The following is a 57,671-nucleotide window of genomic DNA, read 5'->3' as shown; positions in this document are numbered from 1 at the left end:
GCCCCAGTAGCGATTTCGCGAGATGGACCAGTCACGGGCGTTGGAGAGCCACTTGCCGAACTGGCCGTCCTTGACATGTTCGGGGTACCAGGTGATCTGCTGGTTCAGCTCGACCATCCGGTCCCGGAACTGCGTCACCTTGACGAACCAGGACGACACCGCCCGGTAGATCAGCGGATTACGGCAGCGCCAGCAGTGCGGGTAGGAGTGCTCGTAGGTCTCGTGCCGCAGCAGCACCGGCGCGTTGACTGCCGCGGGACCGGTGCCGTTCTTGAGGTCCTTGATGATCTGCGGGTTCGCCTCGAACACCTGCAGCCCCGAGTAATCGGGCACCGTGACGTCGAACCGACCCTTGGAATCGACCGGGGTGACCGCCACGATATCGGCGGTGTCGGCGGTCGCCTTGTCATCCTCGCCATAGGCCGGGGCCATGTGCACCAGACCGGTGCCGTCCTCGGTGCTCACGAAATCGGCGCCGAGCACCTGGAAGGAGTTCCGCGCGGCGTCGGACTCGACGAAATATGCGAACGGGGGCAGGTAGCGCGTGCCCAGCAGCTGCTCTCCGAGGTAGGTCGCGACGACGACCGGTTCCTCACCCAGTTCGCGGGAGTAGGCACCGAGGCGGGCTTCGGCGAGGACGAATCGGTGCCCGTCGGGACCCTCGACCACCACGTAGGAGACACCCGGGTTGACCGCCACGGCCTGATTCGACGGCAGCGTCCACGGCGTGGTGGTCCAGATCAACAGGTAGGCGCCGGCCAGGCCAGATTCGGCATCGTCGGCGATCCGGAATCCGACGGTCAGCGCGGGGTCCTGACGACTCTGGTAGACGTCGTCGTCCATCCGCAGCTCGTGGTTGGACAACGGGGTTTCGTCGTTCCAGCAATACGGCAGCACGCGGTTGCCCTGATAGGCAAGACCCTTGTCCCACAACTGTTTGAATGCCCAGATGGTGGACTCCATGAAGTCCAGATCCATCGTCTTGTAGTCGTTGTCGAAATCGACCCAGCGGGCCTGACGGGTGACGTAGGCACGCCATTCGCCGGCATACTTCATCACTGAGGCGCGGCAGGCATCGTTGAACTTCTCGATGCCGAGCTCTTCGATCTGGTTCTTGTCGGTGATCCCGAGCTGGCGCTGCACCTCCAGCTCGGCGGGCAGGCCATGGGTATCCCAGCCGAACCGCCGCTCCACCTTGTATCCGCGCATGGTGCGGTAGCGCGGGACGATGTCCTTGACGTAGCCGGTGAGCAGGTGGCCGTAATGCGGAAGACCGTTGGCGAACGGCGGACCGTCGTAGAACACATACTCCGGCGCACCATCCCGGCGCGCGATACTGGCCCGGAAGGTGTCGTCGGCGCCCCAGAAGTCGAGAACCTCGGCTTCCAGCGTCGGAAAGTTCGGGGTTCCGGCGGCCGGCTTGGGGTAAGCGGTCACTGCGTCTCCTGTGTGCCCAGCGATTCAGGCACGGGGACGAACATCGCGCCGGTGCGCGAGCCCGCGGTACCACCCCGCTTGCGGACCACGCGGATCCGCCGCTCAACTACGGGCGATGACGGGCCCGACCGTCCGGTTCTACTGGGGCGGGACCGTCGAGGATCCGACCCGTTCTTCCGGAGACTCCCCGGTGATGGCCGGATCTGCGTCGTTGACCAAGGAGTCTAACGCTCAGGCGGCGTCGATCTCCTCCGGGATCGCTTCCGAGGTGATCTCGATGAGCGCCTGCGGGAACTGCTCGGCCAGCTCTTCGATGGTGTACGCCTCGAAGCGCCGCGCGTCGTACCAGAAGTCGACGTGCACCAGTCCGTTGCAGCGGTAGGCGCGCAGTTCCAGCGCGTGCCCGGCCAACGGCTCGTCGGCCGAGACGGGTCCGGCACATCGGAAGGACAGGTCGGACAGCGGCTGCTCGTGGTGCCGGCCGGTCGAGCCGACCAGCGCCGAACAGACATGCGCGATCATCTCGGTGGCATCCAGCTCCGCGGGCATCACGCAGTCCAGCGCGATGATGTGCGCGTCGACGTCCACGGCCAGGACACCGCGCCCGATGGTGCGCGCCACCGCCCGACCGAGGGCGGCAATCAGGATCTTGCCGTTCAGGATGCCGAGGTGGGCCGCCGCGCCGTCGAGTTCGGCGCTCAGCACCGGCGGCAGTTCCAGACCGACATGATGAAGATCCGATTCGGCGGGCAGACCATCGGCCTCGTAGTCGGTCAGCGTCAGCGTCGCCGCGATATCGCGCGCCTGCCCGACGACCAGTTCGAAACCGGCGGTAGAGGTATCGGGCGTGGACGGCAGTGATGTGGAGAACTCTGATGCGGACGGCGCGGCGAGAACATCAGCGGCGAGAACCTGGGCAAGAACCCGGTCCTGAAACAGCGGAGCAACCATGTGACAGACACTACAGCCGTATTCCCAAAAATGGGACATCACTCCCGAAAGTCTGACACCCCTGTCAATTAGTGGCCAGATGTCCGCCGAACGGTTGCTGGCCCTCAGCAATGGGAAAGGGTTATTGTCGACGGGTGCCCCGTACAGATGAGAACGGCCGCCAACTGAAAGCCCTGCTTGATTACCTGCTGGACGGGGATGTCGAAGCCAAGGACATCTATGACGCATTGGACATCTCCAGCAGCACCTACTACCGCCGAATCAAAGAGGCCAGCTACCCCGACGCCGAGGAACTGCGGCGCATCGCCGACCGTTTCGCGCTGAGTTATCCCGACCTGCAGATCCGATTCGGCCTGATGAGCAGGCAAGAGGTGTGGAACTACATCGAGTCCACACCATTCACCGTCACCGCGGTCGCCGAATCGGTCCGCGAGCAGACCATCACCCAGCAACACGCACGCCCGAAAAAGATCTCCGAATTACGCCCACGTAGCGACGCGCCGCCCCTCTAACGGTTAGAATTTGCTGGCAGTTGTCCGTTATCACGCACGCGATACCGGTTTCTACCGCCGCTTTCTACATCCACAAAGGCGCACCACGATGGAAATCACCGCACTGATCGCGATCACGCTGATGTGTATCGCGTGGAGCCTGTGGATCCGCCGCGTCACCTGGTCGTGCCGCTGGGAGGTGGCCGCCACCCTCAACATCGCACTACAGGGCGGTGCCATCCTGCTGATGTCGCCGTGGGCGTCGGAGACCATCGGCAGGGTGCTGCACTCGTGGACCGGGATGTGGAATCTGGAGGATTTCATCGGCCACGACATGTACATCGTCGCCGCGTCGGCCATCGTCTACAACGCGCTGGGCCGTTTGCAGGACGACCACTCCATGCAGCGCGCCTTCAAGCAATACGTCGAGTACCCCGCCACCCTGTGCATCCCGTTGCTGCTGGCCACGTTCGCCATGAGCAGTGCTCATGACGTCTATGCCCGTGATTTCTTCGCCTCCCCCACCGACGGGTGGCTGGCCGCGTACTGGACCATGCTCTGCGGACTGCTGATCTACCTGTTGGTCTACGGTGCGCGCGCACTGCTGGTGCTGCGTAAGGATCCGCGGTCGCGCCGGGTCGCCAACATCTACCTGGCCGCCTGCGCCAGCGGCATCATCGCGTGCCTGATCCGCATCGCCACCGCGATCTGGCCGGCGGCGCTGGACCTCGAGCGCGGCGTACTGGTGTGGATCTTCGCCTGCGGCTGCGGCGCCGGGTTCGCGATCTCCTCGGCTCATTCGTGGCGCATCAAGACGAAATGGTTCAGCAAGGCCAACCACTGAGGCCTGGGGTCACATCGGTAGGGCCCACATCGGTACGGCTCACATCGGAACCGGAGCACCGAACCCAGGGATGATGCCGATCGGCACCAACGCCAGTGCCAGGGCAAGCACAGTCAATACCTTGACCGACCGCGACGTCGCGGCCTGATCGATCTCGGCTCGGCGACTCGCGAACAGCAGGTACACGATGGCGAGATCGTAGGCGATGATGACCCACCAGCGAATCCAGTCCACACCGGTCAGGAACACCGGCAGGATCAGTATCAGCCCGACGGCGATCGCGAGGCGCTGCCCCGACAGGGCGTCGCGGAACCGCGCCACCGAAACGCCCGAGACCTCGGCTATCAGACCCATCGACACGGCCAGCACTACGACGCCGTAGATGGTCGATCCCACCAACGCCACCACGCCGATACTGGCGACGAAGCTCAGCGCGTCACCGAAGCTCTGATCGAACAGCGGCAGGATGGCCCGGCACATCCAGTCGTGATAGTCGACCTCGTAGCGGAACCCGCGCAGCAACTGACCCGGAGTCGGGTTTCCGGCCAGCGGATGGTTCATCGCGCCGTGCGGCACCACCTCGCACAGCGCCGCCGATTTCCCGCGGGCACCGAGCAACGACACCGCCAGCGCCGTCACGATGCCAGGCCCCAGGGCCAGCGCCGCACACAGCCGCAGCGCACCGCTGCCGAGGGATGCGGCCAGCACCACCAGCGCGACGATCGCGCCGAGCCCGAACAGGAACACGGTCGCCTCGTGGATCAGCGTCAACACCACCGTGACCGCCCCGTACACCGCCGAGATGACGATCACCGCGCGACGGGTGGTGACCACCGCCAGGGCAACCGCGAACAGGGCCAGCGCCGCGGCACCGAGCAGATCGGTACGCGCCGAGAACACCCCGAAAGCAAAACCGAAGGGCAGCACGGGAATCAGGAGCGCCAGCAACGACCTGCGATCCGATCGGCCACTGCGCACCGCGACGAACCACGCGACCGCGGCAAGACCGACGGTGAACAGCACCGTCGGAATCCAGCGCAGCACCGCCAGCGCGCCGAAGTACCGCTCGTCGGGGAAGAGATTGACGATCTCGCCGGCCAGACCGCGCCGGATGAAGCCCTGTGAGTAGTCGACCGAGAAGTAGGAGTACCAGTAGCCGTCCGGGACGAACCTCGCCGCGACCAACATCAGCACGATGGCCCATGCGAGCTGGAGGGCACCGAATGTCACGTAGTAGCGGCGGCTGGGGCCCGTGCTGACCGCGCTGCTCGTCATCTGGCCCCTTCTGAAATTGTGGCGGCCCGTGCCGCCTGACGCGGCGAGTATATAGTCTGTCGGCGTGCCGGCCGGATGCCATGGTGCGCCGCTCCACGACGGTGACCGATGAAGATCGCGATCACCATCCACGGGACCCGCGGCGACGTCGAACCGTGTGCGGCCGTGGCGCTTGAGCTCCAGCGCCGGGGCCACGAGGTGCCGATGGCGGTGCCACCGAATCTGGTCGACTTCGTCGAGTCGGTCGGGCTGTCCGCCGTCGGCTATGGGCCCGATTCCCAGAAGCAACTCGAGGGCGACGTCTTCGAGCGCCCCGATGCGCTCACCGCTGCCGGACCGGCGGACTGGATGCGGCTGGGCAACCCGCTCAACGTCCTGCGCAGAGCCAGGGCGGCGGCCACCCGCGGCTGGGACGAGATGAGCGAGACGCTGCTGGCGATGGCCACCGACGCGGATCTGCTCGTCACCGGCACCGCCTACCAGGAGATCGCAGGCAATATCGCCGAGGCGCGCGGTCTGCCGCTGGCCGAGGTGCACTACTTCCCGGTGCGCGCCAACAGCCAGCTGGTGCGGGTACCGAAGGCCGTGGTCGCCGCCGGATACTCGGCCGGAGCCTGGATGCACTGGCAGCTGCTGCGACCCGCCGAGGCCCGACAGCGTGCGGTGCTGGGCCTGCCGCAGGCGACCAGCTCACCGGTGACCCGCATCGTCTCCGGAGGGGCGCTGGAGATCCAGGCCTACGATCCGGTGTTCTTTCCCGGCCTTGCGGCCGAATGGGGTGAGCGCCGTCCCCTCATCGGCTCCCTGACCCTGCAGAAGTCCACCGGGGTGGACCACGAGGTGATGTCGTGGATTACGGGCGGCAGCCCGCCGGTCTATTTCGGGTTCGGCAGTATGCCGCTGGACTCCCCCGCCGACGCGGTGCGGATGATCAGCGATGTGTGCGGAGAACTCGGCGAGCGCGCGTTGATCTGCGCGGGCTTCTCGGCGTTCGACGAGACGGCGTCGACCGATGCGGTCAAGGTTGTGCCCGCGGTCAACCATTCCGTGGTGTTCCCGGCCTGCCGCGCCGTCGTCCACCACGGGGGTGCCGGGACGACGGCGGCCGGCCTGCGCGCCGGGATACCCACCCTGGTGTTGTGGGTGGCTGCCGAACAACCGTTGTGGGGCAAACAGGTCGAGCGTCTCGGCGTCGGCGCCTACCGACGCTTCTCGGCCTCCACCCGGGATTCCCTGCTCGCCGACCTGCGCACCGTGCTGGCGCCGGGGGTCGCCGAGCGCGCGCGTTTGCTCGCCGGACGGATGCGTCCGGCTTCGGAGAGCGTGGGCACGGCCGCGGACCTGCTCGAGCAGGAGGCGCGCGCCGGAAGCTGACGCAAGTTGCCCACGATGAACCCAAACGGTACCGTTTGCGCTCGTGTGGACGACCGTCGTGTTGCTCGGCCTCACCGTCAGCATCGAACCCACACGCCTCGGGTTGATCGCACTGCTGCTGACCAGACGCCATCCCATTCGGCACCTGATCGTCTTCCAGTGCACGGGGCTGACCATCAGCCTCAGCGTCGGACTCACCGTCCTGTTCGTCTTTCACCGCAGTTTCTTGGGCGACAGCAATATTCACCCGGCCCCGCTGCAGATCGCCTTCGGCGCGGTGCTGATACTGCTCGGCGCCTTGCTGGCCTCGAAGATCCCGCTGGACCGGTTCCGACCCAAGGACAAGATCCCCGCCGGTGGCGGCGACGCGACCGACGGGACAGGCACCCGCGGTACCGGCACCGATGGTGCCGACCACGAGGAGCACGTCGCAGACCTGGTCGCCGAAACCACACCGCCGCGGCGACGCACGCGGTTCTTCGCCCGGATCCGTCAGTTCCTCAAGAGTGAGTCACCGGTGTTCGCCGCCTCCATCGGTGCCGCGACGGCGATGCCGAGCATCGACTATTTCGCGCTGCTCGCCATCATCATCGCGTCCCAAACCCCGCCGCTGGAACAGGGATTGGCGCTGCTGACCTTCCTTCTGCTGGCCGGCTGGGCCGCGACGGTGCCGATGCTGAGCTTCATCGTGGCGCCCGAGAAGACCCGGACCTGGGTGCAGCAGATGAACGCCTGGGTCCGCAGCCGAACCCGCAAGCAGGCGGGCATTTTCGTCGCCGTCGTCGGTGTCATCCTGATCGGGCTCGGCATCACCGGCCTGTGACCGCCCAACCGGCTACAGCTCGGTGAGCCCGGCGAGTCCGAAGTCGGCGTAGGCCGCCGAGACAAGTTCGCGCAGCGCAGCTTTCGAGTTGGGTCCGCGAACCGACCACGCCGTCACCGAGACGCCGAACCGTCCCCTGGCGCGAATCCCGCCCAACACGAGCTGTCCGCCGATCCGGTTGAGCTCCCTGCTGGTGACGTTGGGCTCGACACCACGCATCAACACGTAGTCCGCGGCGGTGCCGTCGGGCCGGCTGAAGGCATCCTCGGGCTCACCGAGATTCGAGCAACCGATCGGATCGTTGACCGCGAGCACCATGCCCTCCAGCCGGCGCAGGACGATCTTGGGGGTGAACGGGGTGAGTGGCAGTGGCCCGGTCAGTTTGACCGAGGTCTGCTCCGACTCGGCCAGTGCCTGCCGCATGGCGGCACGGACCCCGCCGAGGTCGCCGAGCACCTGGTCCGGGTCGGCCGTCATCGACACCGACACCAGCGCATTGGCTCTGGTGTCACCGGTGGTGCGCTCGCTCACCGGCCAGGACAGGTTCGCCCGGCCATCCGGGTTCAACCGGCCCAGCCGGGCGCCGATGCGGGTGGCGAGTCCGGCGAACAGCGAATTGCTGCTGCCGCCAAGCCGTTTCGCGCAAGCATCCCACTGATCGATATCGACGAAGGTGATCACCGACGGCGGGACCATCGGCACGTCGTCACCGGACGGCACGTCCCCGGCCGCCTTGATCGACGTCGTCAGATCCGCGCGCTCTGCCCTGGCGACCCGGGCCGAGGCCACCACCGCGGCGGCCATCTCCGGTATCGCGGCCAACGTCTGCCGGGCATCCTGCGCCAATGCCCTTCGGCGCGGCCGGGATCCGGGCGGTGGGTAACCCAGATCGTGCCGCACCCCGTTGACGGCATCGGTGACGGCGGCGATGAACCCGAGCCCGTCGACGAGGGAATGCGAGGCGGTCAGACTGACCGCGCCACCACCATCGGACAACGGCTGGACCGCCAACCGCCACCCTGGGCCGCGTTCGGGATCGATGGGCACGGCCAGCCGGCTGTTGGCCCAGTCCCCCACCTGACTACGGGATATCTCCTGCACCGATAGGTCCAGCGTCGGGGCGCTGGTATCGGACACCCAACGGTGTCTGCCGAACGGCAGGACCGATCGTTCGATGCGCCTGCCCAGCAGACCGTGGCCCAGTTCGCGGCGCAACCGCCGCAGACCGTCGATGTCGACCGGCCGGTCGTACACCCAGACCGTCTGGACGATCGGGCCGCGGCCGAGGGCACGCAGCCCCAGGAACGAGGCCTGGTCGATATAGGCCAGGGTGTTGTCACCCATCGGTCACACCGTTTGCAGGTTTTCGTCGAGGCGCGCGAACTCGCCGTCACGGTACTTCTGCACACAGGATTGGCGGCGGATCTTGCCGCTGGTGGTGATCGGGATGGCCCCGCGCGGCACCAGCACCAGATCGGCCGCGGCGATACCGTGCGTCTGCGATACCGCCGATGCCACGGCGCGCTTGATGTTGAGGAGGTTCTCCTCCACCTCGGCCTCGGAGTCACCGCGCTTCTTGACCTCGATGATCGCGACGAGCTCTTCGCTGCGGTCCCCGTCGACCGCGATCGCCGCCACCCGGCCGCCGGTGATCTCCTGGATGGTGGCCTCGATATCGTCGGGATAGTGGTTGCTGCCCCGCACGATCAGCAGGTCCTTGATCCGGCCGATGATGAAAAGCTCTCCATCGGAGAGGAAACCGAGGTCACCGGTCCGCAACCAGGGTCCCTCAGGAGTGCCCTCGGACGGGTTGGTGATCGTCCCGCCGAAGGTGTGCGCGGTCTGTTCGGGCTTCTCCCAGTAGCCGAGGCAGTTGTTCTCACCGTAGGACCAGATCTCGCCGATACCGCCGGCAGGCACCTCGACCAGCGTCTCCGCATCGACGATGCGGACCACCGGATCCTCCGGGCGGCCGTAGCCGACGAGCTTCGTCCCGCTGCCATCGGTGGTGCGCTCGGCAACCCCGGCGGAGAGCTTCTCCGGGTCGAAGGCCACCACGCTCGGCGGGCCTGGCACCCCGGTGCCGACGAACAACGTCGCCTCGGCCAGACCGTACGAGGGCCGGATGACGCCCTCGTCGAAGTTGAATTTGGCGAACCGCTGCGAGAACCGCTTCAGGGTGGCCTCGTGCACGCGCTCGGCGCCGCTGTAGACGGCGATCACATCACCGAGGTCGATACCCTCGAGATCCTCATCGGTGGTCCGCCCGGCCGCCAGCTCGAACGCGAAGTTCGGTCCGCCGGTGACGACGCGCGGGTAACTGCCCATCAGCTGGATCCAGCGCGCCGGCCGGGCCAGGAATGACAGCGGCGTGGTGAAGACGGTGCTCCACCCACCCAGGACAGGGGCGACGATGCCGAGCAGCAGTCCCATGTCGTGATAGAAGGGCAACCACGAGACCACGTGGGCGCCCGGGGGCGGCACCTTGCCGAAGTGCGGGAAGAACGCACACATCATCTGCTCGAAGTTCGAGGTGAGGTTGCGATTGGTGACCATCACCCCGGCCGGGGTACGCGTCGAGCCGGATGTGTACTGCAGGTACGCGGTCTCGGGCTTCTGCTCGCGGCTGGACAGCGATTTGCGCCGGGCCTCCAGATCCAGGGTGTCGACCTCGATGACGGTCGCTGCGGCGGCCCCGTCATCGGTTTTGGCGTACTCCGCGACGGCTCCGGCCACCGACGAGGTGGTCAGGATGATCGTGGGCGCGGAGTCCTTGATCACGGCGGACACCCGCTCGTCGTGCTGGCCGACCATCGGCACCGACAGCGGCACCGCGATGATGCCCGCCTCCAACGAGGCCAGGAAACCGATCACGTATTCCAGGCTCTGCGGCGCCAGGATGACGGCGCGATCACCGAGCTGTCCGATCTGGCGCATCTCGGAGGCCAGGTTGCGGACCCTGCGGTACAGCTGAGACCACGTCAGGGTGGTGGCCACGCCATCCCACTCATGGTCGTAATCCATGAAGGTGTACGCGATGTCCTCAGGCTGCAGGCTCGCACGTTCGCGTAGCACGCCGATGAGGTTGGTGTCGGACACGGTGATGCCTTTCTCGGCAATTCTCTTTCGAGAACCAGCTCAATCGGTAAGCAGTATTAAACGAACACGCCGGTGAGGTCGAATTCAGCGAGCGCCTCGGTCGTGAGCGTGCGCAACCGGGACTTCGAGTTCTCCGCCCCGGCCTCATAGGCGACGATGCCGATGATGACCTTGCCATTGAGTCGACCGGACACGACGACCAGCTGACCGTCGCCGTTTTCCAGCTCGCCGCGCGGGGTGGCCTGGTCGATACCGAAGAACGACGTGTACTCGGCCTCGGTGCCGTCGACGCTCGCCAGCATCGAGGGCAGATCGCCCATGTTGGAACACACCACCGGCTTGTCGTCGGAGGCGATCATGATGTCGGCGACCTTCTTGACCAGACGCTTGGGAACCAGCGGCGTCAGCGGCATCAGCTCGAGGATCTCGTCGGGCTGGTCCTTGGCGGACTTCAGGGCGTTGCGCAGCGTGGCGCGCGTGACGCTGAGGTCCTTGGTCAGATCCGTCGGATCGATCTTGGCGTTGACCAACGACATCGCGTTGGCCCGGACGTCGGTCTGGGCGGTGCGGTCGCTGATGGCGATCAGCAGCGAGATGTTGCCGTCCGGGTTTCGCCTGCCCATCCGCTCGCCGAGTTTGGCGCAGATCGCGGCCAGCATCGAATAGCCATTGCCGCCGAGGGACTCGGCCTTGGCGTCCCACTCCGCCAGATCGACGTAGGCCGTGATGGCGGGCACGATGACGCGCTCGTGCGGATCGGCGATCGCCCGGCGAGCGGGGGCGACCTTGGGCCCTGCCTCTTGCGCGCCGGCACGCAGCACCTTGACCGCCTTGCGCGCGGCGCGCGCGATCGTCGGGAGTTCGCGGACGGTCTCGCGCAGGTCCTCGACGATCGCGCGGCCGGTCCGCCGAGACAGTGGCGGCGGATAGCCGATATCGATGTTGGCACCGGCCACCGCCGTACCGACGGCCAGCAGCGCGGCCACCCCGTCGCCGAGGCAGTGCGAGCCCACCACCGAGATGGCGGTCACGCCGTCGGTGAAGGACTGCACGGCCATCTGCCAACCCGGTCCGTCCTCCGGATCGACCGTGACCTGGGCCCACCGGTCGGCCCAGTCGCCGATCTCCGCGCGCGGTAGCGGATCGGTGTTGACGTGCAGCGGTGCGGCCGGTCCAAGGGCCGCAACCCACCGGTATCTGCCGAACGGCAATGGGGATCGCTCGACCCGGCGGCCCGCCATCCCGTAGCCGAAGTTGCGGTGGAAGCGGCGCACCTGATCCATGTTCACCGGGTGCTCGTAGACCCAGACCACCTGGATCATCTGCACCCGGCCGGTCGCCCGGTTGGCGCGCACCATCGCCTCGTCCCACAGCGTCAGCCGATTGCCCACGGCGTCGCCGTTGGTGAACTCCACAGACTGTCCCCTCTTTACTCGATCACACCCGACAGCTCGAAGGCGGCCAGCGTCTTGTCCAATTCGGCCTGTAACCAGGCGGTGGTGTTCTCCGCGCCCGGCGCATATGCGGCGAACGTCAACACCTCGGCACCGTTGATCCGGCCTGCCACCACGGTGAGCAGCCCGCATCGCTGCTCCAAGGCATGCCGGGTGGCCACTCGGTCGATACCGCGCAGGAACACCACATCGGCCGGGGTGCCGTCGATGTTGGGCAGGTCCGGGGGCACGTCACCCATGTTCGAGCACGACACCGGGAGTTCGGTGGAGAAGCCGAAGGCCACGTCGGCCATCGTGCGCACCACCCGTTTCGGGATGAACGGGGTGAGCGGAAGCAGCTTGAGATCGTCGTTGGGTACCTCGCGGGCAGCCCGCAGGCCCTCCCGTAGGGCCGCGCGCGCGTCGGCGAGGTCGACGGTGACCTTGGCCGGGTCGATGGCCAGATTGACCAGGATCACCGCATTGGCCCGGGTGTCGTCGTCGCCGGGCCTGCGGTCACCCTGCGGGATGTTGAGGGTCACCATGCCGTCGGGCCCCACCCGGCCGATCTGTTCGGCGAGCTTGGCGACGAACCCGGCGACCAGCGAATGACCGTTGCCACCGAGTTCACCGGCGCGCCGGTCCCAATCGGCCAGCGGGACGCGGACCGTCGCCGAGGGGGTGAAGACCTGGTGATCGGGGCCGCTCACCGCAGGTTTGGTGGCACCGGAGGCGGTCAGTTCGTCACGCCGACGCAGCGCCTGGCGGGCAGCCTCGACCAGCGTGCGGCCCACCTCGGGAAGTCCGCGGACGGTATCGCGCAGATCGGCGCGCACGGCCCGGCCCCTGGTGCGCGACTTCGGTGGCGGGTAGCCGAAATCGAGGCGTCGACGATGAATGGCGTTCACCATTGCCGCCAGCGCGCCGCCACCATCGCTGACACAGTGCGAGATGACGATGCCGACCGCCGTCGACCCGTCGGTCATGGGCAGCACACCGACATGCCAGGCGGGTCCGTACTCCGGGTCCAGTGGCATGGTCGACCGCTCGTCGATCCAGCGACCGAGCTCGGCGCGCGGACGCGGTGCCGCGAAATCGAGCTCGGACTGCGGGCCCAGCGCCGATACCCAGCGGTGCCGACCGAAAGGCAGCGCGGACCGTTCGATCCGCCTGCCGAGCAGTCCGTACCCGATGTGTTCGTGGAACCCGCGGATGGCGTCGAGGTCGACGGGACGCTCGTAGATCCACACGATCTGCATGACGGCTTCCTGGCCGGTGGCACGCAGGCCGAGGAACATCGCCTGATCGGTGAAGTCGATCCGGTCGTCCCGCTGCGCCGGCCGTGTGGCGGCACGACTCATCGCGTCGACACCTCCGATGCGAACAGGGCGATCAGGCCGTCTTGAGATTCAGGCCCGCGGCGTCGGCACCGATCGGCAGCACCGCGAGATCGCGGCCTTCGACGACGCTGACGTACACGGCCTTCATCGCCTCCAGATAGCGCATCACCGATTCGCGCGCGATCGGATTGGCCGGGAACGCGGCGGTCACCGTGGTCTCGTGCTCGACCCGGTTGACCCACATCCCCACCTGATAGGCGGCGCGCGAATCGCTCCAGATGGTGCCGTTGAGCCGCTGCCACTCGGCGATCACACCGGGCGAGAGCAGGCCGACATCAAGGTAGGACAGCATCGGCACACCACCGTTGGGTGCGCGCAATCCGTGCGATTCCGCACCCAGCTCCAGCACCCGCTCGACCGGCACATGGGCCAGGTCGAGCCCACCGTCGAACGACTCCTGCGCGGCGCGGGCGGTGTTACCGAAGGTCTCGATGTCCACCGGCACCGTGATGGGCACCAGGCCGGTGAACCACCCGGTGGTCATGAACTCCGCGGGTGTGCGCCGGGTCGTGGTCGGGGTGATGACGCGGTAGACGTCGTCACCGGTCAGCGCGGCATGCGCGATCGCACCGCAGGCGAACACCCCGCCGCTGAAGCGGGCGCCTGCCGCAATGCAGATGGCCTCGAACCGGTCACCCTGATCCTTGTCCAACAGTTTCAGGGTGATGACATCGCCGGTGTAGGCGACCGAGGGGTCACCCAACGGCAGCGGGAACGTCGGCAACGAGCCGCCGCTGCTCTGCAGGAAGTCGATCCAGCCCGCCACCTCCGGAGAGTCCGTGGTCAGCGTCGAGACGTACTCGTGCTGTTCGCGGCAGTAGGTGTCGTAGCTACCCGGTTCGGGCAGCTTGAGCGGCGCGGCGCCCTCGACGAGGGCGTTGTACATCATGTGGATCTCCACGAAGGCCAGACCCATGAACATGGCGTCGGTGTGCACATGGTCGACGCTGATGTACACCGTGAAGTGGTCGGCCCGCTGGATCACGCCCACGTGGAAGCAGTCCCATTCCCACGGGCTGGCCGTGGCCAGGATGTGGTCGCGCCACTGCTGGGCGGTCATCTCCCCCTGCTCGGTGGCGACGAACTTGATATCGCGCGGATTGGTGAGCGTATGGCGCACGATCTCACCCGAGGTGCCGTCCTGTCCGGGGAGGTACTCGAACCAGCTGTGGAACGTGTCATGCCTGCGCAGGTACGCGTTGATGACATGGGTCATGGCACGGACGTCACAGCGTCCGGGGATATCCCAGGACGGGATGTTCAGCCTGGCCATATCGGTGCCCGCGGCGGAATGTTTGCGGTAGGCCAGCAGGTGCTGTGCCTGCTGGTAGCTGACCGGGACATCGCTGACCGGAGCGTCCTTGACCTTGGCCAGGGTCGACCGTGAGGGGTGCCAGGAAATCACGGCACCTGGTTCGCCGACCCAGTCATGGATCGGTTTCATCGCTACCACAATCTGTCTCCTGCTTCGACGACGTCGGATCGGGGTTCGAGCGACGTTGCACGACCTTCGATCATGACGGAACCGACATTTCTTCGGGGGCAAGAACGTCACACAGACGGTCGGCGAGCACCCGAATGGTCGAAATATCTGTCGATCCGATACGTATACCTGTCTCCGCCTCGATGCGGGTTCGTACTTCGAGCGTGCCCAGCGAGTCCAACCCGTACTCCGCAAGCGGTCGGTCGGGATCCACCGACCGCCGCAAGATCAGGCTGATCTGCTCGGAGATCATGCGACGCATCCGGGCCGGCCACTCGTCACGCGGCAGTTCGTGCAGCTCCGCGAGGAAGGCGCTGCCGGTGCTGCGCTGACCCGACGACTGGAACGCTTCGGCGAACTTGCTGCTCTGCGCGAACGCCGCCAGCCACGGGGTGCCGACCACGGGTGCATATCCACTGTAAGGCCTGTCGTGGCGAAGTAGCGTCTCGAACGCGTAGGCGCCTTCGTCCGGTTCGATCCCGGCCTCGCCGGAATCGGCCAGCGCGGTACCCGCACCGATCTGCTTCCAAGGCCCCCAAGCGATCGATGTCGCGGGCAGACCCTGACCGCGACGCCAGTGGGTGAACGCATCGAGCCAACTGTTGGCCGCGGCATAGGCGCCCTGGCCGGGCGAACCGACCAACGCGGCCGCCGACGAGAAGACGCAGAACCAGTCCAGGGTCTGCTTGGCGGTTGCACGGTGCAGGTTCAGGGCACCGTAAACCTTTGGTGCCCAATCACGTTCGATGAGTTCGTCGGTGATGTTGGCCAACACCGCGTCCTCGATGACCGCAGCGCCGTGCAGCACGCCGCGTAGCGGCAGGCCCGTGGCACATGCCGCCTCGACCAGCCGGTCGGCGGTCGCCGGGTCGGCGATGTCCCCGCGCTGCACCTCGACCTCGGTCCCGCCGCGGCGGATGCGGTCGATGACTTCGGTGGCCGCCTCCGACGGTGCGGACCGGCCGTTGAGCACGATGCGTCCCGCGCCGGACTCGGCCAACTTCTCGGCGAGGAAAAGTCCGAGACCGGTGAGGCCGCCGGTCACGATGTACGCCGAATCGGAGCGGAACACCCGGAACTCCCCAGGCGGCACCACGGCGTCGATCTGACCCCCGTGCGGAATGTCCAGGACAAGCTTGCCGGTGTGCTCGGCGGCACCCATGACACGGATGGCCGTGGCACCGTCCTGCAGCGGATAGTGGGTGGTTTCCGGCAGCGGCAGCACTCCATCGGCGATCTGCTGGTAGCAGACCTCCAGCAGGCGACGCAGCGTGTCGGAGTCGGTCAGCGACAACAGCGCCAGGTCGACGGCGTAGAAGGACAGGTTGCGACGGAACGGGAACAGTCCCATCCGGGTGTCGCCGTAGATATCACGCTTGCCGATCTCGACGAACCGCCCGCCGAACGACAGCAGTTCCAGCCCGGCCTTCTGGGCGGCCCCGGTCAGCGAGTTGAGCACGATGTCGACCCCGTAGCCGTCCGTGTCCGCGCGGATCTGGTCGGCGAAGGCGGTGCTGCGCGAGTCGTAGACATGCTCGATGCCCATGCCCCGCAGCAGTTCGCGGCGGGCCTCACTGCCCGCGGTGGCGAAGATCTCCGCGCCCGCGGCCCGCGCGATGGCGACGGCCGCCTGGCCGACGCCACCCGTGGCGGAGTGGATCAACACCTTGTCCCCGGCACTGATACGGGCCAGGTCGTGCAGGCTGTACCAGGCCGTCGCGTGTGCACTGGGCACGGCGGCGGCACGGTTGGTGGGCAGTCCCGGCGGCAGTGTGACGGCCAGGTTGGCATCGCAGGTCACGAAGGTGGCCCAGGCGCCGTCGGCGGAGATACCGCCCACGCGGTCACCGACCTTGTGCCCGGTCACCCCCGGCCCGACGGCGGTGACGACACCGGCGAAATCGGCGCCCAGTTTGGGCAGCCGGCCCTCGAAGGACGGGTAACGCCCGAAGGCCACCAGGACATCGGCGAAGTTCAGGTTCGACGCGGTGACCGAGACCTCGATCTGGCCGGGTCCCGGGGCAACCCGTTCGAAGGCCGCCAACTCGAGGGACTGGATATCCCCCGGTGTGCGGATCTGCAGACGCATCCCGTCCCGGGCCGGATTGACGACGGTCGTGCGCCGGTCCTCCGGTCGCAGTGCGCCGGGCACCAGGCGCGCCACGTACCACTCGCTGCCGCGCCAGGCCGTCTCGTCCTCGTCGGAACCGGACAGCAGCTGTGCCGCGATATGGGTGGCGTCGGTGTAGTCGTCGACGTCGATCTGCGCGGTCTTGAGCTGCGGGTACTCGGTACCGATCACGCGGATGAGCCCGCGCAGACCGGCCTCGTCCAGGTTCGCCGAATCCTCACCCGACACCGTCTGGGCGTTGCGGGTCAGCACGTGCAGCCGCGGCGCCTCGCCCGGTGTCTCCGGGAGCTCACGGACGATCTTGACCAGGTGCCGGACGTTGTCGGCGCCTCGGACACCGGACTGCTCGTCGGCCACCCCGTGCCGCGGCGGGGTCACCACCAGAACGTGGCCGAACGACTGCGCCTCGAGCTGCTCCCGCAGGCGGGCGGCATGGGTGTCGTGATCGGAATGCTGCGGCCACACCATGGTGGTGACGTCGACCTCGTGGGCCTTGAGCGCGTCGGCCAGCCTGGTGGCCAGCAGGTCGGCCGCATCGGAGGTGCTGATCAGCAACCACCGACCACCGCCGTGGTAGTCGACCTCGGGCAGTTCCTGCTGACGCCATTCGATGGTGAGCAACCGGTCGTTGAGGGTGCGCTCACGCTGTCCGCTGTCGGAAACCCCGGTACCCAGCCGCAGCCCGCCGACGGCCAGCAGGACGCTGCCCGACTCGTCGAGCAGGTCGAGGTCGACCTCGACGGCATTGACGGTGATGTTAATGATCCTGGCGTGGCAGTAGTGCGCGTTACGGGTGGACCCGAATGCGCGCATCCGGCGCACTCCCAGCGGGAGCATCAGGGTGCCGGTGGTATCGCTGCGCAGCGCGGGGTGTGCGCCGACCGCCTGGAAGCAGGCGTCCAGCAGCGCCGGGTGGACCCCGTAGGCGCCCTGCTGGGACCGGATCGAACCCGGGAGCGCCACCTCGGCGAGCACCGAGTCGGACTGCACGTCGGATCCGTCGTTGACGTAGACGGCGACCAGCCCGGCGAACGCGGGCCCGTACTGGATACCGCGCTGGTTGTACCAGGCACGCATCTCGGCACCGTCGATGCGCACGGTGTGGGCGGCCAGCGCGCCTTCGATGTCGACCGCGGCGGGAGCGCTGTCGGCGGCGGCGCTGCCCAACGTGGCCGAGGCCCGCTTGACCTGCTCGCCCTCGAGGTAGGTCTCGACCGCGAAATCGGCCGATCCCTCGCCGGTCACGGTCGCGGCGGCGGTCACTTCGGTGCTCTCCTGAAGGAGCAGCAGTTGGTCGAAGCTGATATCGCGCACCTCGGACTCGTCGCCGAGGATGTTGCGGGCGGCGGCCAGCGCCATCTCGCAGTAGGCCGCACCGGGCAGTGCCGCCACGTTGTGCACCTGGTGGTCGCCGAGCCACGGCTGGATCTCGGTGCCCACATCGGCCTGCCAGGCATGCCGTTCGGGCTCCTCGGGCAGCCGGACGTGCGCGCCGAGCAGCGGGTGCACGGCTAGCGTGGCGCCACCGGGGGCGAGTTCGAGCGGGTCGCGCACGAGGATCAGCTCGCGATGGGTCCACGTCGGCAATGGGGCGTCGACGAGGTTGCCGGTCGGGTAGAGCACAGAGAAGTCGACCCGCGCACCGGCATTGTGCAGATCGGCGAGCACGGCCCGCACACCGTGCGGCAGCTCCTGCTCGCGCCGCACACTGGCCAGCGCCGCGTGCGCGATGTCCAGGCTGCTGGCGGTCTGGTCGACCGCATGGGTGAGCAGCGGGTGCGGTGACAACTCGGTGAAGACGCGATACCCGTCCTCCAGCGCCGCCTGCACGGCCGCGGCGAACCGGACCGCATGGCGCAGGTTGTCGACCCAGTAGTCGGCGTCGAAATCGGCGATGTCACGCGGGTCGTACAGGGTCGCCGAGTAGTAGTCGACCTCCGGCTCGGACGGGTCGAGGTCCTCCAGCGCGTCGGCGAGATCGTCGAGGATCGGATCGACCTGCGGTGAGTGCGAGGCCACGTCGACGGCGACCTCGCGGGCCATCACATCGCGGCTCTCCCATTCTGCGATCAGCTCGCGCACCGACTCCTTGGCGCCACCGACCACGGTCGAGCGTGGCGAGGCAACCACCGACAGCACGACATCGTTGATACCGCGCGCCGCGAGCTCGGAGAGCACCTGCTGGGCGGGCAGTTCGACCGAGGCCATCGCACCGGACCCGGCGATGGTGGCCATCAGCTTGGAGCGACGGCAGATCACCTTGACACCGTCGGTGAGGGTCAGCACACCGGAGACCACCGATGCGGCGACTTCACCCATCGAATGGCCGATCACCGCCCCGGGAGTCACACCGTAGGACTTCAGGGTGGCGGCCAGGCCCACCTGGACCGCGAACACGGTCGGTTGCACCTTGTCGATACCGGTGACGGTCTGCGCGGATGTCAGTTCCTCGGTCACCGAGAAACCGGATTCCGCAGCAATCAGCGGCTCGAGTTCGGCAATCGCGGCGGCGAAGGCCGGTTCACCGTCGAGCAGTCCGGCACCCATGCGGGCCCACTGCGAGCCCTGGCCGGAGAACACCCACACCGGACCGCGTTCACCGTCGCCGACGGCCCGCTGATACGGCGTCTCGCCGTCGGCGACCTCGCGCAGTGCGGCGATCAGGCCGGCGCGATCATCGGCGAGCACCGTGGTGCGCACCGGCCGGTGCGCACGGCGCCGAGCCAGCGTGTAAGCGAGGTCGTGCAGGTTGAGGCCCTCACCCTGGGCGGTGACCCAGTCGGCAAGGCGGCCGGCGGTGCGACGCAGTTCCTCGGCAGAGGTCGAGGACAGTGCGAAGATGTGGCCGGTCGAGTCGTTGTCGGTGGTGACGGGCGGCACGGCAGGTGCCTCTTCGAGCACGGCGTGGACGTTGGTGCCGGACAGTCCGTATGCCGAGACCGCGGCGCGGCGCGGTTGATCGGTGACCGGCCACGGCGTCACCTCGGCGGGGACGAAGAGATCGGTCTTGATCTTGGCGAGCTCGTCGGGCAGCCGGTTGAAGTTGGCGTTCGGCGGCACCGTCGCGTGCTGCAGCGCCAGCACGCTCTTGATGATCCCGATGGTGCCCGCGGCGGACTGGGCGTGGCCGAAGTTGGTCTTCGACGAGCCCAGCGCGACGGGGCCCGCGGTCCCGTACACCGCGGCCAGGCCGGAGAACTCGATCGGGTCACCGACCGGAGTTCCGGTGCCGTGCGCCTCGATCATGCCGACGGTGGTCGGGTCGATACCGCCGGACTCCAGCGCTGCGCGGTACACCTCTACCTGGGCGTCGCGTGACGGCGTGGCGATGTTGACGGTGTGACCGTCCTGGTTGACCGCGCTGCCCCGCACGACCGCCAGGATGCGGTCGCCGTCGCGTTCGGCATCGGCGAGCCGCTTGAGCAGCACGACGCCGGTGGCCTCGCCGGGGACGAAACCGTCGGCGGCAGCGTCGAAGGCATGGCACTGACCGGTCGGCGACAGCATGCCCTGCGCGGATCCCGAGGACAGCTTGCGGGGCTCCAGGACGAGGTTCACGCCGCCGGCGAGCACCAGGTCACTGTCGCCGTCGTGCAGGCTGCGGCATCCGAGGTGCAGGGCGAGCAGACCCGAGGAGCACGCGGAGTCCACCGAGTAGGCCGGTCCGTGCACGCCGAGGTGGTAGGCGATGCGACCGGAGGCCATGCTGAAGTTGTTGCCCGTGAAGCCGTAGGGACCCTCGATCGAGTGCGCGTCGGCGGCCAGCAGCTGGTAGTCACCGTGGGTGAGACCCATGAACACACCGGTGCGCGATCCCTGCAGGGTGGCGGGGTCGATTCCCGCGTGCTCGATGGCCTCCCACGCGGTCTCCAGCAGCAGGCGATGCTGCGGGTCCACCGCGGTGGCCTCACGGTCGCTGATACCGAAGAAGTCGGCGTCGAAACCGGCGACATCGTCGAGGAAGGCACCCCACTTGGACACCGATCGTCCGGGCACGCCGGGCTCGGGGTCGTAGTATTCGTCGGCATCCCAGCGGTCCGCCGGGATGACCGTGACGTGGTCCTCGCCGCCGAGCAACGCCTGCCACATACGGTCAGGTGAGTCGATTCCGCCAGGCAAGCGGCACGCCATCCCGATGACGGCGACCGTTGTGACAGGTGTATCAACCACGGAGTTCAAACCTCTTCCAAACGGGTAGTACGAGACTGAGTGGACGCGCTGGCTGCTACCGGATCAACCGGGCTGCCGGTCTGACAGGTGCTTCAAACCGTTGCGCACTCTTCCTCACCCTCTCCGGACGTCGCTGCAACTCGTTCCCAAGTCGGAGCGTAGTCGTCCCCGTTGACGACGGCGTTAAAAATCGAGCAAATCCACTGCGAACTCTACAGCGTCAAGAGCGCCGTTGCGCAGGCTACACCAGCTACGTCTTGTGATTCCAGCAACCGCGCATCCTGCCCTCCACCTGCGAATGGACCTCCATATTGACGTCCAAGTAAATGTGATTCGAGTCACTTTGTCAAGCGATGGATTAGCCACAGGATTCGCCAGCAAACATTTTGCACCGCGCAGCCAGTACGTCAGGAGGTCTGTCGAAACCGCGAGGGACCTGCCGACCGAGGAGGAGAACAGCCCGCTCAACATGCACTAGCTGAGTAAACAGGTGCAACAATGACCACACTGGTACGGGCAACGTCGCATGACGAGGGCGCAGCGACGCGCACCCTGAGTAGTTCGCCAGAGACGTTGGCAATCTTTGACCGGGTAACGGAATCCACGGGCTCAGAATGGGGCCGGCCCGGGTCCGCAACGGCGGCAAAATCCCCTTGCAGCGCGCCGTATATCCATTCATCCAGCCAACTGCCGAGGTCACCAGCAATATCGTGTTACCCGCGGTATCGCGTGATGATCGCTGCGGTAAGCAAAACTTCGGGCTACCGAAACCAGGACCGGATGACGCGATCAGACAGCCGCCGCGGTCCGCCCTGCCGATCCCGCACCGAATTGCGGAACAGCGCTGAATCCGCGTTGCCTGGCACGCGCAGCGCCCCGGCGGATGAGCGCCGCCATCGCGACGAACCCGGCCTGATCGGCGACAACCAGCGGAGTCAGCAGCCGGTTGTGCACATAACCGAACGCCAGGCCTGCGGACGGGTCGGCCCAGCCCAGCGAGCCGCCCAGACCGACGTGACCGAAGCCGGGGAGCACACCTGGCAGCGGCAATCCGTGATAGCCGAGGTGAAAGGACATCGGCATACCCAATGAGCCGTCGGGATGCAGGCTGCGCGGACCGGTCAGACCCGCAACCACCGAATCCGACAGGAAGCGGCTGCCGTCGATCTGGCCGCCGTTGGCGATCGCGCCGTACACCCGTGCCAGACCGCGGGCGGTCGACACTCCGTTGGCCGATGCCATCTCGCTGTCCAGCAGCGGGGTGTCCCCCTGCACCACGGACTTCATGCCGGGAAAGTAGAGCGCACCGAGGCCACCCGAGACCGGCAGCGCCGCCAGTCGCGGGGTGAGCAGATTGATGATCGGGTTCTGCAGATGCCGCTGCGGACCGATGATCTGCGCGGGTTGGGTCGGCGCCGAGGCCGGCGGTCGACCCAGATGGATACCGTCGACGTCGAGCGGATGGGCCAGCTCGGTCCGGAAGAGCTCACGCATGCCGAGCCCGGTGACCGAGCGGGCCAAGCCCGAGACCAGCCAGCCATAGGTCAGGGCATGGTAGGCGGGCCGACCGCGCAACAACCCCGGCGGGGCGGCGGCGATGCGCTCCTCCATCCGGACATGGTCGAGCAGGTCCGCCCTGGATACACCGTTGAGCTGTGACAGACCCGCCCGGTGCCGCATGACGTCACGGACGGTGATCGCACCCTTGCCCCTGGCGCCGAATTCCGGCCAGTACTCGGCGACCGGAGCCTCATAATCGATGAGCCCGCGGTCGACCAGTCGGTGGATGACTGTCGAAGCCAGACCCTTGGTTGCGGAGAAGACCATGGCACCGGTGTCGGCCGACCAACGTCGCCTGCCCGCCCGGTCCGCCCAGCCGGTCCAGACGTCGACGACCGGCATCCCGTCCAGGTACACGGTCAGCGCGCCACCGCCGAACCTGCGCGGACCGAACAGTCGGGAGAAGGCCTGCACCGCCAGCGCGAAGCTGGGATCGGCGGCACCGCGCACGCCGCGCGGTAGGACACCGGCGCGGGCGCCTCCGGTCTGCTCGGCGCACGCGTCGTTGCGCTCGCCATCTATTGCGTAGGTCACAGTCGCCCCAATGTACTCCGCCGGCTGGCTAACTATCGAGGGCTGTTACCTAACCGTGAGGACGTCGGGGTTTACCGGAAAGCGGCCCTCGTCCAGCCATACCTTTCCCGCCCCGCTTCAGTCGGCGGCGTCGAGGATGCGCTGTGCCGCCAGCGCCGCGGTCAACTCGCCGTCGCGCACCTGTCGCTCGACATCGGCGCGGATCCGCTTGACCTCAGGGTTGCTCAACACCCGGTCCAGAACCGTGTCGCGGACCATGGACCAGGTCCAGTTCACCTGCTGAGTGCGTCGGCGCGACTCGAACTCCCCCGCCTCGGTCAGCACCCTGCGATGCTCCTCGACGGTCTGCCATAATTGCGGCAGCCCGTCGCCCGTCAACGCACTCATGGTGAGAACCGGTGGCCGCCAGAGGGTTTCGCGTGGATAGATCAGCCGCAAGGCACCGGTCAGCTCGCGTGCGGCGGCACGTGCCTCCACGGCGTGCGGACCGTCGGCCTTGTTGACCACCACGATGTCGGCCAGTTCCAGGACGCCCTTCTTTATCCCCTGCAACTGATCTCCGGTCCGGGCCAGGGTCAGGAACACGAAGGTGTCCACCATGTCCGCCACCGTCACCTCGGACTGGCCCACCCCGACGGTCTCGACGAGGATCACGTCGAAGCCCGCAGCCTCGAGCAGCACGATGGTCTCGCGGGTGGCCCGCGCGACGCCGCCGAGGGTTCCCGATGTCGGGGACGGCCGGATGTAGGCGTCGGGATGGACGGCCAATTTAGCCATCCGGGTCTTGTCCCCGAGGATCGACCCGCCGGTCCGCGTCGAGGAGGGGTCGACGGCCAGCACCGCCACCCGATGCCCGGCCTCGATGAGGTACATGCCCAGCGCCTCGATCGTCGTCGACTTACCGACTCCGGGGACACCGGTGATGCCCACATGGATGGCGCTTCCCGCGTCCGGCATCAGTTCCAGCAGCAGCTCCTGCGCTCGCTGCCGGTGATCGGTGCGCGTCGATTCGACGAGGGTGATCGCCCGGGCCAACGCCGCGCGATCCCCGCTGCGCAGTGCCGACGCCAGCTCGGCGGGCGCAATGTCCGGGCGGCTCATATCAAGCCAGGCTGTACCCGAGTCGTTCGGCCAGCTTGTGCAGCAGGCCGATCGCTGCGTCGGCGATGACGGTTCCGGGCGGGAAGATCGCGGTGGCCCCGGCGGCATACAACTCGTCGAAGTCACCGGGCGGGATGACCCCGCCCACCACGACCATGATGTCGGGGCGACCGACCTCGGCCAGCGCGTCGCGCAGCGCGGGCACCAGTGTCAGGTGGCCGGCAGCCAGCGAGGACACCCCGACGACGTGCACATCGTTGTCGGCGGCCTGGCGCGCGACCTCGTCCGGGGTGGAGAACAGCGAACCGACGTCCACATCGAAGCCGATATCGGCGAATGCCGTCGCGATCACCTTCTGCCCGCGGTCGTGCCCGTCCTGGCCCATCTTGGCCACCAGGATGCGCGGACGCCGTCCGTCGGCCTCGGCGAAACGTTCCACCAGATCCGTCGCGGTACTCACGTTGCCAGCCTTTCCGACCTCATCGCGATACACGCCGGAGATGGTGCGGATCTCGGCGACATGACGGCCGTACACCTTTTCCAGTGCATCGGAGATCTCTCCGACGGTGGCGTGGGCGCGGGCGGCATTGATGGCCAGCGCCATCAGATTGTTGCCGAGACCGTCTTCCCCGGTGGAGACGTTCTCTCCCGCGGCGCGCGTCAACTCGGCCAGCGCGGCGCGGGTGGCATCCTCGTCACGTTCGGCACGCAGGCGTTCCAGCTTGGCCAGCTGCTCGGCGCGCACCCGGCTGTTCTCGACCTTGAGGACCTCGATCTCCTGGTCCTCGGCGACCTGGTACTTGTTCACACCGATCAGCGCCTGCACACCGGAGTCGATGCGGGCCTGGGTACGCGCGGCGGCCTCCTCGATGCGCATCTTGGGGATGCCTGCGTCGATCGCCTGGGCCATGCCGCCGTATTCGGCGACCTCCTTGATATGCGCCCTGGCCCGTTCGGCGAGCTGGTGGGTCAACCACTCGACGTAGTACGAACCGCCCCACGGATCGATCGGCCGGGTGGTGCCCGACTCCTGCTGCAGCAGCAGCTGGGTGTTGCGGGCGATCCGGGCGGAGAAATCGGTCGGCAGCGCCAGCGCCTCGTCCAGAGCGTTGGTGTGCAGCGACTGGGTGTGGCCCTGGGTTGCGGCCATGGCCTCCACACAGGTGCGCGCGACGTTGTTGAACACATCCTGCGCGGTCAGCGACCAGCCCGAGGTCTGCGAATGGGTGCGCAGAGACAGCGATTTCGAGCTCTTCGGGTCGAACTGCGAGACCAGCTCACTCCACAGCAGCCGACCCGCACGCAGCTTGGCCACCTCCATGAAGAAGTTCATCCCGATGCCCCAGAAAAAGGACAGCCGTGGGGCGAACTTGTCGATGTCCAGCCCGGCGTCCAGACCCGCCTTGATGTATTCGACGCCGTCGGCCAGCGTGTAGGCCAGCTCCAGATCGGCCGTCGCGCCGGCTTCCTGGATGTGGTAGCCCGAGATCGAGATGCTGTTGAATTTCGGCATCTTGGCGCTGGTGTAGCCGAAGATGTCGGAGATGATCCGCATCGACGGTTTGGGCGGGTAAATGTAGGTGTTGCGGACCATGAACTCTTTGAGGATGTCGTTCTGGATGGTCCCGGCCAGCTTCTCCGGCGGCACGCCCTGCTCCTCGGCGGCGACCACGTAGAGCGCCAGGATCGGCAGCACCGCGCCGTTCATCGTCATCGAGACCGAGACGCTGCCCAGGTCGATACCGTCGAAGAGCTGGCGCATGTCCAGGATCGAATCGATGGCCACCCCCGCCATACCGACATCGCCGGCCACCCGCGGGTGGTCGGAGTCGTAACCGCGGTGGGTGGCCAGATCGAAGGCGACCGAGAGGCCCTTCTGGCCGGCGGCCAGGTTGCGCCGGTAGAAGGCGTTGGATTCGGCAGCGGTGGAGAATCCGGCGTACTGGCGGATCGTCCACGGCTGGTTGACGTACATCGTCGGATAGGGCCCCCGGATGAACGGAGCGTCGCCGGGGAAGCTGTCGACCGGATAGCCGGCGGCGGCGGCCTCGTCGCGGTCGGCGGCGATGTAGACCGGCTTGACATCGATGCCCTCCGGCGTCGACCACACCAATTGTTCCGGGGTGTAACCGTGTGCCGCGGCGGCCCCCGCGGCCAGCTCGGCGACGCCGTCGGCGGTGGCGGCGGCCGGGGTGGCGTCCCCCTGCAGCGGGATATCGGCGAAGCTACCGATGGCCGAGGTTTCGGTCTTCTCCGTTGCAGTCATGTCACGCTCCCAATCGGGTGAGCAGGGTCGAGAGGGCCTCGACGGCGTTGATCTTGGCGGTCAGGTACTCATCGGGCTTTTCGGTCGCCTCGGCCACGGCTTTCTCCGGCCCGGCCAGGTAGAGGTGCGTGATCCCGGCAGCGCGCGCGGCCGACGCGATCTCGGAGACCTCGGTGCCGTAGCGAGCGTCCGTACCGCAGATGACGGCCACGGTGTGAGTGCCGACAGCGGCGGCGACCCCGGCGGGATCCACGGTGCCCGGGTTGACCGCCTCGATGCCACCCGAGGCCAACAGGTTGGCCGCGAAGGTGGTGCGGATGTTGTGCTCGGCCAGCGGTCCCACCGGCAGCAGTACCGCCTGCGGGCGGCTCCCGTGCTCGGCCAGATAGGCATCGGAACGGTCCCGCAGGGCCTCGAATTCCGCTGCGTAGCGGTAGATCTGGGCGGAATCCTCGGCGCGCGTCCCCACCGGCAGCGGCTTCTCGGCCAGGTTGGGGAACTCGTTCACACCGGTCAGTGAGGTGCGGCGGTGCGCGATGTCCGCAGCGCGCTGCCCGCGCACCGCGGCGATCTGTTCGGCGAGGTGGTCGCGCGCCGCGCTGAACCCGCCGCGGCTCTCCAGTTCCTGGAAATGCGCCCAGGCATGTTCGGCCAGCTGGACGGTCAGGTCCTCGACGAACCACGAGCCCGCACCCGGGTCGAGCACCTTGCCCAGATGCGATTCCTCGAGCAGCAGCAGTTGGGTGTTGCGCGCCATCCGTCGGGTGAAGCTCGTCGCCGTTCCCGGCAGTCCGCCGGGGATCGCGGCGTCGAAGGGTTGGACCAGCACGGTGTCCGCACCGCCGACACCGGCACCGAAGGCCGCCAACGTCGTGCGCAGCATGTTCACCCACGGGTCGCGCTGGCTCATCATCGCCGCCGAAGTCACCGCGTGTACGGTCACCGCGCCGGCGTCGGGAGCGCCGACGACCTCGGCCACCCGTGCCCACAACCGGCGCACCGCGCGCAGCTTGGCGATCGTGGTGAATTGATCGTCATCGGCAGCAAGCCGGAGGCTGATCTGTTCGAGAGCCTGCGACGGACCGAGGCCCGCAGCGACGAGCGCCCGCAGGTACTCGACACCGGCGGCGACCACGGCGGCCAGCTCCCACACGGCGCTGGCACCGAGGTTGTGCAGTGCGGGACCGTCGATCGTGATCGCCCGGACGCCCCGTCTGGCGGCGATTCCGGTCGCCACCGTCACCACATCGGCGAGATCCGGTGCGGCGCGCCCGCTCAGGGCGGCGGTCAGCGGGTCGGCGCCCAGATCGACCGAAAGGCGCGAATTCTGGTCGTCATCGAAGTCGGCCAGCAGCGGGAGCAGGGCGGCGGAGGCATCCGCGTAATCGGCTCCGGCGTCGATGATCACGGGGACCAGGTCCAGGTAGATGCCCTGCACCAACTGGGCGAATTCGGCGGCGGCCACACCGTGGGCGCCCACCCTGAGCACCAGGGCGCTGGCACCTTCGGTCAGTGCCAGCAAGGCGGCGTTGTTGGCATCGGCAGCGGAGGCCTGCCCGGCCGGAAACTCCTCGGCCACCTTCCATCCGCTGAGCACATCACGGTGCGCGTCACCACCGCGGATGAAGGGCCACTCACCCGGCAGCGCCGGTTCGGGATGTCCGTCGAGACTCGTGTAGAGGGGCCGCACCGGGAAGCCGTCGTAGGTGGGCGAGTCGAGTAGCCGCTCGGGCTCCTCGGGTAGGTCGGTCACCTCGCGGCGCAGGCTCTTCGCCAGTACGGCTGCCACCCCGGAGCGCCAGCGCTCGCGGTCCGATTCCATCACGCTCGAGGACATGTGACTCCTGTTTTCGCAGTGTGGGGCGGGTGAACTCCCCATGAGGCTAAATGATCGTTACCACCCCTTCGTGCAGTGGGCAGGCTCGGTCACCCGATCGGACGGCCGTGGTGGCAGACGCCACTGCGCCGCGCCCCGTAGGGTTGGAACACGTGAAACCCGTCGTCAGCACGCTGCGCACGGTCGCAGCCACGCTGGCGGGCACCGCGGCACAGATGCCGCGCCGGCGAGTCCTCGGGATCGCCGCCACCATTGTGATTCTCGTCGCAGTCGCCCTGCTGGTGCCACTGCCGACGGCCATGCAGATGCGCGAATGGGCCACTGCCGCCGGTCCGTGGTTTCCCCTCGCGTTTTTCGCCGCCCATACCGTCATGACGGTGTTCCCTTTTCCCCGAACGGCTTTCACACTGTCGGCCGGGCTGTTGTTCGGGCCGTTGCTCGGGATCGGCCTCGCGGTGGTGGCCAGCACGCTGAGCGCGGTGATCGCCGTCGTACTGGTGCGCGCGGCCGGGTGGCAGTTGAGCCGGCTCGTGAGTCACCCCAGGGTGGACGCGCTCGACGCACGACTGCGGGAACGGGGCTGGGTGACGGTGCTGTCGATGCGGATGATCCCGGCAGTACCGTTCGCGGTGCTCAACTATGCCGCCGGAGCGTCCGCGGTCCGGCTGCTGCCCTATGCGGTGGCCACCCTGGTCGGGGTGATCCCGGGTACCGCGGCCGTGGTCATCCTGGGCGACGCGCTGACCGGCAATGTCAGCCCGCTGCTGTTCCTGGTCTCCGCGTGCACCGCTGCCGTCGGCATCGCAGGCCTTAGCTACGAGATCCGGGCGCACCGACACCACCACGATCGCGATCGCCTGCCGAGCGACAACAGCACCGTCGAGGACGGCGCTCCGCACAACGGCTGACTCAGGCCGCCTTGTCGGAGCGGTCCAGGAACCGCACCACCGCGGGGCTCCCGGTTGCCGCCTTGTGCCGGATACCGCGTGGGATGTGCAGCGCGACCATCGAACCGGAACGCACCACACCGAGCGGACCCGCACCGGCGAAACGCCCGAACCCGGCCACGTGGACGGCCCATCCCGCCTTGGCCTGCCGATAGCCGATACGGATGCCGAGTCCCAGGATCACCAGCAGTCCGCCCACGCCGGGCAGCGCCACCGCCGCGAGCGCGGCCAGTGACAGGGGTAGCAAGACCTCACTCACCGCGCGGTCGAGGAACGAGTCCGGCGCCGAGGAGGTGGCGATACCGCGCAGCCCGACGGGAATCGGGACGGCAGGGGCGGCCGTGCGCAGGGCGACGGTCGTCGGCGACGAGAGCAGCGACGGTTGCGCGGGCATCTCGGTCAGTGGTGTCCCTGCGGGATCTGCGGCCTGCACGGGTGCCAGCATCATGTCGGACAGGTCGGTCGCGGGTGCCATCGGGACCAACCGCGGCGTGGCCGTCACCGGGGCGTCCGGATTCGGGACGACGGGCACGCCCATCAGCGCGCTGATGTCGGCGGGTAGCGCGATGATGGCGCTGACCGAGGTGTTCACCGAGCCCAGCATGGACTCCATCGTGGAGATGACATCGGCGACAGGGTCCTTCGATGTCGGCAGCAGGGCGAGCAACGCCGGCACCGCCGCGACCGTGTCGTGGGTGGAGCCCAGCACGGTGGTCATCGTGTTACCGAAGGTGGCGACCGCGTCGGGCAGGGTGGCGAACGGGAGCGGACGGGCGGGGCGCGTCGGCTTGGGTTGCGGTGTGCCCGACAGCGGCGCGGTACCCGCGACCGGGCTCGGCGCCGGTTCTGGATCCTTCGTGGGCTGGGGCGCCGACGTGAGCGGCGGCACCGACGCGGCGACGGTATCGGTCGCCCCGGCGGTGGCTGTGGGGGCCACGATCCCGATGGCGATCTCGGGAGTGACGTCGGGTGTCGCGTCGGCATCGCCGGGATGCAGGATCAGCTCGTTCTGCTGCTCGATATCGGTGCCGGAGGTACCGGTTCCCGGCTGCGGCCGGGTGTTCGGCGAACCGAGCGTGCCCAGTGTATTGCGGACGTCGCGCAGCGTGTCGCGGATCGAGTCCCGCACCGTGGAACCGAAATCGGTCTGGGTGCGGGTACCGGGCGTCGGCGCGGTTCCGGTGGAACCACCCGAGCCCACCGAGGACGTTCCGCCCGAGCCCCCGCCGGAGGGACCGTCGTCGGCCATCGCGATCGCAGCCGGACCACCGATGAGCAATGCCGCCGACAGCACGCATGCACCCAGTGCGCCGGGCACGCACACTCTCGTCATAGCGCCGCCATTTCGTCCTCTGACCGACCCAGGGCCAAGTCCACCATCAGCAACCCGTCAATATGCCATTAGACCACGCATGCCGCCCTCAAGCAGCAAAAATTGTACGCGGGCGTCAACTGTGGGCTCGGGGTGCGGTCATGGCGCGCGGTGCTGCGCACCCTGCTGCTGTGGCTGCGGGGAATCGACCGCCGCTTCGCCGAGTGCCGGCGACGGCGTCGGCGCGCTCACCGAGGCAGCCCCCAGCGGTGGCACCGGATTTCGCGCTTCGGCCTCGGCCTTGGCAACCGCCTGGGCGATGGCCGGATCGGTCTCGGTGGAGAACCAGTCGGCGATCTCCTCGGCCTCCTCCTCATCTGATTTGGCGGGACTGTCCTCCACCGGCGACGGGGTGTACCGGAACACGCCGTCCTCCCCCGGCGCGCCGAGCAGCTTGGTGAAGCCCTGCAGAGCCGAGCCGAAATCGCTGGGTACCAACCACACCTTGTTGGCTTCGCCCTTGGCCATCTGCGGCAGCGTCTGCAGGTATTGGTAGGCCAACATCTCCGGGGTCGGACGGCCGTTCTTGATCGCGGCGAACGTCTTCTCGATGGCCTTCGCCTGGCCCTGGGCCTGCAGATAGGCGGCGGCCCGTTCGCCCTGGGCACGCAGCATGCGGGATTGCCGGTCGGCCTCGGCCGCCAGGATCGCGGCCTGCTTGGCACCCTCGGCCGCCAGGATCTGCGCCTGCTTCTGGCCTTCGGCGGCCTTGATGGCCGCCTCACGACTGCCCTCGGCGGTGAGGATCATGGCGCGCTTCTCGCGGTCGGCGCGCATCTGCTTCTCCATCGAGTCCTGGATGGAAGGCGGTGGGTCGATGCTGCGCAGTTCGACGCGGGCCACCCGCAGACCCCACCGGCCGGTGGCCTCGTCGAGCACCCCGCGCAGCTGACCGTTGATCGAGTCACGCGAGGTCAGCGTCTGCTCAAGGGTCATGCCGCCGACGACGTTGCGCAGCGTCGTGGTGGTGAGCTGCTCGACGCCGACGATGTAGTTGCTGATCTGGTAGACCGCCGCCTGCGGGTTGGTGACCTGGAAGTAGACGACGGTGTCGATATTGACCGTCAGGTTGTCCTCGGTGATCACCGGTTGCGGCGGAAAGGACACCACCCGCTCACGGAGGTCCACCCGGGCCCTGATCTTGTCGACGAACGGCAGCAGGAGCGTGAGCTGACCCGACACCGTCTTGCTGTAGCGGCCCAGGCGTTCGATGACCGCCGCCTCTGCCTGCGGGATCAGCGCCACCGATTTCGCGACGATGATCACCGCGAAGATCACCAGCACCGCCAGCAGTACCAATCCGGCAATCGCACCGTCCATCAGATCCCCCTCCGGGTTCGGCTTTCTGGTCCAGACGACTGTGGCGTCCTGGACCGGGTGTTGCAGGTCAGACGATCTTGGCGACCACCGCGGTGGCGCCGTCGATGTGCACGACGGTCACCTGGTCCCCACTTTCGAACACATCGTTGTCGTTGAGTGGACGCGCCGTCCACACCTCACCGTCCAGCTTGACCTGGCCGGCATCGCGCGACACCGCAGCCAGCACCAGCGCGGCGCGACCCTCCAGAGCCTTGGCCGGATCGGGCAAGCCGACTCCGGAGAGCATCCGGCGTTTCAGCGCGGGGCGCACCACTGCCAACAGCAGCACCGAGACGACGAGGAACACCGCACCGTCGGCCCAGATCGGCCAGTCGAAGACGAAGCTCGAGCCGGCCGCGGCCAGCGCACCGCCGCTGAGCATGAGCAGGAACATGTCACCGGTGAGGGCTTCTGCTCCTGCCAGTCCCAGGGCCGCGACCAGCCAGATCCATGCGGGCATGTTCCCAGCCTAGCGAATCCGGCCGTTCCGGCAGGCGACAACTACACTGCGGAAACTATGTGGTGCCCGAGTGCTTCGCTGACGGTATGGGTCAACGCCTGGCTTGCGGGCGTTGCCGCCCCCGACGATGTGCTCGATGCGTTATCGCAATGGGCGCCAAAGCATTCCGTGACCGCCTACGATTCGGTAGCGGCCGGCAATACGGGGCTCCCCTGGCCGGATCTCAACCATTCCGGCACGATGTCGCTGCTGCAGACGATGCGCACGGCGGCCGGTCCGGCGACCGGGAGCCCGGCGGTGGCGTTGATACTTCCGGTACCGGGCGATGTGCGCGGCCTCCCGCCGGACACCCAGTTCCAGCGCGACGCGGTCACGATGGGCGAGGCCATCATCGTCGGCACCCAGCCCGGCCGATCGGTCGGGCTGGTGCCCGAGTACGCCTACGAGGACATCGATGATCCCGACTACGAACCCGATCCGGTGTCGCTGGCGTGGACGGTCTACTCCGTACCCGCACCCGTGGTGCTCGAACATCACGATCTCGGCGAGGCCGAGTACACACTTCGGTCCGCGGTGCGCTCGGCGGCCGACGCACTGAGCGCGTTGAGCGCGGGCATCGGCGTCGCCGATATCGACGATCCGCGGGGCATGGTCGAGCAGCTGCTTGAGGCGACCCGCTTGCACCGGTTGCCCGACCACACCCCCGAGCGGGCGCTGCGGGTGCTGGAGAACGCGGCGCATATCGATGCCATCATCACGGCCAGTTCGGGCCTGATCCCGATCGGGCTGCAGACCAGTTCGGAGGTCCAGATCGCCTCGGACACATTACGACCGCTGGCCACGGTGGTGCGCACGGCCAGGTTGGCCGCGATCAGCGCGATCCTCTACTCGGCCTGGCGGCGCTGATCGCCGACCCGGCTATCCCAGTCCGAAGACCTGCTCGGCGTTGCGGTGCGCGATCGCGTGCCGGTCATCGTCGCCGATGGCGAGCCCTTCGAGGAAGCCCCGGGTCTTCTCCAGCGGTAGGTAGGGGTAGTCGGCCGACCAGATGACCCGGTCGAGGCCGACGGTTCGGGCAATGAACTCCACATGGGCGTCGTAGAACATGCCACTGGGTGTGACCCAGACATGGCGGCGGTAGGTGTCGCCGATCGTAGCCGAGAGTCCGGTGACGGTAGGTGGCATCACATCGTCGAGCCGCTGCAGGAAATTGGGGACCATCTCACCCCAGTGCCCGCTGACGACCTGCAGGTTCGGGTATTTCTCGAAGGCGCCCGAAAGAATAAGCCGCACAACGTGAACGCCGGCCTCGTGATGCCAACCCCACCCACCGAGCGAGAGTTGCGCCGTGACCGCAGGCGCGAACCCGGCGTAGTAGGACCGCTGGACCTCGGGCATCGGATCGTAGGGATGGACGTAGAGCGGAACACCCAGCGCGTCGAGTTTCGCCAGGATGGGCGCGTACCGCGCCTCGTCGAGAAAGCCCGGGCCGGGCCTGCCGACGATGAGGACCCCGTTGAGGCCGAGTTCTCGCACGGCGCGATCCAGTTCGTCGACGGCGGCGCCCGGCACCTGCCATGGCAGTAGGGCCAGGCCGCCGAATCTGCCCGGGTGGGACGACACCGCCTCGGCGAGGCGGTCATTGGCCGCCGCCGCCAGCGCGACAGCGCCGACCTCGGGAACCAGCTGGACCGGAGAGCTGTAGGACAGGATCTGCATGTCGATACCGTGGGCATCCATCTCCGCGATGCGACCGGTGGCGAAATCGGCGAGACGCCGGTCCGTCGGTGACGCTTCGCCGGATTCCTGGGCAGCCATATAGGGCGCCTCGCGCTGCAGCGCGGGCTGTGCCTGCGCCACGATGTCGCCGTCCATGATGTGTTCTTCGACGCAGATCAGTTTCATCTCGGTCATCCTCCCTTTCGCCCGCCAGTGTATCAGCATGCTGATACTGAACAGCTCACTTATAATGAACATGTGGCGGACTACACACAACGGCTCGTATGGCTGATCAGGCGCGCTGAATTGGCTACGCAGCAGGCCAGGGAGCGCGTACTGCAACGGCATGGCATCACCGGAGCACAGCACGCGGCCCTGACCGTCATCGACCTGCGCGACGGGATCACCTCAGCCGAGTTGGCCCGGCAATGCTTTGTGACCGCGCAGACGATGAACGGCACGGTCAGCCGACTGGCGGCGGCCGGACTCATCGAGCGCACCGCCCATCACATGCATCGAAAACTGATCGAGCTGCACCTGACCACGGCCGGCCGGGAGACATTCCTGCGCGCAGACGCCGCCATGGCCGCATTCGACGACGAACTAGCCGCAGCTCTGCCCGCCGCGACACTGCCCGCCGTGAAGTCGGCGCTTGTCGAGCTTGCCGAGCGGGCCGACACGATGTCGGCGACGCCGGACTGACCGCCGGCCGGGTACCGCTCAGCGCGTGGCCGGATCCGAGCCGGGGCGCCCCGGCTGATCAGGAGCCGGGACACACGCCGGGGTGCAGAAGGATCCGTTGAGGCTGTTTCCGTAACCGGGAACCGGTTGGGGTCCGACGACCCTGGCCGGTGCCTGCTCGGTCTGCAGCTCGTCGATGAGGCCGACGACCAGTTCGGCGAAGCGGCGCTGAGCGTTCGGGGTGGTGGCCCGGGCCAGCGCCACCCCCGCCGCCTCGGCCTGCTCGGCAAGTTCGCTGTCCAGATCCCAGATGACCTCGATGTGGTCGGCGACGAAACCGATCGGGCAGACGATCACCGCATCGACCCCGCGCTCGACGAGCACCTCCAGGTGGTCACCGACGTCGGGTTCCAGCCACGGCACCTGTGGCGGGCCCGACCGGGACTGCCAGACCAGATCGAAATCCTCATAACCGGCCGCGGCCGCGACCAGCCGCGAGGCGTACCCCACCTGCCGCTCATAGAGGTCCTGGCCGCACCGGTTGGCGGCCCGCAACGGGATGGAGTGCGCGGTGAACACCAGCCGCGCCCCCGCGCGCCGCTCGGCGGGCAGGCTCTCGGCGGCGTCGGCGATGGCGTCGGCGAACATCGCGACGAACAGCGGATGATCGAAGTACTGGCGCAGTTTGACCAGTTCGGGCGCCGGACCGTTCCCGTCATCGGGGACCGCGGACCGCGCCCTGGCGATGTCCTCCTGGTACTGCGCGCATCCCGAGTAGCCACCCCATGCCGATGTCGAGAACACCGCGGCACGGCGAACACCGTTGTCGCGCATCGCCGTAACAGCGTCTTCGACGAACGGCTCCCAGTTGCGGTTGCCGAAGTACACCGGCAGGTCGCGTCCCTGATCGGCGAGCACGTCCTCGATCTGCTCGATGAGCGCTCGGTTGATGCCGTTGATCGGCGAGACCCCACCGAAGTGGTGGTAATGCTCGGCGACCGCCGCCAACCGCTCCGGCGGGATTCCCCGACCGCGGGTGACGTTCTCCAGGAACGGCATCACCTGGTCGTGCCCCTCCGGCCCACCGAAGGACAGCAGCAGCAGCGCGTCAAAGTGCATGGGGTTGCACGCCTTCCTACAGCAGCTGGGTGCTGGCGCCGCCGTCGGCGTAGATGATGGTCCCGGTGGTGGCCGGCAGCCAGTCCGAGAGCAGGGCGCAGACGGTCTTGGCCACCGGGGTCGGGTCCTTCATGTTCCAGCCGACGGGAGCGCGCTGGTCCCAGCCCTCTTCCAGCAGTCGCATCTGGTCACCGGCCTCGGCACCGAGCGCACCGCCGACGATGGCGCTCATCGCGAGCGTGCGGATCGGGCCTGCGGCAACAAGATTCGAGCGGACACCGAACGGACCCGCCTCCCGGGCGACGAATCGGTTGACCGATTCCAGGGCACTCTTGGCGACCGTCATCCAGTTGTAGGCGGGCATCGCGCGCGTCGGGTCGAAGTCCATACCGACGATGCTGCCGCCGCTGTTCATCACCGGCAGGGTGGCCTTGGCCAGCGAGGCATACGAGTAGGCCGAGATGTGGATGCCCTTGGCGACGTCCTCGTAGGGCGCGTCGAAGAACGGGTTGACGCCCATACCGGTCTGCGGCATGAAACCGATCGAATGCACCACGCCGTCGAGCTTGTTGCCCTCGCCGATCACCTCGGTGATCCGGCCTGCCAGCGAATCGAGATGCTCGGTGTTCTGCACGTCGAGCTCCAGCAGCGGTGCCGGATTGGGCAGCCGGTCGGCGATGCGCTGGATCAGCTTCATCCGGTCGAACCCGGTCAGCACCAGTTCGGCGCCGGCCTCCTGGGCCTGCTTGGCGATGTGGAACGCGATCGAACTGTCGGTGATGATCCCCGTGACGAGGATGCGCTTGCCCTGCAGAAGTCCTGTCATGTCCTGGTTTCCTTTTCTCGTGGCGTGCCGCGGCGGTAGGTCTCTAGTGACCCATTCCCATACCGCCGTCGACGGGGATGACCGCGCCGGCGATGTATCCCGCGTCCTCGGACGCCAGGAAGCTGACCGCGCCCGCGACATCGGCGGCGGTGCCGACGCGCTTGGCGGGGATGAATTCCAATGCCCCGGCCTGGATGCGCTCATCGAGCGCGCGGGTCATCTCGGTGTCGATATAGCCCGGGGCAACGACATTGGCTGTCACGCCCGCCTTGGACAGCTCACGCGAGATCGACCGCGCCATTCCGATCAGGCCGGCCTTGGCGGCCGCGTAGTTGGCCTGGTTGCCGATACCCCACATACCCGATACCGAGCCGATGTAGATGATGCGGCCGAAACGGTTGCGCTGCATGCTGCGCGACGCCCGCTGGGTGACCCGGAATGCGCCGGTCAGGTTGGCGTTGATGACCTCGGTGAAACGCTCCTCGGTCATCCGCATCAGGAACGCGTCCTTGGAGATACCGGCATTGGACACCAGCACCTCGACGGGCCCCTGGTGCTCCTCGACCTCCTTGAAGGCCCGGTCGATCGCGTCGTTGTCGGTCACATCGCAGACCACACCGAACAACCCGTCGGGGGCACCGGATCCGCGGTGGGTGATGGCCACCTTGTGACCGTCGGCGGCCAGCCGCTGGGCGATGGCCAGACCGATACCGCGGTTGCCGCCGGTGACCAGCACCGAGCGGGACACGAATGGGGGACGGCCGACCGGGGTCGCTTCGGTAGCAGCGCTCTCACTCATGTAGGCCAACTTAGTGCCTGACTTGCGCAGTCCCGAAATCGCATCACCATGGCCGATCACGGCCGATCACGGCAGCAGCGGGGCAGGCGCACTCCCCCGGGCCATATCCCGTCGCGGCGGCGCACCGAACATCCGGCGGTATTCCCGGCTGAACTGGGTGGGGCTGTCGTAGCCGACCAGGTGTCCGACACCGGCCACATCGCCGGCATCAGCCGCCAGCATCGCCCGAGCCTGCTGAAGCCTGATCCGCTTCTGGAACTGCAGCGGGCTCATCGACGCGACGGCACGGAAGTGCCGGTGAAACGACGAAGGACTCATCCCGGCCAGTGCCGCGAGGTCGGCGATGCGCAGTGGCTCGGCATAGTTGTCGCGAATCCAGCGGATGGTCCCGTTGATGTGTGCCGCAACCCCGCCGGTGGTGCCGATCCGCGCCACCAGTGCTCCATGCGGCCCGGTGAGCAGTCGCCACAGGATCTCTTTTTCGACGAGCGGGCCGAGCACGGCGGCGTCCTCGGGATGCTCCACCATTCGACTCAGCCGCAGCACCGCGTCGAGCAGCGCGGGTTCGGCAGGTCCGCTGGCCATTGCCGGGCCCGCCGGGCCGCTGACGTCTGCCCGATGTAGCCGACCACGATCGGCGAGCAGCAGTTCGGCGATCGCGGCCGGGCGTAGCACCATACCGACACCGAGCGCCGGAGTGTCGGCATCGGCGCCGACGAAGTGCCCGCTCACGGGAAGGTCGGCGGCCACCACGAGGATGTCGCCGCTGCGGTAATCGATCATCTGGTCACCGAGCAGGATCCGCTTGGCCCCCTGCACCATGACCACGAGCAGCGGCTCGGTCAGTGAGTACTCCGGCTCCGACGTGTCGACACGGGAGAACAGCAGCCCGTCGATCGTCGTCGTCATCGACGCCACCGCGTGCGTGTCCACCAGCCGGCCGAGCTCGGACAGCGAGGCTGCGGTGTTGCTCTCGGATGTCATGCCCTCGGCGGTCATGCTCTCAGCGAATCACGAACAGCACGATTAGACCAATATTGAGCGGATCGGGCAGGAATCAGATCGGATCGGCCTACCGCTGGACCGCGCAGTCACGGTTGCATCAGAAGGGAAATCACCAATCCGATCAAGGAGATCCCGATGTCACTCGACCACTACGTCACCCTCGGCCGTTCCGGCCTGCGTGTCAGCCCATTTGCATTGGGAGCCATGACCTTCGGTGAAGATGCCGGTGGCGCCGGCTGCAGCACGGAGGAAGCCTCGGCCATCATCTCCAGCTATCTCGACCACGGCGGCAACTTCGTCGACACAGCCAACTTCTACACCAACGGACACTCCGAGAAGATCCTCGGTGACTACTTCGCCGCCCACCCGAACCGGCGTGATCGTGTCATCCTGGCCACCAAGTTCTTCACCAACATGTTCCCCGGCGATCCCAATGGTGGGGGCGCGGGCAGGCGCTCGATCATCGCCCAACTCGAGGAGAGTCTGCGCCGGCTGCGCACGGACCACATCGACCTTTACTGGTTGCACAACTGGGACCGGCACACCCCCATCGAGGAGACCATGCGCACCCTCGACGACCTCGTGCGCGCGGGCAAGATCCGGTACCTGGGCTTCTCCAATATCCCGGCCTGGGTGACCGCGCAAGCCCAGACGCGGGCACTGCTGCAGGGCTGGACGCCACTGGTGGCCCTTCAGATCGGCTATTCGCTGCTCAATCGCGGGGTCGAGGCCGAAGTGGCCCCGCTCGCGCTCGACCAGGGCCTGGCGCTGGTGCCGTGGAGCCCGCTGCAGAACGGCTTCCTGTCCGGCAAGTACCGCCGCGGGGCACAGGTTCACGACTCGGCCCGTGCCGCCTTCGTCGGCGGTCCGACCGAGGATGAGTTCGACGTCATCGAGGCCGTCGGCGAGGTCGCCGATGAGCTGGGCACCACCTCGGCCGCCGTCGCGCTGGCCTGGCTGCGCGCCCGGCCCGGGACCGTCGTGCCGATCCTCGGCGCACGCCGGCTCGACCATCTCCAGACCAACCTGGCCGGGCTCGATATCGAACTGACGCAGGAACAGGTGCACCGGTTGGACGCGGTGTCCGATCCCGGACTGCGCCCGGCGGTGGAACCCGAACTGCTGGCCGCGCTGCAGTTCGCCGGCGCAACGGTCGACGGTCACCGCTCGGGTGAGTACCCGCCGCTGGCGGCCGGCACCGTCCGCTACTAGCCGGGTAGCCGGCGGTTGATCAGCAGCGCCGCCAGTGCGGCCAGCGCGAGCACCAGTGCGCCGAGGCGCAGCCAGCCGACACTGGCATCGCCCTTCATGGTCTCGTACCCGATCTGCTCCTGCAGCGAGCTGAACACCGCCTTGAGCTGTTCCAGGCTGGAGGCGGTGAAGGCCTCGCCCCCGGAGAGTTCGGCGATCTTGGCCAACATCTCGTCATCGACCGGAACCGGTTGGCGCTGTTCGTTGATCTCGACATAGCCGTACGGCGTGCCGAAGGACACCGTCGAGATCGGCACACCCTGGTCCTTGGCGGTGCGCGCGGCGGTATAGGCGCCCTTGGGGTTGTCCGGATTCGACGGCACCGTCTCCTTACCGTCGCTCATCAGCACGATGCGCGCGGGCGGGGGCTCGTCACCGCCGCCGATCACCGCACCGACGGTGGCGATCGCCTGCAGCGCGGTGAAGATGCCCTCGCCGGTGGCGGTGCGATCGGCCAACTGAAGCTTGTCGATACCGTTCTTGGTGGCCTCGCGGTTGGTCGTCGGGGAGACCAAGACCGTGGCGGTACCCGCGTAGGCGATGAGACCGAGGTTGATGCCCGGGGTCAGCTGATCGGCGAACTGCTTGGCCGCCTCCTGGGCGGCAACCAGCCTGCTGGGCGCCACATCGGTGGCCCGCATGGACTGCGAGACGTCGATGACGAGCATGACCACGGCGCGGTTGCGCGGGATGCGAACGTCATTGGTCGGACCGGCCATCGCGACGGTCAGCAGGGTCAGCGCGGCGATGAGCAGGATGGCGGGCAGATGCCGCCACCTACTCGGCTGCTTGGGCGCCACCCGCTCCAGCAGTTCCATGTTGGCGAACCGCAGGATCCGCTGTTTACGCGCCCGCTGCACCACGATGTAGAGGACGACAAGGCCCAGCACCGCGAGCAGGAACAAAAAGAACCATTTGTGTTCGAAACCCGACAGGCTCATCGGCCCGAGCAACGGCAATGTCATGTGTGCCTAGTCATTTCAGTATTGATGTGCCTCAACCACGCTACCGCCCACCCGCCATGGCACCCCGGCGCCTGTCCGCGACGAAGCGCACCACATCGGCAATCCAGTCCCCGTCGGTGCGCAACGTGAGCAGCGGCGCATCGCAGCGGCGCAGCGTGCGGGCGACCTCGGCGCGGTGCGCGGCCGAGGCCCTGGCGAAATCGTCGCGCAGCTTCTCATCGATGGTGAATTCGCGGGTGACCCCGGATTCGGTGTCCTGAAGGACGACATCGCCGACATCGGGCAGCTCGACATCACGGGGATCGATGATCTCGATGCCCAGCACCTCATGTCGGCCGGAGATGGCCCGCAACGGCCGCATCCAGTCGATGGGTCCGAGGAAGTCACTGATGATGACGGCCATGCCCCGCCGACGCTCCGGTCGCCGCAACGCGTCGATGGCACCCGCGAGGTCACCGCGCACACCCAGCGGCGCCTGCGGTGTTGTCGCGATGGCGCGCAACAACTCCTGCTCGTGCAATCGGCCCGACAGCGCGGGCACCCGTTTCATCGTCTCGCCATTGGAGATCACCGCGCCGATCCGGTTGCCACCACCGCTGTTGAGAAACGTGATGGCCGCCGCCGCGGCGACCGCCAGATCCCGCTTCTCACAGCCGGTCGTGCCGAAGTCCAGGCTGGACGAAACGTCCACCACCAACCAGGTTTCCAACTCCCGGTCGGCGATCATCTGCCGCACATGTGGCTGGGTGGTGCGTGCGGTGACCGACCAGTCCATCCGGCGGACATCGTCGCCGGGCTGGTACATCCGGGACTCCCCCGGCTCGGAACCCGGACCGGGAATCAGGCCGAGGTGGTCACCGTGCAGCACACCGTCGAGCTTGCGGCGCACCGTGAGCTCTAGTTTGCGCAGCGCCGCACTCAGTGCGGGGGTCGCGGATCTCGCCGCGCTTGAGCGAGGGCAGGTCGACCGCGCGCCTGCCGGTCCCGGTCACCGACCGCCGGCCGCCGCCGCGGCGGGCACCCCGGGAGGCGCCGAGTTACCCTGCTGCGGAATGGCATTGACCTGCGGGAGACCGACGGTCTGCATGATCCGGTTGATCACGGTCTCCGACGAGACCTCGTCGGCCAGCGCGTCATAGGTGAGCACCAGACGGTGCCGCAGCACATCCGGGATCACCTCGACGACGTCCTGAGGGATGACATAGTCACGGCCGCGCACGAGCGCAAGGGCCCGCGATGCCGAGATGATGCCGAGCGAGGCGCGCGGTGAAGCACCATAGGCGATCCAGGACTTCGCGTCGGGCATGCCGAACTTCTCCGGCTCGCGGGTCGCGGTGACGATGCGCACCACGTAGTCGACCAGCGCGTGGTGCACGAAGTTGTTGGCGGCCACCTCCTGCAACCGCAGCAGGTCACCGGTGTTCAGGATCTGCTTGGGCTCAGGCGGTTTCACGCCCATCCGGTAGATGATCTCGCGCTCTTCCTCCGGCGACGGGTAGTCGACGTTGAGTTTGAACAGGAAGCGGTCGCGCTGGGCCTCGGGCAGCTGGTACACGCCCTCCTGCTCGATCGGGTTCTGGGTGGCCATCACCAGGAACGGCGTCGGCAGCGGGAAGGTCTTTCCACCGATGGAGATCTTGCGCTCGGCCATGACCTCGAGCAGCGCGGACTGCACCTTTGCGGGCGCACGGTTGATCTCATCGGCGAGCAGGAAGTTCACCACGACCGGACCGAGTTCGATATCGAACTCCTCCTGGCCCTGGCGGTAGATGCGGGTGCCGACGATATCGGTGGGCACCAGGTCCGGCGTGAACTGGATGCGGGCGAAGGTTCCGCCGACCACCTTGGCGAAGGTCTCCACGGCGAGCGTCTTGGCCACACCCGGAACGCCCTCCAGGAGCACGTGGCCCTTGGCGAGCAACCCGACGAGCATGCGCTCGACCAGTCGGTCCTGACCGACGATGATGCGCTTGACCTCGAAGATCGCGCGCTCGAGGGCGTGCACCTCCTGCTGCAGGCCGGAACCCGCGGGCGGTGCGCTCTGCGTGCCGGGCGGGTAGCCCTGCGTCGGGGCCGGGCCTTGATAGCCTCCGGCGCCCTGCGGCGGCCCACTCGGTGACGTCATCTAGCTTCCTCCCACGGTCGATCTACAACAAAATCGCTGGACTACGGTGGCGACCGCCGAGCTGGCCGGGCGTCCGCCGTCAACTATTCCAGGCAGTCCGGAATCCGTCGACGTCGCCCGCCCGGCGTGCCGCGTGGGTCAGGACTCGATGACGCGCACCAGGTGCGGGGACATCCCGGCAGTGCGCAGCGGGCTGACGGTCACCTTGCCCGCCGAACCGGAGGCCTCCAGCATCTTGCCGCCACCCAGATAGATGGCCACGTGCTGACTGCCGCCCGGGCCCCAGAAGATCAGATCGCCGCGCTTGGCCTGCGACGGGGAGATGGCGCGACCGCCGGAGGTGTACTGGTCGCCGGAATACTTGGGGATCTGGACGCCGACACCGGCGAAGGCGTAGCGGGTGAAACCTGAGCAGTCGTAGCCGATCTTGCCGTCGTCGTAGTCGACACCGGGGCCCGGGCCGGTCAGGGTTCCGCCGCCCCATGAGTACGGGACGCCGATCTGGGAACCGCCACGGCGGATCACATACTCGATGGCCTGCGGGCCGCGCACCCGGGCGCCGGGCAGCAGGCCGCCGGTCGAGGCGGCCGGTGCGGGTGCCAGACCGATGGACTGCAGGAACTTCGATCCGAGGCTCTGGGTGGTCTCCAGCGCGATCTTGCTGACCTGGAAGGAGGCGTTGGCGATGGCCACCGGATCACCGGGGGCTCCCGAACTCGGACGCGCGGGCAAAGTCGGGTCCCACTCCCCCGGGTCGGCGGTGGCGGGTGCCGCGGCACCGATGGCCATCGCAGCGGCCACCGCCAGTGCTGCCAGCACCCGGGTCAATGTACGAAATCGTGTGGAGTTCAAGGAATTCCCTACGTAGTCAGTGCTTCTAGTACTCGATGTAACGGACGGCGTACGGGGTCATCCCGCTGGTGCGCACCGGTGAGATCTTGACGGTCGAGCCGGTGTAGGGGGCTTCGAGCATCTGGTTGTTGCCCAGGTAGATCGCGACGTGCTGACTGCCGCCGGGTCCCCAGAACAACACGTCACCGCGTCGCATCTGCGACGTCGGGATCTTGCGGCCCATGTCGTACTGCGCCCCGGAGTAGTGCGGCAGCTTGATACCGACCCCGGCGAAGGCGTAGAGCACCAGACCCGAGCAGTCGAATCCCACCGTGCCGGCACCACCGTCGATGCCATTGCTCTTGCCCGCGGCGTTGCCGCCACCCCAGGAGTACGGCACGCCGATCTGCGACATCCCCCGCTTGATGACGTACTCCGAGGCCGCCTGGCCGTTCACCCGGGGAATGGCCCCGTTGTTGGTGAAACCGGTCGGGGTGGGCAAGATACCGAGCTTCTGCAGGAAGTTGCGCCCCATGTCGGCGGTCAACTGGGCCGAGGTCTGCATGATGCCCAGGATCGCGTTGATGATGGCGATCGGGTCACCGCTGACGAAGGCGCTGGGGATGGCGGGCAGGGTCAGATCCCATTCGCTTGCCTGCGCCGGAGCCGGTGCGCCGCCGGGCGCGCGATCCCAGTCCGCGCCGGGTGCGGCCGGACCCGGCGCGGCCGGCGCACGACCGGTGGGCGCGGCCGGGGCACGGCCGGTGGGGGCAGCCGGGGCCGACGGCGCCGCCAGCGGCCGGGCGGCGTCCAACTTCGCCTGTGCGGCAGCGCGTTCGGCGGTCAGCCGGTCCAGCTCCTGCTGCTGGGAACCGAACGTCTGCTGAGCCTGGGTGAGGCTGGCGACGGCGGCGTCCTGACTGGATTGTGCGTCGGCCGCGGCCTTGTCGGCATTCTGTTTGGCCAGCCGCGCCGCGGACTCTCGGTTGACCTGCTCGGTCCGCGCCTTCTGCAGATCACCGAGCACCTGCTGTGAGTTGGCGGCCAGCGCCTGCCCCGCGGCAGCGGTCTGCAGGGCGGCGTCGGGGTCGGCGGCGGTCAGATAGGAGGCCGACGGGCCGTTCACGTAGGCGGCCACGGCATAGGTGTCGACGCGGCGCTGCGCGTCGGCGATGGCGGTGTTGGCGTCGTCGACGCCCCGTCGGCTCGCCTCCACCTCGGCGGCCGCCGCGGCGGCGTTGTCGCGCGCGTTCTGCACGTCGAGCAGTGCCTTGTTCACACTCTCCTGCTGAACCTGCACGGCCGCACCGAGATCCTGCAATCTCTGGTTCGCATCGGCGACGGCGGCCACCAGGGCTGCAATGCCCTCGGGTTTGGCCGGATCGGCGATCGCGATCGGCGCGGCGATCGGACCGTCCGGGAGGACACCGGCGCACAACAGGCCGACGGTGACCGGGACTGCGCAAATCCGTCCGTAGAAACGGGACGCGGAGGCGCCTGGGGTGCGTCTCATGGGACTCAGGTCTCCTAGGGCTCAACGCGGACGACACGGCACTGCGGGTGAGTGTCAGCAGTCACATCAACCACAGCTGCAACACCAAACACTGTTTGCACCGTACGTCACATCACGCCCTAAAGAAACTTTAGTCACAAATTACATGAATGTAATTGGAAACGGCGTTATCGAATAGTGATATTCGAATTCGACAAAGGGGTTGCGGCGTTACTCCGCCGACGACGGAGTCGCAGTTTCAGCAACCGATCGCCTGGCACGTATCTGCAGCACACGGGTCAAAACGGCAGCAGCGGCAACGGCGAGCACAAGGACTGCGGTAAACGGCGTCCACGGAAAGTCCGGGGTCTGCAACTCGGTGACGAAATTCTTCGAAGATTGCACGGGATCACCCGTTTTTGCGAGATCCTGACCGGCCTCCAGGGTGACCCTGTCGAATTCCTGGCTGTAGGTGCCCGCATAGAACGGGCTGATGGCCAGGACCGTCGATCCCGGGAAGTCCTGCCCCACCTCGGTCGCTATATCTCGCAACGGGGTGTCGATCGGCGGGTTCTGGTCGATCACCACGATCTTGAGGTCGATCCCGTCGGCCTTGGCCGTCGAGACCACCTCGCGCAGACCCGCGATATCGACCCCGGCCGGGGCGCTGACGCCGCCGTCGCGCACCTGATCCTTGACCAGGTTCATATCGATCCCCGGCGGGATGTAGGCGGGAAGGTAGGGCACAACGTGCGGTCCGGTCACCACCGCACCGTACCGCCGCGCATGCGACGCCCGAACATCCGACTCACCGGGCGCACATCGTGAAAATCTGCCCCGACGGGCTCGCATCGAGCCGACGACTGGACAAGACTGGACCCGACCCTCCCCGCCTTGCAGGACAAGCGTACTGTTAGGGTCAGCATGCCGCCGACACAGCCCGTCGCCGGCAGGATCTAACCGGGAGTTGATGTGAGCAACGACAACACGGCCAATTCATCCTTGAACTCTTTTGGTGCCCGCGACACCCTGACTGTCGGGGACAACAGTTACGAGATCTACCGTCTCGACGCAGTACCCGGAACCGAGAAACTGCCCTACAGCCTCAAGGTGCTCGCGGAAAACCTGCTGCGCACCGAGGACGGCGCCAACATCACCAAAGAACACATCGAGGCCATCGCGAACTGGGATCCCTCGGCCGAGCCGAGCATCGAGATCCAGTTCACCCCCGCCCGCGTGCTGATGCAGGACTTCACCGGCGTGCCCTGCATCGTCGACCTCGCCACCATGCGTGAGGCCGTCGCGACCCTCGGCGGCGACCCGAACAAGGTCAACCCGCTCTCCCCCGCCGAGATGGTCATCGACCACTCCGTCATCCTCGACGTGTTCGGCAATGCCGGCGCCTTCGAGCGCAATGTCGAGCTCGAATACGAGCGCAACGGCGAGCGCTACCAGTTCCTGCGGTGGGGCCAGGGCGCCTTCGACGACTTCAAGGTCGTCCCTCCGGGCACCGGCATCGTGCACCAGGTCAACATCGAGTACTTGGCCCGCGTCGTGATGACCCGCAACGGTGTCGCCTACCCGGACACCTGTGTGGGCACCGACAGCCACACCACCATGGAAAACGGCCTCGGCGTGCTGGGCTGGGGCGTCGGCGGCATCGAGGCCGAGGCAGCCATGCTAGGCCAGCCCGTCTCGATGCTCATCCCGCGTGTCGTCGGGTTCAAGCTGACCGGCGAGATCAAGCCGGGGGTCACCGCGACCGACGTGGTGTTGACCGTCACCGACATGCTGCGCAAGCACGGTGTGGTGGGCAAGTTCGTCGAGTTCTACGGCAAGGGCGTGGCCGAGGTGCCGCTGGCCAACCGCGCCACGCTGGGCAATATGAGCCCCGAGTTCGGTTCCACCGCGGCGATGTTCCCCATCGACGAGGAGACCATCAACTACCTGCGCCTGACCGGGCGTACCGAGGAGCAGCTGGCGCTGGTCGAGGCGTACGCCAAGGAACAGGGCATGTGGCACGACCCGGCCAAGGAGCCGGTGTTCTCCGAGTACATGGAGCTCGACCTGTCGACCGTGGTGCCCTCGATCTCCGGCCCGAAGCGTCCGCAGGACCGCATCGAACTCTCCGATGCCAAGAACGCGTTCCGCAAGGACATCCACAACTACGTGGAGGAAAACCACCCCGCGCCCGAGACCAAGCTCGACGAGGCGATCGAAGAGTCCTTCCCGGCAAGCGATTCGGCGACACTGTCCTTCGCCGACGATGGTGCGGTCATCCCGAACGCGTCCAACGGCGCCGAGGGCCGCCCGTCCAAGCCGGTCACCGTGCGCTCCGAGGAACGCGGTGAGTTCGTGCTCGATCACGGCGCCGTCGTGGTCGCGGGCATCACCTCGTGCACCAACACCTCCAACCCGTCGGTCATGATCGGCGCCGCACTGCTGGCCAAGAAGGCCGTCGAAAAGGGCCTGACCTCCAAGCCGTGGGTCAAGACCAACATGGCGCCCGGCAGCCAGGTGGTCACCGACTACTACAACAAGGCCGGCCTGTGGCCCTACCTGGAGAAGCTGGGCTACTACCTGGGCGGTTACGGCTGCACCACCTGCATCGGTAACACCGGTCCGCTGCCCGACGAGATCTCGGCGGCCATCAACGACAACGACCTGTCGGTGACCGCGGTGCTGTCCGGTAACCGCAACTTCGAGGGCCGCATCTCCCCCGACGTCAAGATGAACTACCTGGCCTCGCCGCCGTTGGTCATCGCCTACGGCATCGCGGGCACCATGGACTTCGACTTCGAGACCGATCCGCTGGGTCAAGATCACGACGGCAACGACGTGTTCCTCAAGGACATTTGGCCGACATCGGCCGAGATCCAGGAGACGATCGCCTCCTCGATCAACCGGGACATGTTCACCGAGTCCTACGCCGACGTGTTCAAGGGTGACGACCGGTGGCGTTCGCTGCCCACCCCCGAGGGCAACACCTTCGAATGGGACGACGCCTCGACCTACGTCCGCAAGGCCCCGTACTTTGACGGCATGCCCGCCGACCCGGAGCCGGTCAGCGATATCTCCGGCGCCAGAGTGCTTGCCCTGCTGGGTGATTCGGTGACCACCGATCACATCAGCCCGGCCGGCGCGATCAAGCCGGGCACCCCGGCCGCGCAGTACCTCGACGCCCATGGCGTCGAGCGCAAGGATTACAACTCGCTGGGGTCGCGCCGCGGCAACCACGAGGTGATGATCCGCGGCACCTTCGCCAACATCCGCCTCAAGAACCAGCTCCTCGATGACGTCTCGGGCGGTTACACCCGCGACTTCACCCAGGATGGCGGTCCGCAGGCGTTCATCTACGACGCCTCGGTCAACTACCAGAAGGCCGGTATCCCGCTGGTCGTGCTGGGCGGCAAGGAGTACGGGTCAGGGTCCTCGCGAGACTGGGCGGCCAAGGGCACCTCGCTGCTCGGCGTGCGCGCCGTCATCACCGAATCCTTCGAACGCATCCACCGGTCCAACCTGATCGGCATGGGCGTCATCCCGCTGCAGTTCCCGGCCGGAGAATCGGCGGCCAGCCTGAAGCTGGACGGCACCGAGACCTTCGACATCGCCGGCATCACCGAGCTGAACGAGGGCAAGACGCCCAAGACCGTGCATGTGACCGCCACCAAGGAGGATGGTTCGAAGGTCGAATTCGACGCGGTGGTGCGTATCGACACCCCCGGTGAAGCCGACTACTACCGCAACGGCGGGATCCTGCAGTACGTGCTGCGCAACATGCTCAAGGCGAACTAGGAGACCGGAAAGACGTAACGGGTACCACCCGTGCCACGGGTAACCGACGACCATCTGGCGGCACGTCGTCGCCAGATCCTCGACGGCGCTCGGCGTTGCTTCGCCGAGTATGGCTATGAGAAGGCGACCGTGCGGCGGCTCGAACACACCATCGGGCTGTCGCGCGGCGCCATCTTCCACCACTTCAAGGACAAGGACACCCTGTTCTTCGAACTGGCCCGCGAGGATGCCGAGCGGATGGCCGATGTGGCAGCCCGCGAAGGCCTCATCCAGGTGATGCGCGATCTGCTTGCCGCACCGGATCAGTTCGACTGGCTGGTGACGCGTCTGGAGATCGCGCGCAAACTGCGCAACGATCCGGCGTTCCATCAGGGCTGGGCCGAGAGATCGGCGGAATTGTCGGCGGCCACCACGGAGCGGCTGCGTAAGCAGAAGCAGGCCGGGCGGCTGCGCGACGATGTCCCCGGTGCCGTGCTGCAGACCTACCTGGACCTCGTGCTCGACGGTCTGGTGGCCAGGCTGGCTTCCGGTGAGGACACCGAGAACCTGAGCGCGGTGCTCGACCTGGTCGAGGATTCGGTTCGTCAGCCGCGCTGAGAGATCAGTGCGGGGTCAGCCGGCCCGGCGACGATGGTTGGGTCCGCCCCGGCTGCGCATCCGGGTACCCGACTCGCGCAGCATGCTGTGCACAGATCCGTAGGACCGGCCGGTCTGCGCCACCAGCGACCTGATGCTGGCTCCGCCCTCATAGGCGCTGCGCAAGTCGGACAGAACCTGCTCACGGGACTTGTCGGATTCAGTCATCGATTTCTCCCCACTCCCGATCCGTGTGCGCGGGTACCCAGACTAGGAACCGGTAAAACGCGTGTGGGGTGAATCGACGAAAAGCCTTGCAGAAAGCCCTATGCCAGTTCGATGAGGTCCCGGTACTCGGTCGACCAGAAGTCCTCGGTGCCATCGGGCAACAACACCACCCGCTGTGGATCCAGCGCTTCGGCCGCACCGGGATCGTGCGTCACCAGCACCACCGCGCCCTGATAGCTGCGCAACGCGTCGAGAACCTGTTCACGAGAAGCGGGATCGAGATTGTTGGTCGGCTCGTCGAGCAGCAGCACGTTGGCGGTGGAGGCCACCAGACCGGCCAGCGCCAACCGCGTCTTCTCTCCACCTGACAGTGTCCCTGCGGGCTGTTCCAGCTGCGGGCCGGTGAACATGAAGGCGCCCAACAGACCTCGTAGCTCCTGCTCCCCGGTGTCGGGTGCGGCGTGCCTGATGTTCTCCCACACCGTCGCGGCATTGTCGAGCGTGTCGTGCTCCTGCGCGAAGTAGCCGATCTTGAGGCCGTGGCCGGGGACAAGCCCGCCGGCATCAGGAGTTTCGGTGCCGGCGAGCAATCTCAGCAACGTCGTCTTACCGGCACCGTTGAGCCCCAACACCACAACACGGGAACCTCGGTCGATGGCGAGATCGACGCCGGTGAACACTTCCAGCGAACCGTATGTCTTGGTCAAACCCTTCACCACCAAGGGTGTTTTGCCACATGGTGCAGGTACCGGAAACTTGATACGCGCCACTTTGTCGGCCACCCGCTCGTCGTCGAGCTCGGCTATCATCCGTTCCGCGCGACGCAGCATGTTCTGTGCGGCAACGGCTTTGGTGGCCTTTGCGCCCATCTTCGCCGCCTGCGCACGCAGTGCGCCCGCCTTCTTCTCGGCATTCGCGCGTTCGCGACGGCGACGCTGCTCGTCGGTGGCCCGCGCGTCGAGATAGCGCTGCCAACCCATGTTGTACACATCGGCCTCACCACGCACGGCGTCGAGGAACCACACCCGGTTGACCACATCGGCGAGCAGCTCGACATCGTGACTGATCACCACGAGACCGCCCGTGTGATTCTGCAGGAAGGTGCGCAGCCAACCGATCGAGTCCGCGTCGAGGTGGTTGGTGGGCTCATCGAGCAGCAATGTCGTGCTGGAGGATCCGGTGCCCGATCCTTGGCCGGCGGCAAACAGAATCCTGGCCAGCTCGACACGGCGGCGCTGACCGCCGGAGAGGGTGCGCAGCGGCTGGGTGAGTACCCGGTCGGGCAGGCCGAGACTGGCGCAGATTCGCCCGGCCTCGCTCTCGGCCGCGTAGCCGCCGAGCGCGGCGAACCGCTCCTCCAATTGGCCGTACCGGCGCACCGCCTTGTCCCTGGCCGCGTCGTCGGCGACCTCGGCCATCAGCACCTGCTGCTTCTCCAGATCCGCCAGCAGGGTGTCCAGGCCACGCGCGGACAGCACCCGATCGCGTGCCAACACGTCGAGGTCGCCCTCGCGCGGGTCCTGCGGCAGGTAGCCGATCTCGCCGGTGCGCTCGATCTTGCCCGCGTAGGGCTCACCCTCGCCGGCGAGGATGCGCATCGTGGTGGTCTTGCCTGCGCCGTTGCGTCCCACCAGGCCGATGCGGTCGCCGGGCTGGATGCGCAGCGCGGAACCCTCGATGGACAGCAGAGTGCGCGCCCCGGCGCGGACCTCCAGGTCCGTTGCGGTGATCACGCTGCTGCTCTCCTCGGGTTGTCGTCATCTGTCGTCGGTGAATACGGCCGACCGCTTATCTTTGCGCGCCGCGACCGCTTCTTCAAAGTTGGCGGTGAGCAGTCGCACATACAGTTGGCCGAGTCCCTCGGCCTGCATATGGCCCTCCAAGCTACCGGCGTCCAGTCCACTCCACAGTGTCCGCTTGGTCAACTCGATTCCCGGCCGGGAGAACGCGGCGATCCGCTGCGCGGTTTCGAAACAGCGTGCCAGCAGCTCGTCGTCGGGCACCACGCTGCACACCAGCCCGATCCGCTCGGCCTCGGCCGCATCGACATCGCGACCGGTGAGCATGATCTCGAAGGCCCGCGACGCCCCGATGGCGCGGGGAAGCAGATAGGACAGTCCGAGCTCGCTGGCCGTCAGCCCGTTGTTGATACCCGCCGCCCGAAAATACGCCCCATCCGCGGCGATTCGGATATCGCAGGCCAACGCCAGGCACAATCCCCCGCCGATGGCCGCACCGTTGACCGCCGCGATCACGGGCTGATGCAACCGGCGCAGGGCCAGTATCACATCGTCGAGGACCTCCATGGATCGCAGCGCGAACGACGGCCTGGTGAGCCCGTCGACATGGGGCACGGAGCCGGCGGATTTATGGTCGGCGCCGGAGGAGAACCCCCGTCCGGCACCGGTCAGCACGACTACCCGAACCGAGTTGTCGTGGTGCAGCTCGCCCAGCACGGCGCGCAGCGGAACCATGACGTCGAAGGCCATCGAGTTCATCCGCTCGGGCCTGTTCAACGTGACCAACGCCACGCCGGGCGCCGGGTGGGAGACCTTTACGAATTCGCTGTGTTCAGTCACGCCGTGCACGTTATCGCGGCACGGCCCCGCCAACGGCTCAGTCGGAGATCGGCAGTCAGTTCTGCTGCGACGCGATCGCCGCGTCGATGTCGAATTCCTTGATCTTGGTGATCAGATCCTCGAGCTGAGCGGGACCGAGAGCGCCGGACTGGCGGAACACCTGGTGGCCCTTCTTGAAGGCCATCAGGGTCGGGATGGCCTGGATCTCGGCTGCCTGCGCCAGCTCGGGCTCGGCCTCGGTATCGACCTTGGCGTGCACGATATCGGGGTGCTTGTCCGCAGAGGCACCGAACGTCGGAGCGAAGGCGCGACACGGACCGCACCAGGTTGCCCAGAAGTCGACGATGACGATCTCGTTGTCATCGATGACCGACTTGAATTCGGCTGCGGTGATGTCCTTTGTACTCACACTTTTCCTAACGTCGAGGAGGCAATCCCAATTCCCAGTATGTCCTGGCCGCCATCAGCTTGCGACCGCGTCGAGCGAGTAGACGCGCACCCAGTCCACCTTCATCTGCTGTTCGGGGAATGCCGCCGTCGGATCGGGGTCACCGGTCCACGGATTGCCCACCGCCACGTTCAGGATCAGATAGTGGGGCCAGGCACCGGAGAACGGGGTCCAGTCACCGCCCATCGCCTCGTACTCGGCCTTGGTCACCTCACCGGTCTGCACACCGTCGACGTGCCAGACGATGCGGTCTGTGTACCAATCGATGCCGTACTCGTGGAACCCCGCGGACAGATCGGTGCCGATATCGGCGCCCACATCGTGCAGTTTGACGTCGACGGTGTTGTCACCGGCCGCGGGTCCGTGGATGTTGCCCGTCCACTTCGTCCTGCCGTCGGCGGAGCCGAAGCCGGGATACTCCGCGATGTCCACCTCGCCCTGGCGAGGCCAGTCGAACTCGTGGCCGGGTTCCAGACCGACCATCCAGAACGCGGGCAGCAGCCCCTCGGCATACGGCATCTGGATGCGGGCCACGATCCTGCTGTTGGGCATGACGGACTGGTTTCCGTAGGACACCACCCGCGCCGAGGTGTAATCATGCGGGGCGGCCGCATTGTCCGGGGTGGCCTCCCGGCGCACGCTGATCACCAGGTAGCCGTTCTCGTCGACGGTGACATTGGAGAAATCCGGTGTGTAGTACTGGTTCTCGCCGGCCGACTGGCCCCACCGGCCGCTCTGCAGCGACCACGACTCCATCGCCTCGGCCAATGAGGTGAAATTCGTCTCCCACAACAACACCGGATCGGAGGTGCCCTCAGAAGGAGTACCCGGCGCGGGATTGCCCGGCGCGGTGTCGGGGGGCACCACCACCGGAGTGCGGGACGGGCCCAGGAAGAGCGCGCGGACCTGCGCCCACGCGTGGTGGATCATCGCCGTGATCTCGGTGCGGATGTGATCGAGAGCCTGCAGCACCGGTGTCAGGCCCAGTCGCGCCATCACCTCGTGCACCACGCTACCGGGGGCGGCGGGTTCGGCCGCTGCGGTCGAGGCGGCCGCCTTGAGCGAACTGCTCTGCGACACAGCTGGTCCCAAGGTACCCCGATCCTCCTCGGTCGACGGGGGCCGGTTGCTCTGTTCGTCGACGCCGGGACGGCCGGCGGCTTGGCCGTCGCCGCGACCGGTCTGCCCACGACGGATGTCCGACTCCGACCTGCGCCGGTCATAGGGTTTGTCGGGCCACTCCTCGACGATCACCGCACCGGGCTCGGCCACCGTGTCCGTCACCGGAGCCGCTGCCTGCGACTCGGTTTCGACCCCGACCTCGGACCTGGCCTCGACGTCGATATCGGCGACCGCGACGGTCCGTGGCCGACCGAACTCCGCCATCGATTCGTGCTCCTCGTCGCGGGTGGATGCCTCGTGCCGCATCGGGAATCGGGTGGTCTCGTTCAGCCGGGACGGGCTGCGCTGCCCGCGGTTTCCGGCCGGCTCTGTCGAGTCAGCATCCGAGTCCGCCTCACCCGACCCCCTACCGGCCGAGGCGGATTCGGCCTGCGAGGAGTCGCGTCCTGCGTCGGTCCTCGGCGCCGACGTGGATGAGTCACCGGCCGAGCTGACGGCACTGGCACTGCTGGTGGTCGACCCTTCGTCGGCCGTCGCGGCGGCCATCCCCTGCCCCGAGGCGATGGCGGCGGCCAGACCGGCGGTCATCATCCCCGCTCCGAGCCATAGCCGCCGTTCACACCGCTTGCGGGTCTCATCGGGCGTGGGCATATCAGTCGTAGGCATATCAGGCGTGGGCATCGCCGCTGTCCTCCTTCACCGAACGTAAAGGCGGGAGGGCGTGACATCGGCGGGCACCGCGGCGGCGCAACACCATCCGCCGATCGTGCCCAGCACAAAATCAAATCGTCACACAGCAGACCGCTACCAGTGCGCCGAACCAGAAACGACGGTCGCCGCACTGAAACTCGTTTTGCCACCAAATGTTTGAACGTGCCTGCGCCGGCGGACCGTCGCATGCCGAACAATAACCGACACGACCCGGCCATATGGCGAAATGCGGGAGCGACATTTCGGCACCACGGGCCCGAATTGGCCCGTGACACCGAGCGTCTCATCGCCGGCACCGGGTTCAGTTAACGACGACCGAGGACAACCGTCGGGATGGTCGTGCTGTTTCGGCGACAAAACTGGTGCGGTCGTACCGTTCCGACTGTTTGCTGGTCGACTCGCGCCGACCTCGCGTAGATCTGGTCAGACGGTGAAGCCGAGCGCGCGCAGCTGCTCGCGACCGTCGTCGGTGATCTTGTCCGGTCCCCACGGCGGGTTCCACACCCAGTTGATCTTGATCTCGTCGACCAAGCCGGGGCCCACCAACGCGTTACGGGACTGGTCCTCGATGACGTCGGTCAGCGGACACGCCGCCGACGTCAGCGTCATATCGATCAGCGCGACGGTGCCGGCCTCACCGTCCTCGACGTTCAGGCCGTACACCAGGCCGAGGTCGACGACGTTGATCCCCAGTTCGGGATCGACGACGTCGCGCATGGCCTCTTCCAGGTCGGCGAGAAACTCGTCGTTGCCTGCCTTGGGTTCACTCATCGCTTGTCCTCAACGTCCTCATGGCTGGCCTCGGCCAGCGCAGCTTTGAAAGCGGTCCACCCCAGCAACGCGCACTTCACCCGCGCCGGATACTTGGCCACACCGGCGAAGGCGATGCCGTCGCCGATCACATCCTCGTCACCGGAGATGTTCCCGCGTGAGGAGATCATCTCGGTGAAGGCAGCGACCGTCTTGAGGGCATCCCCGACGGTCTGGCCGATCACCTGATCGGTGAGCACGGAGGTGGCGGCCTGGCTGATGGAGCAGCCCTGACCGTCATAGGAGACGTCCACCACCGTGTCCGAATCACCCGAGAGCCGTACCCGCAGGGTCACCTCGTCACCGCATGTCGGGTTGACATGGTGGACCTCGGCGTCGAACGGGTCCCGCAGCCCGCGGTGGTGCGGGTGCTTGTAGTGGTCCAGGATCACTTCCTGGTACATCTGTTCCATTCTCATGGTCTCACCGCCCGAAGAACTCGACCGCGCGCCGGACCCCGGCCACCAGCCGGTCCACCTCGTCGACCGTGTTGTACACCGCGAACGAGGCACGCGCCGTGGCGCTGATCCCGAACCGACGATGCAACGGTGCGGCGCAGTGGTGGCCTACCCGCACGGCCACCCCCTCGTCATCGAGCACCTGACCGACATCGTGGGCATGGATCCCATCGACGACGAAGCTGACCGGAGATCCGCGGTGTTCGGTATCCGTCGGGCCGATGATGCGCACACCCGGCACGTCGGCCAGGCCGGCCAGCGCGGCGGCCACCAGCTCGTTCTCGTGCGCCTGCACCTTCTTCATGCCGATAGCCGTCAGATACCTTGCCGCTGCGGCCAGTCCGACAACCTGCGAGGTCATCGGCGTGCCCGCCTCGAATCGCTGGGGCGCGGCGGCGTAGGTGGCCTTCTCCATGGTGACGGTCTCGATCATCGAACCGCCGGTCAGGAACGGCGGCAGCTGGTTCAACAGCTCGCGGCGGCCGTACAGTGCGCCGATCCCCGTGGGCCCCAACATCTTGTGCCCGGAGAAGGCCGCGAAGTCCACGTCGAGCGCGTGGAAGTCCACCGGCTGATGCGGCACCGACTGGCACGCGTCCAGCACGGTCAGCGCACCCACCGCCCTGGCCCGCGCCACCAACTCGGCGACCGGAGCCACCGCGCCGGTGACATTCGAGTGATGGGTGAAGGCAACCACCTTCACCCGTTCGTCGAGCTCCAAGCTGTCCAGATCGATACGGCCGTCCTCGGAGATGGCGTACCACTTCAGCGTCGCCCCGGTCCGAGCCGCCAGCTCCTGCCAGGGGATCAGGTTGGCGTGATGCTCGAGCTCGGTGGTGACGATGACATCGCCGGGCCCGACCGCGTTCGCAAAACGCCGGTCCCCCAACGTGTAGGCGACCAGATTGATGGCCTCGGTGGCGTTCTTGGTGAACACCAGCTCATCGTCGCCGGCACCGACGAACGCCGCGATATCGGCGCGGCCCTGCTCATAGGCGTCGGTCGACTCCTCCATCAGCTGATGGGCACCACGGTGCACCGCGCCGTTGGAGGTGGTCAAGAAGGTGCGCTCGGCATCGAGCACCTGCAGGGGTTTCTGCGAGGTCGCACCGGAGTCCAGATAGGCCAGCTGACACCCGCCGCGCATCACCCGGCTCAGGATGGGGAAGTCGGCCCGGATACGGGCGATCCCCTCCGGATCCAGTGCTGCGGAACGGATGTCGGACAGCGTCATCTGGAACTCCTTCCTAGGCTGTGGCCGTCTGGGTGAAGCGCACGTAGCCGTTGGTCTCGAGTTCGTCGGCGAGCTCGGGACCGCCGGACTCGATGATGCGGCCGCCGACGAACACGTGCACGAAAGCGGGGCGGATGTAGCGCAGGATCCGGGTGTAGTGCGTGATCAGCAGCACGCCACCGTTCTCGGCATCTTTGTACCGGTTCACACCCTCGCTGACGACGCGCAGCGCGTCGACGTCCAGACCGGAGTCGGTCTCGTCGAGGATGGCGATCTTCGGCTTGAGCAGCCCGAGCTGCAGGATCTCGTGGCGCTTCTTCTCGCCGCCGGAGAAGCCCTCGTTGACGCTGCGCTCACCGAATGCGGCGTCGATCTCCAGATCGGCCATCGCCCCCTTGACCTCTTTGACCCAGTGCCGCAGCTTGGGGGCCTCGCCACGGACCGCGGTCGCGGCGGTGCGCAGGAAATTTGACATCGACACGCCGGGCACCTCGACGGGGTACTGCATCGCCAGGAACAGTCCGGCGCGGGCGCGTTCGTCGATCGACAT

45 protein-coding genes and 1 pseudogene (2 of these 46 cut by a window edge) are annotated in these 57,671 nt (G+C 67.2%); 10 read left to right on the top strand and 36 right to left on the bottom strand.

The features are described 5' to 3' along the window. On the bottom strand, positions 1 to 1,437 hold the start of the coding sequence (gene ileS, locus PGN27_RS00705; RefSeq protein ID WP_335324352.1) for an isoleucine--tRNA ligase. 1,722 nt of this gene lie to the left of the window's left edge; the window shows 1,437 of its 3,159 coding nt (coding positions 1-1,437); its start codon is at positions 1,435 to 1,437; its stop codon lies off the left edge, out of view. A 231-nt stretch (positions 1,438 to 1,668) separates the two neighbouring features. Beyond that, positions 1,669 to 2,388, bottom strand: coding sequence for a hypothetical protein (locus PGN27_RS00700; RefSeq protein ID WP_335324351.1), 720 nt, complete (start codon positions 2,386 to 2,388; stop codon positions 1,669 to 1,671). Between the two features lie 134 nt (positions 2,389 to 2,522). Here PGN27_RS00700 and PGN27_RS00695 point away from each other — a divergent pair, with 134 nt between their 5' ends. Together PGN27_RS00695 and PGN27_RS00690 are read left to right on the top strand one after the other, a co-directional pair. Beyond that, complete coding sequence (locus tag PGN27_RS00695) at positions 2,523 to 2,900, top strand: XRE family transcriptional regulator (protein ID WP_335324350.1); 378 nt, start codon at positions 2,523 to 2,525, stop codon at positions 2,898 to 2,900. Positions 2,901 to 2,988: 88 nt separating this feature from the next. Further along, positions 2,989 to 3,723: a hypothetical protein gene (locus PGN27_RS00690; protein WP_335324349.1), complete on the top strand. Its 735-nt coding sequence runs from the start codon at positions 2,989 to 2,991 to the stop codon at positions 3,721 to 3,723. Positions 3,724 to 3,762: 39 nt separating this feature from the next. Here the strand turns inward: PGN27_RS00690 and PGN27_RS00685 are convergent, their stop codons facing one another. Next, entirely contained in the window at positions 3,763 to 4,998 is a 1,236-nt protein-coding gene (locus tag PGN27_RS00685) for an Rv1490 family membrane protein (protein WP_335324348.1), read from the bottom strand. A gap of 108 nt (positions 4,999 to 5,106) precedes the next feature. Here PGN27_RS00685 and PGN27_RS00680 point away from each other — a divergent pair, with 108 nt between their 5' ends. Next, the gene (locus PGN27_RS00680; protein ID WP_335324347.1) at positions 5,107 to 6,372 is read left to right on the top strand and encodes a glycosyltransferase; all 1,266 of its coding nucleotides are present in this window, start codon (positions 5,107 to 5,109) and stop codon (positions 6,370 to 6,372) included. A 43-nt stretch (positions 6,373 to 6,415) separates the two neighbouring features. Next, positions 6,416 to 7,195 carry a GAP family protein gene (locus PGN27_RS00675; protein ID WP_335324346.1) on the top strand — a complete coding sequence of 260 codons (780 nt, stop codon included), beginning with the start codon at positions 6,416 to 6,418 and terminating at the stop codon, positions 7,193 to 7,195. 12 nt (positions 7,196 to 7,207) lie between these two features. Here the strand turns inward: PGN27_RS00675 and PGN27_RS00670 are convergent, their stop codons facing one another. From PGN27_RS00670 to mutA, 10 genes are all read right to left on the bottom strand, one after another. Further along, positions 7,208 to 8,539, bottom strand: a complete 1,332-nt coding sequence (locus PGN27_RS00670; RefSeq protein ID WP_335324345.1) for a hypothetical protein — start codon at positions 8,537 to 8,539, stop codon at positions 7,208 to 7,210. Positions 8,540 to 8,542: 3 nt separating this feature from the next. Beyond that, the gene (locus tag PGN27_RS00665) at positions 8,543 to 10,300 is read right to left on the bottom strand and encodes an AMP-binding protein (protein ID WP_335325180.1); all 1,758 of its coding nucleotides are present in this window, start codon (positions 10,298 to 10,300) and stop codon (positions 8,543 to 8,545) included. Positions 10,301 to 10,350: 50 nt separating this feature from the next. Further along, a complete protein-coding gene (locus tag PGN27_RS00660; protein WP_335324344.1) occupies positions 10,351 to 11,709 on the bottom strand; it encodes a WS/DGAT/MGAT family O-acyltransferase in 1,359 nt (452 codons plus the stop codon). 14 nt (positions 11,710 to 11,723) lie between these two features. Then, entirely contained in the window at positions 11,724 to 13,088 is a 1,365-nt protein-coding gene (locus PGN27_RS00655) for a condensation domain-containing protein (protein ID WP_335324343.1), read from the bottom strand. 31 nt (positions 13,089 to 13,119) lie between these two features. Further along, positions 13,120 to 14,580 carry a condensation domain-containing protein gene (locus PGN27_RS00650; protein ID WP_335324342.1) on the bottom strand — a complete coding sequence of 487 codons (1,461 nt, stop codon included), beginning with the start codon at positions 14,578 to 14,580 and terminating at the stop codon, positions 13,120 to 13,122. Between the two features lie 61 nt (positions 14,581 to 14,641). Further along, a complete protein-coding gene (gene pks2, locus PGN27_RS00645; protein WP_335324341.1) occupies positions 14,642 to 20,911 on the bottom strand; it encodes a sulfolipid-1 biosynthesis phthioceranic/hydroxyphthioceranic acid synthase in 6,270 nt (2,089 codons plus the stop codon). Positions 20,912 to 21,700: 789 nt separating this feature from the next. Beyond that, positions 21,701 to 23,005, bottom strand: coding sequence for an esterase/beta-lactamase LipL (lipL, locus tag PGN27_RS00640; RefSeq protein ID WP_335324340.1), 1,305 nt, complete (start codon positions 23,003 to 23,005; stop codon positions 21,701 to 21,703). Positions 23,006 to 23,122: 117 nt separating this feature from the next. Further along, positions 23,123 to 24,106: a methylmalonyl Co-A mutase-associated GTPase MeaB gene (gene meaB / locus PGN27_RS00635; protein WP_335324339.1), complete on the bottom strand. Its 984-nt coding sequence runs from the start codon at positions 24,104 to 24,106 to the stop codon at positions 23,123 to 23,125. A 1-nt stretch (position 24,107) separates the two neighbouring features. Further along, the gene (gene scpA, locus PGN27_RS00630) at positions 24,108 to 26,372 is read right to left on the bottom strand and encodes a methylmalonyl-CoA mutase (protein ID WP_335324338.1); all 2,265 of its coding nucleotides are present in this window, start codon (positions 26,370 to 26,372) and stop codon (positions 24,108 to 24,110) included. 1 nt (position 26,373) lies between these two features. Next, positions 26,374 to 28,209, bottom strand: coding sequence for a methylmalonyl-CoA mutase small subunit (gene mutA / locus PGN27_RS00625; protein ID WP_335324337.1), 1,836 nt, complete (start codon positions 28,207 to 28,209; stop codon positions 26,374 to 26,376). 152 nt (positions 28,210 to 28,361) lie between these two features. On the opposite strand from mutA, the gene PGN27_RS00620 reads away from it, so the two are divergent. Next, positions 28,362 to 29,117, top strand: coding sequence for a TVP38/TMEM64 family protein (locus tag PGN27_RS00620; RefSeq protein ID WP_335324336.1), 756 nt, complete (start codon positions 28,362 to 28,364; stop codon positions 29,115 to 29,117). Between the two features lies 1 nt (position 29,118). Here the strand turns inward: PGN27_RS00620 and PGN27_RS00615 are convergent, their stop codons facing one another. From PGN27_RS00615 to PGN27_RS00605, 3 genes are all read right to left on the bottom strand, one after another. Then, positions 29,119 to 30,489, bottom strand: coding sequence for a hypothetical protein (locus PGN27_RS00615; RefSeq protein ID WP_335324335.1), 1,371 nt, complete (start codon positions 30,487 to 30,489; stop codon positions 29,119 to 29,121). Positions 30,490 to 30,627: 138 nt separating this feature from the next. Further along, positions 30,628 to 31,848, bottom strand: a complete 1,221-nt coding sequence (locus tag PGN27_RS00610; RefSeq protein WP_335324334.1) for an SPFH domain-containing protein — start codon at positions 31,846 to 31,848, stop codon at positions 30,628 to 30,630. Positions 31,849 to 31,915: 67 nt separating this feature from the next. Continuing rightward, positions 31,916 to 32,347 (bottom strand): NfeD family protein, encoded by a 432-nt coding sequence (locus tag PGN27_RS00605; protein WP_335324333.1) that lies wholly within the window; start codon positions 32,345 to 32,347, stop codon positions 31,916 to 31,918. Positions 32,348 to 32,404: 57 nt separating this feature from the next. Here PGN27_RS00605 and PGN27_RS00600 point away from each other — a divergent pair, with 57 nt between their 5' ends. Next, positions 32,405 to 33,253, top strand: coding sequence for an Rv1486c family protein (locus tag PGN27_RS00600; protein ID WP_335324332.1), 849 nt, complete (start codon positions 32,405 to 32,407; stop codon positions 33,251 to 33,253). A gap of 12 nt (positions 33,254 to 33,265) precedes the next feature. Here the strand turns inward: PGN27_RS00600 and PGN27_RS00595 are convergent, their stop codons facing one another. Continuing rightward, complete coding sequence (locus PGN27_RS00595) at positions 33,266 to 34,252, bottom strand: amidohydrolase family protein (protein WP_335324331.1); 987 nt, start codon at positions 34,250 to 34,252, stop codon at positions 33,266 to 33,268. 72 nt (positions 34,253 to 34,324) lie between these two features. On the opposite strand from PGN27_RS00595, the gene PGN27_RS00590 reads away from it, so the two are divergent. Continuing rightward, positions 34,325 to 34,768 (top strand): MarR family winged helix-turn-helix transcriptional regulator, encoded by a 444-nt coding sequence (locus tag PGN27_RS00590; RefSeq protein WP_335324330.1) that lies wholly within the window; start codon positions 34,325 to 34,327, stop codon positions 34,766 to 34,768. Between the two features lie 18 nt (positions 34,769 to 34,786). On the opposite strand, the gene PGN27_RS00585 is transcribed toward PGN27_RS00590, so the two are convergent. From PGN27_RS00585 to PGN27_RS00570, 4 genes are all read right to left on the bottom strand, one after another. Further along, positions 34,787 to 35,866, bottom strand: a complete 1,080-nt coding sequence (locus PGN27_RS00585; RefSeq protein ID WP_335324329.1) for a ferrochelatase — start codon at positions 35,864 to 35,866, stop codon at positions 34,787 to 34,789. Positions 35,867 to 35,882: 16 nt separating this feature from the next. Continuing rightward, positions 35,883 to 36,692, bottom strand: a complete 810-nt coding sequence (gene inhA, locus PGN27_RS00580) for an NADH-dependent enoyl-ACP reductase InhA (RefSeq protein ID WP_335324328.1) — start codon at positions 36,690 to 36,692, stop codon at positions 35,883 to 35,885. Positions 36,693 to 36,735: 43 nt separating this feature from the next. Further along, the gene (fabG1, locus tag PGN27_RS00575) at positions 36,736 to 37,491 is read right to left on the bottom strand and encodes a 3-oxoacyl-ACP reductase FabG1 (protein ID WP_335324327.1); all 756 of its coding nucleotides are present in this window, start codon (positions 37,489 to 37,491) and stop codon (positions 36,736 to 36,738) included. Between the two features lie 66 nt (positions 37,492 to 37,557). Further along, positions 37,558 to 38,490, bottom strand: coding sequence for an AraC family transcriptional regulator (locus tag PGN27_RS00570; RefSeq protein WP_335324326.1), 933 nt, complete (start codon positions 38,488 to 38,490; stop codon positions 37,558 to 37,560). A gap of 141 nt (positions 38,491 to 38,631) precedes the next feature. Here PGN27_RS00570 and PGN27_RS00565 point away from each other — a divergent pair, with 141 nt between their 5' ends. Further along, positions 38,632 to 39,708 (top strand): aldo/keto reductase, encoded by a 1,077-nt coding sequence (locus tag PGN27_RS00565; RefSeq protein ID WP_335324325.1) that lies wholly within the window; start codon positions 38,632 to 38,634, stop codon positions 39,706 to 39,708. On the opposite strand, the gene PGN27_RS00560 is transcribed toward PGN27_RS00565, so the two are convergent. The 6 genes and pseudogenes from PGN27_RS00560 to PGN27_RS00535 all read right to left on the bottom strand — a co-directional run bounded on the left by PGN27_RS00560 (position 39,705) and on the right by PGN27_RS00535 (position 45,925). Further along, on the bottom strand, positions 39,705 to 40,712 hold the full coding sequence (locus tag PGN27_RS00560) for a VWA domain-containing protein (protein WP_019513144.1): 1,008 nt from the start codon (positions 40,710 to 40,712) through the stop codon (positions 39,705 to 39,707). The two genes, PGN27_RS00565 and PGN27_RS00560, sit on opposite strands and share 4 nt — an antisense overlap. Before the next feature lie 40 nt (positions 40,713 to 40,752). Beyond that, a pseudogene (locus PGN27_RS00555) lies at positions 40,753 to 41,704 on the bottom strand (DUF58 domain-containing protein). Then, positions 41,701 to 42,837 carry a chaperone MoxR1 gene (gene moxR1 / locus PGN27_RS00550; protein ID WP_335324324.1) on the bottom strand — a complete coding sequence of 379 codons (1,137 nt, stop codon included), beginning with the start codon at positions 42,835 to 42,837 and terminating at the stop codon, positions 41,701 to 41,703. The pseudogene PGN27_RS00555 and the gene moxR1 overlap by 4 nt, the downstream one beginning before the upstream one ends. Positions 42,838 to 42,975: 138 nt before the next feature. Beyond that, a complete protein-coding gene (gene ripB / locus PGN27_RS00545; RefSeq protein ID WP_141870445.1) occupies positions 42,976 to 43,626 on the bottom strand; it encodes an NlpC/P60 family peptidoglycan endopeptidase RipB in 651 nt (216 codons plus the stop codon). 88 nt (positions 43,627 to 43,714) lie between these two features. After that, entirely contained in the window at positions 43,715 to 45,181 is a 1,467-nt protein-coding gene (gene ripA / locus PGN27_RS00540) for an NlpC/P60 family peptidoglycan endopeptidase RipA (protein WP_335324323.1), read from the bottom strand. Positions 45,182 to 45,391: 210 nt separating this feature from the next. Continuing rightward, positions 45,392 to 45,925, bottom strand: coding sequence for an Rv1476 family membrane protein (locus PGN27_RS00535; RefSeq protein WP_335324322.1), 534 nt, complete (start codon positions 45,923 to 45,925; stop codon positions 45,392 to 45,394). Positions 45,926 to 46,132: 207 nt separating this feature from the next. On the opposite strand from PGN27_RS00535, the gene acnA reads away from it, so the two are divergent. Next, positions 46,133 to 48,955, top strand: coding sequence for an aconitate hydratase AcnA (gene acnA / locus PGN27_RS00530; RefSeq protein ID WP_335324321.1), 2,823 nt, complete (start codon positions 46,133 to 46,135; stop codon positions 48,953 to 48,955). Between the two features lie 30 nt (positions 48,956 to 48,985). Further along, positions 48,986 to 49,552 (top strand): TetR/AcrR family transcriptional regulator, encoded by a 567-nt coding sequence (locus PGN27_RS00525; RefSeq protein WP_335324320.1) that lies wholly within the window; start codon positions 48,986 to 48,988, stop codon positions 49,550 to 49,552. A 15-nt stretch (positions 49,553 to 49,567) separates the two neighbouring features. Here the strand turns inward: PGN27_RS00525 and PGN27_RS00520 are convergent, their stop codons facing one another. From PGN27_RS00520 to sufC, 9 genes are all read right to left on the bottom strand, one after another. Further along, on the bottom strand, positions 49,568 to 49,759 hold the full coding sequence (locus tag PGN27_RS00520) for a helix-turn-helix domain-containing protein (RefSeq protein WP_335324319.1): 192 nt from the start codon (positions 49,757 to 49,759) through the stop codon (positions 49,568 to 49,570). A gap of 98 nt (positions 49,760 to 49,857) precedes the next feature. Then, entirely contained in the window at positions 49,858 to 51,492 is a 1,635-nt protein-coding gene (locus PGN27_RS00515) for an ABC-F family ATP-binding cassette domain-containing protein (protein ID WP_335324318.1), read from the bottom strand. Positions 51,493 to 51,516: 24 nt separating this feature from the next. Continuing rightward, the gene (locus tag PGN27_RS00510; RefSeq protein ID WP_335324317.1) at positions 51,517 to 52,347 is read right to left on the bottom strand and encodes an enoyl-CoA hydratase; all 831 of its coding nucleotides are present in this window, start codon (positions 52,345 to 52,347) and stop codon (positions 51,517 to 51,519) included. Positions 52,348 to 52,393: 46 nt separating this feature from the next. Further along, positions 52,394 to 52,747 carry a thioredoxin gene (gene trxA / locus PGN27_RS00505; RefSeq protein ID WP_418888507.1) on the bottom strand — a complete coding sequence of 118 codons (354 nt, stop codon included), beginning with the start codon at positions 52,745 to 52,747 and terminating at the stop codon, positions 52,394 to 52,396. A gap of 54 nt (positions 52,748 to 52,801) precedes the next feature. Continuing rightward, positions 52,802 to 54,589, bottom strand: coding sequence for a family 16 glycosylhydrolase (locus tag PGN27_RS00500; protein ID WP_335324316.1), 1,788 nt, complete (start codon positions 54,587 to 54,589; stop codon positions 52,802 to 52,804). 453 nt (positions 54,590 to 55,042) lie between these two features. After that, positions 55,043 to 55,390 (bottom strand): metal-sulfur cluster assembly factor, encoded by a 348-nt coding sequence (locus PGN27_RS00495; RefSeq protein ID WP_019513131.1) that lies wholly within the window; start codon positions 55,388 to 55,390, stop codon positions 55,043 to 55,045. Next, the gene (gene sufU, locus PGN27_RS00490) at positions 55,387 to 55,848 is read right to left on the bottom strand and encodes a Fe-S cluster assembly sulfur transfer protein SufU (RefSeq protein ID WP_335324315.1); all 462 of its coding nucleotides are present in this window, start codon (positions 55,846 to 55,848) and stop codon (positions 55,387 to 55,389) included. Before sufU ends, PGN27_RS00495 begins: the two co-directional genes overlap by 4 nt. A gap of 4 nt (positions 55,849 to 55,852) precedes the next feature. After that, positions 55,853 to 57,121: a cysteine desulfurase gene (locus tag PGN27_RS00485; protein WP_335324314.1), complete on the bottom strand. Its 1,269-nt coding sequence runs from the start codon at positions 57,119 to 57,121 to the stop codon at positions 55,853 to 55,855. A gap of 13 nt (positions 57,122 to 57,134) precedes the next feature. Continuing rightward, a protein-coding gene (gene sufC / locus PGN27_RS00480) for a Fe-S cluster assembly ATPase SufC (protein ID WP_335324313.1) crosses the window boundary here: on the bottom strand, positions 57,135 to 57,671 show its 3' portion. 228 nt of this gene lie beyond the right edge of the window; 537 of the gene's 765 nt are visible here — the last part of the coding sequence; its start codon lies off the right edge, out of view — the gene reads right to left on this strand; its stop codon occupies positions 57,135 to 57,137.

It is taken from the genome of Mycolicibacterium neoaurum (assembly GCF_036946495.1).
Taxonomy (GTDB): domain Bacteria; phylum Actinomycetota; class Actinomycetes; order Mycobacteriales; family Mycobacteriaceae; genus Mycobacterium; species Mycobacterium neoaurum_B.
The sequence above is the reverse complement of the archived record's forward strand: the minus strand, read 5'-3'. Positions and strand labels throughout refer to the sequence as shown.

Bases quoted from the DNA above. Each gene is read 5' to 3' on its own strand.
- PGN27_RS00700 (WP_335324351.1), bottom strand. From the start codon at position 2,388: ATGGTTGCTCCGCTGTTTCAGGACCGGGTTCTTGCCCAGGTTCTCGCC.
- PGN27_RS00690 (WP_335324349.1), top strand. From the start codon at position 2,989: ATGGAAATCACCGCACTGATCGCGATCACGCTGATGTGTATCGCGTGG.
- PGN27_RS00685 (WP_335324348.1), bottom strand. From the start codon at position 4,998: ATGACGAGCAGCGCGGTCAGCACGGGCCCCAGCCGCCGCTACTACGTG.
- PGN27_RS00680 (WP_335324347.1), top strand. From the start codon at position 5,107: ATGAAGATCGCGATCACCATCCACGGGACCCGCGGCGACGTCGAACCG.
- PGN27_RS00670 (WP_335324345.1), bottom strand. From the start codon at position 8,539: ATGGGTGACAACACCCTGGCCTATATCGACCAGGCCTCGTTCCTGGGG.
- PGN27_RS00655 (WP_335324343.1), bottom strand. From the start codon at position 13,088: ATGAGTCGTGCCGCCACACGGCCGGCGCAGCGGGACGACCGGATCGAC.
- meaB (WP_335324339.1), bottom strand. From the start codon at position 24,106: ATGAGCCGCCCGGACATTGCGCCCGCCGAGCTGGCGTCGGCACTGCGC.
- scpA (WP_335324338.1), bottom strand. From the start codon at position 26,372: ATGACTGCAACGGAGAAGACCGAAACCTCGGCCATCGGTAGCTTCGCC.
- mutA (WP_335324337.1), bottom strand. From the start codon at position 28,209: ATGTCCTCGAGCGTGATGGAATCGGACCGCGAGCGCTGGCGCTCCGGG.
- PGN27_RS00615 (WP_335324335.1), bottom strand. From the start codon at position 30,489: ATGACGAGAGTGTGCGTGCCCGGCGCACTGGGTGCATGCGTGCTGTCG.
- PGN27_RS00610 (WP_335324334.1), bottom strand. From the start codon at position 31,848: ATGGACGGTGCGATTGCCGGATTGGTACTGCTGGCGGTGCTGGTGATC.
- PGN27_RS00605 (WP_335324333.1), bottom strand. From the start codon at position 32,347: ATGCCCGCATGGATCTGGCTGGTCGCGGCCCTGGGACTGGCAGGAGCA.
- PGN27_RS00600 (WP_335324332.1), top strand. From the start codon at position 32,405: ATGTGGTGCCCGAGTGCTTCGCTGACGGTATGGGTCAACGCCTGGCTT.
- PGN27_RS00595 (WP_335324331.1), bottom strand. From the start codon at position 34,252: ATGAAACTGATCTGCGTCGAAGAACACATCATGGACGGCGACATCGTG.
- PGN27_RS00585 (WP_335324329.1), bottom strand. From the start codon at position 35,866: ATGCACTTTGACGCGCTGCTGCTGCTGTCCTTCGGTGGGCCGGAGGGG.
- inhA (WP_335324328.1), bottom strand. From the start codon at position 36,692: ATGACAGGACTTCTGCAGGGCAAGCGCATCCTCGTCACGGGGATCATC.
- fabG1 (WP_335324327.1), bottom strand. From the start codon at position 37,491: ATGAGTGAGAGCGCTGCTACCGAAGCGACCCCGGTCGGCCGTCCCCCA.
- PGN27_RS00570 (WP_335324326.1), bottom strand. From the start codon at position 38,490: ATGACCGCCGAGGGCATGACATCCGAGAGCAACACCGCAGCCTCGCTG.
- PGN27_RS00565 (WP_335324325.1), top strand. From the start codon at position 38,632: ATGTCACTCGACCACTACGTCACCCTCGGCCGTTCCGGCCTGCGTGTC.
- PGN27_RS00560 (WP_019513144.1), bottom strand. From the start codon at position 40,712: ATGACATTGCCGTTGCTCGGGCCGATGAGCCTGTCGGGTTTCGAACAC.
- moxR1 (WP_335324324.1), bottom strand. From the start codon at position 42,837: ATGACGTCACCGAGTGGGCCGCCGCAGGGCGCCGGAGGCTATCAAGGC.
- ripB (WP_141870445.1), bottom strand. From the start codon at position 43,626: ATGGCCATCGGTGCCGCGGCACCCGCCACCGCCGACCCGGGGGAGTGG.
- ripA (WP_335324323.1), bottom strand. From the start codon at position 45,181: ATGAGACGCACCCCAGGCGCCTCCGCGTCCCGTTTCTACGGACGGATT.
- PGN27_RS00520 (WP_335324319.1), bottom strand. From the start codon at position 49,759: ATGACTGAATCCGACAAGTCCCGTGAGCAGGTTCTGTCCGACTTGCGC.
- PGN27_RS00500 (WP_335324316.1), bottom strand. From the start codon at position 54,589: ATGCCCACGCCTGATATGCCTACGACTGATATGCCCACGCCCGATGAG.
- PGN27_RS00495 (WP_019513131.1), bottom strand. From the start codon at position 55,390: ATGAGTGAACCCAAGGCAGGCAACGACGAGTTTCTCGCCGACCTGGAA.
- sufU (WP_335324315.1), bottom strand. From the start codon at position 55,848: ATGAGAATGGAACAGATGTACCAGGAAGTGATCCTGGACCACTACAAG.
- PGN27_RS00485 (WP_335324314.1), bottom strand. From the start codon at position 57,121: ATGACGCTGTCCGACATCCGTTCCGCAGCACTGGATCCGGAGGGGATC.